We start from the raw sequence: 45,195 nt of genomic DNA on the forward strand, positions 1-45,195 counted from the left end.
CCGTTGGCCTTGAAATCATCGGCGTGCTCCGGGTCGAGTTCGCTGAACGCGTCGACGATGTTGTCCACGTACTTCTGCACGTTCACCGGACTCATCCAGGCGTGCGGGTTGGGCTTGCCGGCGTAGGCGTCCTCGGCGATGTCGATCGGGTCGACACCTTCGCTGACCACGGCGTGGGGCACGTCCAGGTCAGAGACGAACTGTGAGAACCAGTTTTCCAGGTTCATGCCGTTGTCCAGGATCAGGTCGGCGTCGGAGGCGCGCGAGATGTCGCCCGGGGTGGGCTCGTAGCCGTGGATCTCCGCGCCGGGTTTGGTGATGGACTCCACCCGCAGGTGGTCGCCGGCGACGTTCGAAGCGATGTCCTGGATCACCGTGAACGTGGTGAGCACCACGGGGGTGTCTTTGTCACCGGCGGCGTCGGTGCTGTCCTGCGAACAGCCTGCCAGGCCGGCAGCTAGCGCAGCCGTGGCGGCGAGTGCGAGCACCTTGGATTTCAGCATGTTGGTCCTTTTCTTTCTGTGTTTTTCCGTGCGGTTAGAGAAGCGGCGGCGGGCCGACGCGGTGGGACGTGGCAATGAATCGGTCGAGCTTTTGCGGGGATTCGTCGCGCAGGTAGACGGCGAGCAGCCGCATCAGGTTGAGCGTGACGTCTTCCGGATTGGCGCTGGAGCGCACGAGCCGCGCGGACGCGAGGTAGTCGCCTTCGCGTGCGGTCTCGAACAATGCGATGGCTTCGAGCCATGCGCCCATGTTGGAGTCATCAAGTCCCATACCGGCGAATAATAAAGTTCGGTGCTACGAACTTGCAAGTGTTGTGTTGTCGTGCGGCCTCCGTTTGTGGGTGGCAAAGTAGACTTGCGCACCATGGCCAAGGCGGATCTGGACAAAAAGCCCTTCGACGTTGCCGGCATGTTCGACGACGTGGGCAAAAACTACGACAAGACCAACACCGTGCTGTCGTTCGGCCTGGACAAGCACTGGCGCCGCCGCACACGCGAGCGCCTCAACCTGCAGCCCGGCGAGCTCGTGCTGGATCTCGCCGCCGGCACCGCCGTATCCACCGTGGAGCTGGGCAAATCCGGCGCGTGGGTAGTGGCCTGCGACTTCTCCCAGGGCATGCTCGCCGCCGGCAAAGACCGCAACGTGCCCAAGGTCGTCGGTGATGCGATGCACCTGCCGTTCGCCGATGACACCTTCGACGCGGTGACCATCTCCTACGGGCTGCGCAACGTCCACGACTTCGAAGCCGGCCTGCGCGAAATGGCGCGCGTGACCAAGCCGGGCGGGCGTTTGGCCGTCAACGAATTTTCCACCCCCGTCGTGCCGGGTTTCCGCATCCTGTACAAGGAGTACCTGCCGCTGGCGGTGCCGGCGCTGGCGAAGCTGTTTTCCTCCAACGCGGAGGCCTACGAGTACCTCGCCGAGTCCATCCGCGCCTGGCCGGGCCAGGAGGAGCTCGCCGCGGCGATCAACGCCAACGGCTGGTCAGACGCCAGCTGGCAGAACCTCACCGCGGGCATCGTCGCGCTGCATAGTGCGGTCAAGCCTGCCTAGCGCACGTCCCAAAGCGGCTGGCCGCCAGACACCGCCCGCGTGCCCTTGCCAGCTGTACGCCACAGCCTTGCGACGAGATCCCTGTCCCCGTCTGCGACCAAGTTGCCCATCAGCCGCGCCGCCGCCGGCATGAGGTAGCGCCCGCCGAGCCCGCGCAGCGCCACCGGGCCCGCCAGCGGCAAAAACTGCGGGTAGGTGAGCAGGCGCGCCAGGGTGCGGGCCAGCGTGAACGCGTCGCCGTACTGCTCACGCAGAAGCGCTGGCCACGCAAGCGTCAAATCCCCGCCGTCCGCGATCAGGTCGACGGCGAGCACCGCCGTTTCCAGCCCGTAGTCGATGCCCTCGCCGTTGAGCGGGTTCACGCACGCCGCCGCGTCGCCGATCAGCGCCCAGTTCGGCCCCGCCACGTTGGACACCGCCCCGCCCATGGGCAAAAGCGCCGAGGCCACGGCCTTTTCTGGGCCGAGCTGCCACGCCTCGCGCTGCTGCGAGGCGTATAGGGCGAGCAGCTTCTTCGTGTTCACCTTCGCCGGGCGCGCGTCGGTGGACAGCGCGCCGCAGCCCAGGTTCACGGTGCCGTCGCCGAGCGGGAAGATCCAGCCGTAGCCGGGCTGGATTACCCCGTCGGCGTCGCGGAGCTCCACGTGCGAGTGCATCCACGGCTCGTCCGAATACGGCGATTCGCAGTAGGAGCGCGCCGCGATGCCGTAGACCTGCCCGCGGTGCCACGTTCGCCCCAGCAGCTTGCCGAAGGGGGAGCGCACCCCGTCCGCCACAATCACCCAGCGGGCGCGCACCACACCGCCGGAAGTCTCCACCTCGCTGATCGCTCCGCCGCTGAAACACACCCCCGTCGCGGCGCAGTCGTGGCGGACGGTGGCGCCGGCGAGCGAAGCTTCGCGGACGAGCATCGCGTCAAACGTCGCCCGCGGGGACGCCGAGCCCTCGCCGCGCGGCCACGGCGCGACAACATCCCCGCCGAAGCCGTGCAGCTTCAACCCGTTGTTGCGGTACGCGGGCACTTTAAGCCCCAGGCGCACAAGCGTATCGACGGCCCGCGGCGTGAGCCCGTCCCCGCAGGTTTTGTCGCGGCGGGGGCCTTGCGCGTCGAGAAGCAGGGTGCGCAACCCGGCCCGCTGCGCGGCGATCGCGGCGGCGGAACCCGCAGGGCCCGCGCCCACAACAACGAGGTCGAACAACTCACTCACGCGCCACATTCTGCCAGCGCCACCCGCAAGTGCACCCGGCGGGGTAATTGGGCTACGGTTAGTGCGTTACACATGGGCCCATCCAACCTGCAAGGACGTTATCTATGACGTACGGCACCACTCCGTCACCGCGCCACGGATTCAACCTGGACCTGGGCGACGACGCGCTCAACACCCGGCTCAACACCGGGCTCGAAGCGGTGGAGGAGCTGCTGATGACGGAGCTTTCCCGCGGGGCGAGCTTCCTCACCGACAAAGTCACCCACCTGGCCAAAGCCGGCGGCAAACGTTTCCGCCCCATGATGGCGCTGCTGTGCAGCGAATTCGGGCCGAACCCAGGCTCTGAGAACGTCGTCCGCGGGGCAGCGGTGACCGAGATGGTGCACCTGGCCACGCTCTACCACGACGACGTCATGGACGAAGCCGAGCGCCGCCGCGGCGTGGAATCCGCCAACACCCGCTGGACCAACACCGTGGCCATCCTCGCCGGCGACATTCTGTTCGCCCACGCGTCGCGTCAGATGAGCCTGATGGACGTCGACACCGTGGGCCACTTCGCCGACACCTTCTCCGAGCTGGTCACCGGCCAGATGCGCGAGACCGTCGGCGCGGAAGGCGCGGGCGCGAACGACCCGGTGGAGCACTACCTGAAAGTCATCGAGGAAAAGACCGGCGTGCTCATCTCCTCGGCCGCCTACCTGGGCGCGCGCCACGCCGGTGCGTCCGACGAGGTGGTGGCGCGCTGCTCCCGCATCGGCGACGCGGTGGGCATGGTCTTCCAGATCGTCGACGACATCATCGACATCTTCTCCGACCCAGAGCAGTCCGGGAAGACCCCCGGCACCGACCTGCGCGAAGGCGTGTTCACCCTGCCGGTGCTCTACGCGCTGCAAGAGGACTCGCCCGCCGGCGAGGAGCTGCGCGGCCTACTCACCGGCCCGCTCACCGACGATGCCGATGTCGCCCGAGCGCTGGAACTCATCGGCCAGACCCGCGGCCGCGAGCGCGCTCTGGAAACCGTGCGGGGCTACGTCGACGACGTGGAGCGCGAACTCGACGCCCTGCCGGACGTCCCCGCGCGCGAAGCGCTTCGCACCATGACCCGCATGACTGTCGAACGTGTCGGTTAACCTGCCGATTTGCGCCGATTGCGGGGCGGTGTTGTAGAGTAAATCCCGCACTTTGAACGTGCTCGCCAGGTTGCCCGAGCGGCCAAAGGGAGCGGACTGTAAATCCGCCGGCATTAGCCTTCAGAAGTTCGAATCTTCTACCTGGCACACACAAACCCCGTCGGTTTCACCGGCGGGGTTTCGTTGTTAAGCAATTGCTTCACGACGCACTAAAGCACTCACCGTAACCGCTTAAAAAACCCGCATCTGCCAGGCGATTTGTGTTTGAAAACAACATCGGGTTAATCTTTCCAAGGCTTCAACGGAGCGGGTCAGAGCGAAAGCGAAGATCCACAACAAAGAGGCTGTGCCCCCTTAGCTCAGTCGGCAGAGCGTTTCCATGGTAAGGAAAAGGTCGACAGTTCGATTCTGTCAGGGGGCTCTGTTGTTTGCTAGGGTCTTTTGGTCCAGCGAGCACCATGGCGGTGTAGCTCAGTGGTAGAGCAAGCGACTCATAATCGCTGTGTCGAGAGTTCAATTCTCTCCATCGCTACTCACCTCAAACGGGAACCGAAAGGTGACCGTGGTAGGGTTAGGCGCACTTGATCGAGTGCCCTAGGGGCGTGGCGCAATTGGTAGCGCAACGGTCTCCAAAACCGTAGGTTGCAGGTTCGAGTCCTGTCGCCCCTGCCAAAACAACCTGGAGGAGTTTTAGTGACTAACCCCAACGGTCAAAACCCCGCACAGCCGACCGGCAAGCGTCAGCTGCGTGGGGCTTCTCCCGTTTCCTCCGAAGACTACGAAGCGAAGCGCGCCCCCGTGGCCGCCGACGACGCCGAGGCCAAGGACGGCTCCAGCGTCACTGCCTTCCCGGGCGAAGTCGTCTCCGAGATGAGCAAAGTCATCTGGCCGACCGGCAAGCAGATGCTCAACTACACCCTCATCGTGTTCGCGTTCCTGATCGTGCTGACCATCTTCGTGTGGGGCACCGACACGCTGGCATCGTGGGTGATTCGCTGGATCTTCATCCGCTAGGTATAATTCCACGCGTACAACGTTTTCCCGCCGCCTCGGACACCGAGGAGGGCGGGATAATTTTTGCCCCGGTACCCTGGGGCGCACACATTTCGACGGATGAGGAGACAAAGCCATGACTGAGGCAAACAAAGACGTTCAAGGCGCCATCGAGAACAACGAGCAGGAAATGATCGACGAGGGCGCGCCCGTGCAGCCGTCCACCGACCCGGCCCGCGACGGCGGCGACGACGATCCGGCCGGCACCGAGGGCGGTGACTCCTCCGACGAGGAGAGCGACAGTAGCGCCGAGGCTGACGCTGGCGCGGAGCTGAGCGACGCCGAGGTGCAGGACGCAGCGCAGGACGCCGTCGACGCCGAGGCCGATGACGCAGATGCTGCGACCGACGCCGACGGTGCCGTCGAGGAGCCGGTTCAGGAGACCGACCTCAACGCCGTTGAAGGCGAGGTCGACACCGAGGGCGGCACCGAGGCTGAGGCTGACGCAGACACCGACGGCGAGTACCGCCGCCGCCTGCGCGAGTACACCCGCGAGCTGAAGAAGCAGCCGGGCGACTGGTACATCATCCAGTCCTACTCCGGCTACGAAAACAAGGTGAAGACCAACCTGGAGATGCGCTCCCAGACCCTCGAGGTCGAGGACTCCATCTACGAGGTCGTCGTTCCAATCGAGCAGGCCATCGAGAACAAGGACGGCAAGAAGAAGCTGGTCAAGCGCAAGCTTCTGCCGGGCTACGTGCTCGTGCGCATGGACATGAACGACGCGGCCTGGTCCGTGGTCCGCGAGACCCCAGGTGTGACCTCGTTCGTGGGCAATGAGGGCAATGCGACGCCGGTGAAGCACCGTGACGTCGCTAAGTTCTTGCTTCCCAAGTCCGCCGCAACCGGCGCGAAGCCGGAAGTCAACGCCGAGGGCGAGACCGTCGTGGCGATGCCGGAGGAAGAGGCGCCGAAGCAGCTCGCGCACGACTACAAGGTCGGCGAAGCTGTCACGATCCTCTCCGGCGCGCTGGCGTCCGTGTCGGCCACCATCAACGCGATCGACCCGGAGACCGGCAAGATCGAGGCGCTGGTGTCTATCTTCGGCCGCGAGACCCCGGTCGAGCTGACCGCCGACCAGATCGAGCGCATCATGTAGGAGCGTTTTGCTTCTCGACGTCCTCACGGCGTATCCTGACTCGTCGCGCGTGCACGCACGCGCGACGTTTTCGTTTCTTGTAAATCCCCGGTGGCTGGGTCCACCCCCGGCATCCGGAAGCCCCGCAGCAGCTCATCGTGGCTGCGGGTGCTGTAACTAGGAGGTAACGCGATGGCAAAGAAGAAGGTCACTGGCCTGATCAAGCTGCAGATCGAAGCTGGCATGGCCAACCCGGCCCCGCCGGTCGGTCCGGCGCTCGGTGCGCACGGCGTGAACATCGTCGAGTTCACCAAGGCCTACAACGCCGCAACCGAGTCCATGCGCGGCAACATCGTGCCGGTGGAGATCACGGTCTACGAGGACCGCTCCTTCGACTTCATCCTGAAGTCCCCGCCGGCAGCGTCCCTGCTGCTGAAGGCTGCGGGTCTGCAGAAGGGCTCCGGCGTCCCGCACACTGACAAGGTTGGCAAGGTCACCTGGGAGCAGTGCAAGGAGATCGCCGAGACCAAGAAGAACGACCTCAACGCCCGCGACATCGAGGCAGGCGCTGCGATCATCGCGGGTACTGCCCGTTCCATGGGCATTGACGTCGAGAAGTAAAAAGCTTCACGTGGAAGGGCCGTAAGCCAGGCCCGCACAACCACAACTCCGGAAAGGAACCCAACATGGCTAAGAAGTCCAAGCACTACATCGAGCAGCTCGCGAAGGTTGACCGCGAGAACTTCTACCACCCGCTCGACGCCGTCACCCTTGCGAAGGAGACCTCCTCCGACAAGTACGACGCAACCATCGACGTGGCAATGCGCCTGTCCGTCGACCCGCGCAAGGCCGACCAGCTGGTCCGCGGCACCGTCAACCTGCCGCACGGCACCGGCAAGACCGTCCGCGTCGCTGTCTTCGCCGAGGGCGAGAACGCAACCAAGGCGCAGGAGGCTGGCGCGGACATCGTCGGCACCGACGAGCTGATCGAGCAGATCAACGCAGGCCAGATCGACTTCGACGTGGCTATCGCTACGCCGGACCAGATGGCCAAGGTCGGCCGCGTCGCCCGCGTGCTGGGCCCGCGTGGTCTGATGCCGAACCCGAAGACCGGCACCGTCACCCCGGACGTCGCGAAGGCGATCCAGGACTCCAAGGGCGGCAAGATCGCCTTCCGCGTGGACAAGGCGTCCAACCTGCACGCGATCATCGGCAAGGCGTCGTTCACCCCGGAGCAGCTCGCTGAAAACTACGGCGCGCTGCTCGACGAGGTCATCCGTCTCAAGCCGGCGTCCGCCAAGGGCATCTACCTGAAGAAGATCACCGTTTCCGCAACCCAGGGCCCGGGTGTGCCGGTGGACACCTCCGTGGAGAAGAACTACGCCACCAAGTAAGTTCCGCTTTTACGCGCACCACATCGCCGTCGCCCGTTTGGGCGGCGGCGTTTCGCGTTGTTAGGGGTGTGCTCTTCGGGGGCCGAAGAGTTGGTCGAGTGCTCCGCGGTCGGTGTTTCTCAGGTGATACCCCCGCGGTGAGACCCACCAGGGTGCGCCTCTGATCATGGCTATGCGGCCGCGTTTGGTGCGCCAGGGGTCGTCGTCGTTGATCCGGTTGTGGTAGCGGCACAGCGGCACCAGGTTGTTCATGTTGGTGTAGCCGCCGTGTTTCCACGCGTCCACGTGGTGGATCTCGGAGCCCAACGCCCCGTGGCGGCAGCCCGGGAACGCGCACACGGGGGAGACCATGCAGGCCATATCGCGCTGTTTCTGGTTGGCGAATCGTTCGGTGTCGTAGAGGTTGACCGCGCCTTCCTCCGGGTGGAAAGCGGCAACCTCCAAGGCTTCGCCGAACTCTTGCTGGAGGTACTCCGCCCCGGTCATGGTGGTGCCGTCAGTCAGCGTCAGGATGACGTCGTCGCCGTCACCCGCCATGATCCGGGCGTGCTCGTTGATCGGCACCATCACGATCGGGCGTGGTGCCGCGGTGACGACCCCGCCGGTTTCGCCTTCGACGATGCGCCAGAACGCCTCCTCCATCTGGGGCGCCGCGGGCTGTGTGGCGTCGATGCCTTGCCGCAGGCGGTGTTCTAAGTCGGCTGCTTTGCGGTCGGTGGTGTCGATGGTGATGCGCGCCCGCCCGTTCTTCGGCGCGGAGAACGCGACCTGCTTCTTTGTCGGGGCGTTGTCTTCGCGCGGGACGAGCTCGCGGGCGGCGCGTTCGATCGCGCGGTACCCGCCGGTGACGTCTAGCAACTCCAGGCGCAGCCGCCACCGCTCGCTGGTGTCCTTGACACCACCGACGCGGCGTTCAATCAACGCGAGCTCGTCCAGCGAGAACCCGTGGGCCTTCTGTACTGCCAAAGCTTGCTTCCGGGTGAATTTGGTCGGCCCGTAGTACACCTTCTGCATCTGATCCCACGCACGCGCCCGATCCGGCGCCATCCCGGCGCCCAGGGCAACCGGCAGGTCGAAGTGCCGCAGCGTCTCCATGGATGCCGCGGCCATCGCCTCGATAAACGCGTCGAACGGGTTCATGCCACGAACACTAAACCGAACACAACCCCGCACAACCCCCGAACCGAAATCTGTGGACAACTCGCCACAGAAGCCCCAAAGTTGTCCACAGCCGGACAAGACCCTTGCGGTTTCCCCGTGATGGGGGTAGCGTTCCCGCGCCATCCGCTATTGAAACTAATCTTCATTAAGTGTTGAAAAGAGTTTTCATTAGCTTGACGGTGTTTCTGCTCGCGGTGCTGGGCATCACGCCGGCGCACGCGCAGGTGCAGCGCCTAGATCAAGGCCACATCGATGCGTTCAATGTCACGGCGGACGGCGGCGAGCTGACTTTGGATCTGAAGGAAGACACCACCGGCAGCCACGTGCGCCACGCCCCGGAGGACGTGGAGTTGGTCGTCGGCGAGGATGCGTACACGGAGCGCACGGCGGAGATCCCGGAGATCGGCAAGGCCGGCTATATGCTGCCGCAGACGCAGCGCTCGGATCTGATCTGGCCGGGTTGGGACACACAGGGCGCGCGCGATATCGGCGCGATTGATCTGGAGTTCGTCGAGGTCACCGGCCCCGGCGAGGTCTACCTGTTCCAGACGGGCAGCTTCGGCTCCCTGGATCCGGTGCTCGAGGGCGGAGCGACGCGCCTTGAGACGGGTTCCGTGATCGCCCAGGAAGAGCCCGCGCACGTCCACGCGAACTGGCTGTTCACCGAGCCCGGCACCTACCAGATGCGCGTTGTGGCCAGCGGCGGCGGCGCGAGTTCGAACGAGGCCACCTACACCTGGATCGTCGGCGACGGCGAGGCGGCACCGGCGGCACCCGCGGCGAAGACTGAGGCGTCTACGGCGGCGCCCGCCGCGCAGTCCAAGGCGGCGACGGGTGCTGCGCAATCGAGCACCACAACGAAGAAGGCGGCTCAGCAGCAACCCGAGAAGCAGGCCCAGAAACCGGCCCAAAAACCGGCCCAGCAACCGGCCCAGCAGGAGCAGCCCGCCGAAGAGCGCCCGGACACGCTTGCGGAGACCGGGACGACGGTGATGACCGTCCCGTTCGCGGTCCTCGGTCTTGGCGTGGCGGTGTTCGGCGCGGCGATGTGCTGCCTGGATACGGCGCTGCGTCGCAAGCTGTTGGCGCTTGCGGGGGTTGGAAAGTGAGGCGTGCCCGGGCGCTGGCGGCGTGCGCGATCGCCGTTGCTCTTACGGGCTGCTCGCAGGCTCCGGAGGAGGTTGAGGGGGTGAACGTGGTGGCGTCGACAAGCATTCTTGCGGACGTCGTGCGCAACGTCGCCGGCGATAACGCCGAGGTCAAGACGCTGATGCGCCGCGGTGCCGACCCGCACTCGTACGAGCCGACGCTGCACAACACGCGCGATATCGCGTACGCGGACGCGGTGTTTACCAACGGGTTGTTGCTGGAGCCGCAGGCGCTGACCCGCACGATTGATGCGACGGCGCGCCCGCAGGCGCGGGTGGTGGCGCTGGCGGAACAGACGCAGCGCTTCGGCTACGCCCCGATTCCGCTGGTGGAGGACGCGAGTCTGGACACGGTGTGGCTGGGGTTGCGGTTCGCGGCGGATCTGCCGCGCACCGCGGTCGCGGAGCTTGAGCTTGTCGACGCCTCCGGTCCCGGCACCGCCTCCGCCTTCATCCTCGGCACCTTTGGCACCCCGGAGCTGCTGTTCGACTCCACGGGTGGCGCCACCACGCTGCCGGTGGACGCGCACACCCACGTCAGCTGGGCCTTTTCCGCCCCCGGCGTGTACAAGCTGCGGCTTCGCGCCACGGTGCGCGACGCGGTGGACGCGCCGGTGCGCAGCCAGACTGAGCAGACGTTCACCCTCGTGGTGGGCCAGGACCCGGGCCAGGCCGCCCCGGGCAAGCATGCGGTGGAGCGCGGGCATGTGGACATCGCCGCGGTCGCCGGCAACCGCAACACGCAACTGACCCTGCGCACGGACGACGAGGGCGACCTGGACCCCGCGGGCACGGTGGTCGTGGTGCCGTCGAAGACGCTGCAGCCGATCCCGCCGCAGCGCGAGTTCCGCTTCTTGGGCGACCCGGGCGAGGAGACGTACCTGCTGCCGCAGGCGGTGCTGGGCCGCCACGTCCACGGGGAGCTAGATCCGCACATCTGGCACGACCCGGCCGCGATGGATGCGGTGGTGCAGGTGGTGCGCGACGAGCTGTCTGCGGCGGATCCGCGCCACGCCAGCGCGTACGCCGACAACGCCGAGCGCTACCGCGCCCAGCTCAAGCAGGTGGCGCAGGAGGTGCGCGAACAGCTCGAGCAGGTCCCGGAGACAAACCGCAACCTGGTCACCACCCACCACGGCTACGCCTACCTGGCGCGCGCGTACGGGCTGCGCGTGGCCGGGTTTGTCACCCCGAATCCGAGCGTGGAGCCGAGCCCGCGCGATCTGATGGCGTTGTCGCGCACGCTGGACAACTTGGGCGTGCCGGCGGTGTTCGTCGAGCACGGCCAGGAAGACGAAACGCCCGTCTTAAACGAAACCGCTGCCTCGCACGGGGTTGAGGTGTGCCCGATCTGGGGCGACACCTTGGACCCGCCGGGGGAGGGGCCTGCGCAGACGTATGTGGATCTGGTGCGGGCCAATGGGGCGTCGATAAGCAAATGTTTGAAAGGACAACCATGAAAATTCCCGCACTCGTCACCGCCGCAATGATCGCGGCCGCACCCGTCGCTGCCGCCCAGGTGCCGGACAACGACCCGGCGTTGCAGCAGGTCGTCGGCACCGACGAGCAGGTCGCCCCGCTGGGCGAGCGCGCCGTTATCGACGCCGGCCACGCGGATCTGGGCCCCGTCTTCGCCGACGGGAAAATGCAGTTCCTGGTGCGCGACGACACGCAGGACACGCCCGTGTGGCGCCACCTCGAGGACGTGGTCTTCGCCGTCAGCGACGGCGCGAAGCAGACCCTGCCGGAGACCGACCAGTTCGCGTTCACCGGCGCGAAACCGGGGGCCGAGGTGTGGGTGATCCCGCAGACCGAGGCCGCCGGCGTGCCGTGGCTGGGGTGGAACTCGCAGGCGCCGTCGCTTCTGGAACGCTCCGCCAACGGGATGAACCTGGAGTTCGGCGGACACGAAGGCCCGGGCCAGTTCTCGCTGTTTGTCCAGCCCGGCGGGTTCCACGAGCCGCAGCAGCTGTGGAACGAGCAGGAGCCCGGCACGCAGTCGATGTGGGTGGAGCCGAACACGCACACCCACGCCAACTGGGTGTTCACCGAGCCGGGCGCGCACCTGGTGGGTGTGCGCGCGACGGTGGAGGACCAAGACGGCACCGTGCACACCGACGAGCAGGTCGTGCGCATTGCCGTGGGTGTGGACCCGGCGGAGGCGGCGGATGCGACGTTCGGCGAATTCCGGGCTGAGGGGCAGGCCGGCGCGGAGCAGCAGAACAACGGCCTGAAAATCGGACTGCTGGCGGGCGCGGGCGTGCTGCTTCTCGCTTTGATTGCGCTGTTTGTTGTGCGGGGCCGCCGATGAGAAGGATTGAGGTGCGTGACCTGGCGGTGTCGTATCCGGGCCGCGACGTGTTCCGTGGGGTGGATCTCACGCTGCGCGGCGGCGAGTTCGTCGGCCTGCTCGGGCCCAACGGCGCGGGCAAGACCACCCTCATGCGCGCGGTGCTGGGCCTTATCCCTGCGGACGCCGGGACGGTCTCCGCTGGCAGGCGCCCGGTGCGCAAGGTGGTGGGGTACGTGCCGCAGGCGCACAACGTGGCCTGGGATTTCCCCATCGACGTCTATGACGCCACGCTCAACGCCACCCTGGGCCAGCGCCCGTGGTGGCACCGCGCTGGCGAGCGCGAGCACCGCGCCGCCGAGCGAGCTTTGGCGATGGTCAACCTGACCGACCTGGCCGCGCGCCCCATCCACGACCTGTCCGGCGGCCAGCGCCAGCGTGTGCTCATCGCGCGCGCCCTGGTGCGGCGGCCGGGCATGCTGCTTCTCGACGAACCGTTTACCGGCCTGGACGTCCCCACCACCGAGCACCTGCTGCGGCTGTTCCGCCGCCTGGTGGACCGAGGGCTCGGCGTTGTCATGTCCACCCACAACATCGCCGAGGCCATCGATTCCTGCGACCGCTTGGTGCTGTTCAACCGCGGGGTTGTCGCCGATGCCGCGACGCATGAGCTTAACGACGACGCCCCGTGGACCCGCACCTTCTCCGTCGACGAGGATTCGCCGTGGCTGCGCGGCGTGCGAGCGCATTTGGAGGCTGCCCGTGCCTGAGATTTCGTTTGTGCAATTCCTGGCCGACATGGCCAACCCCCAGCTGGCGTTTCTGCCGCGCGCGCTGGCGGCCGCGGTGATCGCGGCAGTGCTGTGCGCGGTGGTGGGCTGTTTCGTGGTGTTGCGGGGCATGGCCTTTATCGGCGACGCGGTGGCGCACGCCGTCTTCCCGGGCATCGCGGTGGCGTTTGCGTGGCAGGTCTCCGTGCTGCTGGGCGGGGCGGTGGCCGGCGCGATCGTCGCGGTGCTGATCGCGGTGATGTCACAGCGGCGCACCATTAAAGAGGACTCGGTGATCGGCATCGTGTTCACCGCCGCGTTCGCCTTCGGCCTGGTGGTGATCTCCCGGGCGGAGGGCTACACCGCCTCTGTCAGCTCGTTTCTGTTCGGCTCGCTGACGGGCGTCAGCTCCACCACGCTGGCCGTCCAGGCCGTCGCCGGCGCGTTGATCGTGGCCGTGGTGGTGGCGCTTCGCCCGTGGCTCACGGCGGTGACACTGGACCGGGAGACCGCCCGGGCGATGAACCTTCCGGTCGCCGCGCTGGATCTGGCGCTATACCTGTGCGTGACCTTCGCGGTGGTGCTGGCGGTGCAGACGGTGGGCAACATCCTGGTGGTGGCGCTGCTGATCACCCCGGCCGCAGCGGCGCGCCTGTTCACGGACAAGCTGGGCGCGATGATGTGTATCGCCGCCGCGTTCGGCGTGGCCGGCAGCGTGGCGGGGGTGTGGCTGGCGTGGTCCTACGACTCGCCCACGGGAGCAACCATCGTTTTGGCCGTGACCGCCATCTTCGCGCTGAGCTGGCTGTTCGCCCCGCGCCGCGGTGCGCTCGCCGGCTGGCTTCAGGGGGTGAAACGATGAAGCGATTCGTTGCAGCAGCAGCCGCAGCGGTGCTCACGCTCGCGGCCGCACCGCTGGCGCAGGCCGCGGAGCACAACCCCGGCGACCCGGGCCACGGCGTGGAACTGGGGAAGATCGATCACCCGTGCGCCGGGCGCAAACTGCTCTACCACTCCCACAACGACGCGCTCTACGGCACCTACAAAAACGACAAGCTCACCGTGATGGCGGTGGACGGCCAGCAGGTCACCGACCAGGAAAAGGTCTGCTTCCGCCTCGCCCCAGACGCCGACGCCGACGGCAACGACGTGTCGACCTTGACCGTGCCTGAGGACGGCTCCCTGGACTTCCTCGGCGAGCCCGGCAGCACCGTGTGGGCCGCGCCGCAATCCGCGGACTGGACCGACAGCTGGCGGCCCATCTGGTCTGGCCTGGGCGCCTTCGACCCCGCGCACGAGGCGGGCGAGATCCCGGATAACTTCGTCGACGACGTCATGCACTTCGACCTGGTGGAGATGGACGGCCCCGGCGACGTCAACGTGTTTTTCTCCTCGCGCGTGGGCGATCCGGAGCGGCTGTTTAGCTCCGCCGACGAGGACATGCGCACCATCACCTACGAGGTCGGCGGCCACGGCCACTTCACTTGGACGTTTTCCGAGCCGGGCATCTACGAAATGACCTGGCAGGGCCGCGCCGAGCTCGACGGCGGCGGCACGGAGCGCTCCGAGCCGGTGACCCAGTACTGGCTCGTCGGCGACGACGCCACCGTCGGCCTGCCCGAGGGCACCACCACTGATTTGCGCACTCCCAACACCACGGAGGAAACCACCGCCGCCAGTCCGACGACGAGCACGAAGTCGTCGCCGAAGCCCACGTCCACGGCCGCGCCAACGCCGACGAGCACTACGCCCGCCGCGCCCGCGGACCGGCGCAAGCTCATCACGTCGGGGCATATGGATATGGCGTTGGTGGCCGAAGGGTCGTCGATAGGCGCAAAGCTAATCGACGACTCCGACCCCCACCACCAGGCCAAACGCGAATCCGGCAGCTTCATTTTCGCCGTGCCCAACGCGGCCCGAAAAACGCTGCCGGAGGGCGCGCGCGAGAGCTTCCCGGACGCGCCCGAGGCGATGTGGATCCTGCCGCAGGCGCAGGAGAAAAACCTTCCCTGGCTGGGATTTTCCACCACCCGGGTGGCCGCCGACGCGCTGGCGCAAGGTTCGAATGTCACAGTGTCCATGCGCGACGTGTCCGGACCCGGGCGCATCTACACCTGGCACGAGGACCTGCGGGGCTTGCGCGTGGAGCTGGACTCCGGCGACGCCTCCAAGCAACTGGAGTACCCGGTCAACGCGCACGACCACCAGGGCTTCGGGTTCACCGAACCGGGCGCGTACACCGCCACGTTCACGTTCTCCGGCACGTCCGTCTCCGGCGAGGACTTCTCCGAGGACCTGGTGGCCACCTTCGCCGTGGGCGACGAGGCCGTCACGGCCGCGCGCGAGGGCCGCCTCGGCGGCGCCGACGCTGCGGCTAGTGCCGGCAAGGGCAAGCTCACGCTGCCGGGCGCGCTGGCCGAGGGCATCCGCTCGCTGGAAAAGGAGCTGAAGAAAGCCGGCGACACGCTCGCGCCGCTTGCGCGCAAGAGGGACACCGGCAGCGGCTCGAAGTCGGGGTCCCCGTCGGGCTCGACCGCGGCGCTGGCAGCACCGCCGAAACAGCCCCAATCGGCCGCCGCGCAACCCGCGCCCGCGCAGCCGCAGCGCGCGTCGAGCAACAACCGCGCCAGCGCCTCCTCCGACAAGCAAAGCACCCGCCGCGCCATCAGGTCGAAGACCAGGGAGGACTCCAAGGCCGCAAAGCCTGCGGTAACGACCAAAGCAAAAGCGCCGTCCGAAGCGTCTTCGGCGACAACCGGTAGCGCAGGCACGTCCGAGACCTACGCCCCGTCGCGCAACCCCGCCGGCGGAAGCGGCACCGGGATCCACTCGTCGCTCGACGCCGCCGGCGCGCAACCGGACGGCCAGGCTGCGGACACGTCGCCGACCGCGGGAGGATTCTGGGCGGGCCTCGCCATCGGCGTGGGCGTCATGGCGCTCATCGGCGGTTGCGTCCTGTTCGTCGCGGCGGCGAGATTGCTGCGGAAGGTGGAGCGGAGCACGTCGTAAAGCAAGGGAACCGGAACTCTCTCCACAACGTCTAACGGGTGGGGAGGGTTTTATGGCGAGCTATATACCTCGGCCGAGGCCGGGATTCTTGGACAAACTGGAGCGGCTGAGTAGAAGCGGTCCGCCCAGGTGGCGTGATCTCAAAGAAAAGCGTCTCTTTGAGTATGACCCTTTACACGGCCACATTGAGGGCTATAACCTGCGGGGGATACATCTCGGCGTATTTGACGCGATCACCGGAGAAAAAATTGGAGAAGCCAAACGAGGGAGGAGGATCGATGTTTAAGACGTTTGTGGAACGCTGCCTGGAAGGCACCGCGCAGCCGGGCGACATCGATGACTGGGTGGATGCCTGGCACGAATCCGCCCCCGGAAGTGAGGATCTCACCCTCGACGAGTACCTCGGTTTCACTCCGGAAGAGGGCGCGATTTGGGCGCGCTACGGCTCTAGGCTCGGCGAGATCCTGGAGAACCGCCGCCAAAACCGCCAGCCCGCGTAACCCGCGATTTGGTCAAACCCGCGTCCACCCGCTAGCATTCCCTACCGAAGTTTGAACGGCCCGCAACGGCCGAGCTCAAGTTTCACCGAAGACCGTCGGTCACTCTCGTGAGGGAGTCGAAGGCGCTCCACTTACGGGGCCGACCCACGCAGGAGAAACGCGGCACACTCCTATGTATGCCTCGTGCTTCTGCACGGGGCATTTTTGCTTCTCGACGTCAGCTTCGCGCGAAGCGAACGTCGATAGGCAAGATGCTCCGGGCGGATTGAACAACATGAAGTTATCGGAAGGAGGCGTGTGTCATGGCAAACCCGAAGAACACTGCGGAACTTGCAGCTCTGAAGGAGAAGTTCGCTGAGGCGGATTCCCTCGTGCTGACTGAGTACCGTGGCCTGACCGTCGGCCAGCTGCAGCAGCTGCGCGGCGATATGGGCTTCGATGTCGAGTACCACGTCGCCAAGAACACCCTCATCAAGATCGCTGCAAACGAGCACGGTATTGAGGGTCTCGATGATCTTCTCACCGGCCCGACCGCCGTCGCGTTCATCAAGGGCGACGCTGCTGTCGACGCTGCGAAGGTGATGAAGAAGTTCAACAAGGACCACGACGCGTTCGTGATCAAGGGCGGCTACATGGACGGCAACGTCCTGGACGCTTCCCAGATCGACGCGCTGGCCGAGATGGACAACCGCGAGACCACCCTGGCCAAGATCGCTGGCGCATTCGAGGGCTCTCTGGCAAAGGCAGCCGGCCTGTTCCAGGCTCCGGCATCCAAGACGGCCCGCCTTGTCGCTGCACTGCAGGACAAGCAGGAAGCCGCATAAACACACTTTTACATCCGGGCTGTAAACGCCCACCAACAGAAAGGAAGCCACAATGGCTAAGCTCACCAAGGACGAGCTCATCGAGCAGTTCAAGGAAATGACCCTCATCGAGCTCTCCGAGTTCCTGAAGGAGTTCGAGGAGGTCTTCGACGTGACCGCAGCCGCTCCGGTTGCTGCTGTCGCTGCAGGCGCTCCGGCCGCTGGCGGCGAGGCTGCCGCTGAGGAGAAAGACGAGTTCGACGTCGTTCTCGAGGACGCTGGCGACAAGAAGATCGGCGTGATCAAGGTTGTCCGCGAGCTGGTTCCGGGCCTGGGCCTGAAGGACGCCAAGGAAATGGTCGAGGGTGCCCCGAAGGCAATCCTCGAGGGCGCCAACAAGGACGACGCCGAGGCTGCCAAGACCAAGCTCGAAGAGGCTGGCGCAAAGGTCACCCTCAAGTAAGAGCTTTTTGCTTGACGACGATCACCCCCTCCGGTTCGCACACGCAACCGGAGGGGGTTTCGCGTGTATGGCTGCGGTAAAGTAGCCCACCATGCTGCCCACTTCCCGCATTCTTTCCGTCTTGCTCGCCGGCGTCGGTGCTGCGCTGGTGGTGGCGGGGCTGTTGGCGCCGAGCGTGCTGCTTTCCGGCAACCGCCTGCCGCTGGCGCTGGGGGAGGCCACGTGGACCATCACGGACCCGGACGGCACCCGCGACGGCGAGGCGGCGCCGGTGACGCGCCAGCTGCACATGGAGATTCAAGAGCCGTCCGACGGTGACACGGCGAGCGTGCGCGTGGGCGACACGCTGCGGGCGGGGGAGTCCGGCTCGGACTTCAACGACCTGCTCACGGCCTCGACGTGGTCCTACGCCGTGGACCGCGTCACGGGTGCCGCGCAAGGCCCGGCGGAGGCGCTTTTGGTCATGGGCATGCCCGCGACACAGGTGCCTATCGACGGGGCGTGGCTGACCTTCCCCGCCCCCGCGCCACAGGACACCGTGGAGGTGTTCGACCCGGTGCTGCGCGGCTCAGCGCCGGCGGAATTCTCTGGCGAAGAGGAGATCGCCGGGCGCACGGTGCACCGCTATACCCAACGCATCGCGCCGACGAACGTGGCCAAGCGCTACGCGGACCCGCGCAACACGCTCACAATCGAGGATGAAAACGGCGAGCCGCAGCGCACCTTCCTGCACCACGCCGCCGAGCGCGAGATCCTGGTGGACCAGGAGACTGGCGTGGTCGTGGGCATCGACGAGAAGGTGGACGACTACTACGCCGACGCAGAAGGCAACGGCGTGAAGAACGTGGTCACCTATGACGGCGTGATGGGCCGGCAGGACGTCGAGAAGCTTGTGCACAAAGTGGATGATGCGCAGACCGTCGCGGCGGACCGTGGGCTGTGGCGCGTGCTGGCCTGGGTTGGCGCGGCGCTGACCCTTGCTGGCCTGGCGGGCGCGCTGCGGCCGGGGCGTGCGGCGCGCCGCGATTGACCGCGCGCGGATGGTGGGTGGTAGGCTTCCGGCAGCAACCGCACGAGTGGCCCAGACGGCATCGGGCAGCCTTTACAAACGGGGGAGATTACTCTATGGTTGTTCTTTGCGCTGGAAGCCGTCTCCAGTACGCATAGAGAGCCTTGTGCAGCGGGATTGGAAAAACCCGATTTGACAAGGTGATTTTGTTGTCTCTGGGGGCGGGTCTTCCGAAGCAGACCGAATGCTAACTTATCCTGCGGAAACGCCACTGGGCCGCGAAGCCAGACGCGGTGCGGTGAGCCTCCGCCAGAGGTGCTGGAAGGACCCAACTTGGCAGTCTCAGACCAGACCATGAACATGGCTGAAACCCCCGGGGCTCCCGAACGTTACTCGTTCGCGAAGATTAATGAGCCGATCACCGTCCCGGGGCTTCTTGATGTGCAGCTCGAATCGTTTGCGTGGCTCGTCGGCACGCAAGAGTGGCGCGAGCGCGAGCAGGCCAACCGCGGCGACGATGCACGCATCACGTCCGGCCTGGAGGACATCCTCGACGAGATCTCCCCGATCGAGGACTACTCCGGCAATATGAGCCTGACGCTGTCCGAGCCGCGCTTCGAAGACGTGAAGTACACGATTGACGAGTGCAAGGACAAGGACATCAACTACTCCGCGCCGTTGTACGTGACCGCGGAGTTCATTAACAACGACACGCAGGAGATCAAGTCCCAGACCGTGTTCATCGGCGACTTCCCGCTGATGACGGACAAGGGCACCTTCATCGTCAACGGCACCGAGCGTGTCGTCGTCTCGCAGCTGGTGCGCTCCCCGGGCGTGTACTTCGACGAGACCATTGACAAGTCCACGGAGCGCCCGCTGCACTCCGTGAAGGTCATCCCGTCGCGCGGCGCGTGGCTGGAGTTCGATGTGGACAAGCGCGACACCGTCGGTGTGCGTATTGACCGTAAGCGTCGCCAGCCGGTCACCGTGCTGCTGAAGGCGCTTGGCTGGACCACCGAGCAGATCACGGAGCGCTTCGGCTTCTCCGAGATCATGATGTCCACCCTGGAAAACGACGGTGTGTCTAACACCGACGAGGCGCTGCTGGAGATCTACCGCAAGCAGCGCCCGGGCGAGCAGCCGACGCGCGACCTTGCGCAGTCCCTGCTGGAGAACTCCTTCTTCAAGGCCAAGCGCTACGACCTCGCCCGCGTGGGCCGCTACAAGGTCAACCGCAAGCTCGGCCTCGGCGGCGACCACGACGGTCTGATGACGCTGACCGAAGAGGACATCGCCACCACGCTCGAGTACCTCGTGCGCCTGCACGCCGGCGAGTCCGAGATGACCTCCCCGGTCGGCGAGATCATCCCGATCAACACCGACGACATCGACCACTTTGGCAACCGCCGCCTGCGCACCGTGGGCGAGCTGATCCAGAATCAGGTCCGCGTCGGCCTGTCCCGCATGGAGCGCGTCGTGCGCGAGCGCATGACCACCCAGGACGCGGAGTCCATCACCCCGACGTCCCTGATCAACGTGCGCCCGGTCTCCGCTGCGATCCGCGAGTTCTTCGGTACCTCGCAGCTGTCGCAGTTCATGGACCAGAACAACTCCCTGTCCGGCCTGACCCACAAGCGCCGCCTGTCCGCGCTTGGCCCGGGTGGTCTGTCCCGTGAGCGCGCCGGCATCGAGGTGCGAGACGTGCACCCGTCGCACTACGGCCGCATGTGCCCGATTGAGACCCCGGAAGGCCCGAACATTGGCCTGATCGGCGCGCTGTCCACCTACGCGCGTGTCAACGCCTTCGGCTTCATTGAGACGCCGTACCAGAAGGTCAACGACGGCAAACTCACGGGCCAGATCGACTACCTCACCGCCGACGAGGAAGACCGCTACGCCATCGCCGAGGCCGCGACCCCGATGGACAAGGACAACAACCTCACCGGCGAGCGCATCGAGGTCCGTCTCAAGGACGGCGACATCGGTGTTGTCGGCCCGCAGGGCGTTGACTACCTGGACATCTCCCCGCGCCAGATGGTTTCCGTCGCTACCGCGATGATTCCGTTCCTGGAGCACGACGACGCGAACCGTGCGCTGATGGGCGCCAACATGCAGAAGCAGGCCGTGCCGCTGCTGCGCGCCGAGTCCGCATACGTTGCCACCGGTATGGAGCAGCGCGCCGCGTACGACGCGGGCGACACCGTCATCTCCAAGAAGGCCGGCGTGATCGAGAACGTCACCGGCGACTTCATCACCGTCATGGACGATGAGGGCGGCCGCGACACCTACATGCTGCGCACCTTCGAGCGCACCAACCAGGGCACCTGCTACAACCAGACCCCGATTGTCTCCGCGGGCGACCGGGTCGAGGCCGGCCAGGTCATCGCTGACGGCCCGGGCACCAAGGACGGCGAGATGGCGCTCGGCCGCAACCTGCTGGTTGCGTTCATGCCGTGGGAAGGCCACAACTACGAGGACGCCATCATCCTCAACCAGCGCGTGGTGGAGGAGGACATCCTCACCTCCGTGCACATTGAGGAGCACGAGATCGACGCCCGCGACACCAAGCTCGGTGCCGAGGAGATCACCCGCGAGATCCCGAACGTCTCCGAAGACGTGCTCAAGGACCTCGACGAGCGCGGCATCATCCGCATCGGCGCGGACGTGCGCGACGGCGACATCCTCGTGGGCAAGGTCACCCCGAAGGGCGAGACCGAGCTGACCCCGGAGGAGCGCCTGCTGCGCGCCATCTTCGGTGAGAAGGCCCGCGAGGTCCGCGACACCTCCCTGAAGGTGCCGCACGGCGAGCAGGGCAAGGTCATTGCTGTGCGCCGCTTCTCCCGCGAGGACGACGACGATCTGTCCCCGGGCGTCAACGAGATGATCCGCGTGTACGTGGCTCAGAAGCGCAAGATCCAGGACGGCGACAAGATGGCCGGCCGCCACGGCAACAAGGGTGTCGTGGGCAAGATCCTGCCGCAGGAGGACATGCCGTTCATGGCTGACGGCACCCCGGTGGACATCATCCTGAACACCCACGGTGTGCCGCGTCGTATGAACATCGGCCAGGTCCTGGAGATTCACCTGGGCTGGCTGGCCAAGGCCGGCTGGACTGTCAACCCGGATGACCCGGCAAACGCCAAGCTGCTCGAGACCTTGCCGGAGCACCTCTACGACGTGCCGGCCGATTCGCTCACCGCAACCCCGGTGTTCGACGGCGCGACCAACGACGAGATCGCTGGTCTGCTCGCAAACTCCAAGCCGAACCGCGACGGCGACGTCATGGTCGACGGCGAGGGCAAGACCACCCTGTTCGACGGCCGTTCCGGCGAGCCGTACAAGTACCCGATTTCGGTCGGCTACATGTACATGCTCAAGCTGCACCACCTGGTGGACGAGAAGATTCACGCCCGTTCCACCGGCCCGTACTCCATGATTACGCAGCAGCCGCTGGGCGGTAAGGCCCAGTTCGGCGGCCAGCGCTTCGGCGAGATGGAGGTGTGGGCGATGCAGGCGTACGGCGCCGCCTACACCCTGCAGGAGCTTTTGACCATCAAGTCCGATGACGTGGTGGGTCGCGTGAAGGTCTACGAGGCCATTGTGAAGGGCGACAACATCCCGGATCCGGGCATTCCGGAGTCCTTCAAGGTGCTGCTCAAGGAGCTGCAGTCCCTGTGCCTGAACGTGGAGGTTCTTTCCACCGACGGCACCCCGATGGAGCTCGACGGCGACGACGACGAGTTCGATCAGGCCGGCTCCTCGCTTGGCATCAACCTTTCCCGTGACGAGGGTGCAGCGGCGGATACCGCCTAAGCGCCAGGTAGCCGTCGTAAAGCAATTGCTTTTCGACGGCACGACGAACGAACAGCACACATCTAGAAGAAAAGGAACTTTTACGTGTTTGACGTAAACCTCTTCGACGAGCTTCGCATCGGCCTGGCCACCGCCGACGACATCCGCCGTTGGTCCCACGGCGAGGTGAAGAAGCCCGAAACCATTAACTACCGCACGCTCAAGCCAGAGAAGGACGGCCTGTTCTGCGAGCGCATCTTCGGCCCGACCCGCGACTGGGAGTGCGCCTGCGGCAAGTACAAGCGCGTCCGCTACAAGGGCATCATCTGTGAGCGCTGCGGCGTTGAGGTGACCAAGTCCAAGGTGCGCCGCGAGCGCATGGGCCACATCGAGCTCGCTGCTCCGGTGACCCACATCTGGTACTTCAAGGGCGTTCCGTCCCGCCTGGGCTACCTGCTGGACCTGGCGCCGAAGGACCTCGAGCGCATCATCTACTTCGCGGCGAACATCGTCACCTCCGTTGACGAGGAGGCGCGCCACAACGACATGTCCACCCTCGAGGCGGAGATGTTGATGGAGAAGAAGGATGTCGAGGACGACACCAACTCCGAGATCGCGGACCGCGCGCAGAAGCTGGAGGAGGACCTCGCTGAGCTCGAGGCTTCCGGCGCAACCGCGGCTGCTCGCAAGAAGGTGCAGAACGCTGCGGACAAGGAAATGCAGCACATGCGCGAGGCCGGCGAGCGCGAGGTCGAGCGCCTGGACGAGATCTGGACCACCTTCCAGAAGCTCGCGCCGAAGCAGATGATCATCGACGAAAACCTCTACGAGGAGCTCGTGGACCGCTACGAGGACTACTTCACCGGCGGCATGGGCGCGGAGGCGATCCAGACCCTGATCCGCAACTTCGACCTCGAGGCTGAGGCCGAGGAGCTGCGCGGCATCATCGCCGAGGGCAAGGGCCAGAAGAAGGTCCGCGCGCTGAAGCGCCTGCGCGTCGTCGCTGCGTTCCAGCGCTCCGGCAACGACCCGGCCGGCATGATCCTGGACGCGATCCCGGTGATCCCGCCGGAGCTGCGCCCGATGGTCCAGCTCGACGGTGGCCGCTTCGCCACCTCCGACCTGAACGACCTGTACCGTCGCGTGATCAACCGGAACAACCGTTTGAAGCGCATGATCGACCTGGGTGCGCCCGAGATCATCGTGAACAACGAGAAGCGCATGCTGCAGGAGTCCGTTGACGCCCTGTTCGACAACGGCCGCCGCGGCCGTCCGGTCACCGGCCCGGGCACCCGCCCGCTGAAGTCCCTGTCCGACCTGCTCAAGGGCAAGCAGGGCCGCTTCCGCCAGAACCTGCTGGGTAAGCGTGTGGACTACTCCGGCCGTTCCGTGATTATTGTCGGCCCGCAGCTGAAGCTGCACGAGTGCGGTCTGCCGAAGCGTATGGCGCTCGAGCTGTTCAAGCCGTTCGTGATGAAGCGCCTGGTGGACAACGACTACGCGCAGAACATCAAGTCCGCCAAGCGCATGGTGGAGCGCCAGCGCCCCGAGGTGTGGGACGTCCTCGAAGAGGCGATTTCGGAGCACCCGGTGCTGCTCAACCGCGCACCGACGCTGCACCGCCTGGGTATCCAGGCGTTCGAGCCGAAGCTGGTCGAGGGTAAGGCCATCCAGCTGCACCCGCTGGCCTGTGAGGCGTTCAACGCCGACTTCGACGGCGACCAGATGGCAGTCCACCTGCCGCTGTCCGCCGAGGCGCAGGCCGAGGCCCGCGTGCTCATGCTGTCGTCCAACAACATCCTGTCCCCGGCGTCCGGCAAGCCGCTGGCGATGCCGCGCCTGGACATGGTCACCGGCCTGTACTTCCTGACCATGGAGAAGGGCCCGCAGGAGATCGGCGGCGAGGGCGCGTACGCGCCTGCCGACGACAACGGCCCGGCCCGCGGCGTCTACTCGTCCTACCGCGAGGCCATCATGGCCTACGACCTGGGCGTGCTGGGCCTGCAGGCTCCGATCAAGGTGCGTATCGACCACCTGCGTCCGACCCCGGAGATCGAGGCCGAGCAGTTCCCGGACGGCTGGGATAAGGGCCAGGCCTGGATGACGGACACCACGCTCGGCCGCATCCTTTTCAACGAGCTGCTGCCGTTCAACTTCCCGTACCAGGAAGGCGCCATGGTCCGTAAGGGCGGTGGCGGCGGCAAGCTGCTGCTGGGCGACATCATCCAGTCCATGGTTGAGAAGTACCCGATGATCACCGTCGCGCAGGTGCTGGACAAGATGAAGGACGCCGGCTTCTACTGGGCCACGCGTTCCGGCATCACCATCTCCATGGCCGACGTGCTCATCCTCCCGAACAAGACCGAGGTCCTCGAGCAGTACGAGAAGGAAGCCGAGGCCATCGAGCGCAAGTTCTGGGAGAAGGGTGCGCTGACCGAGGAGAACCGCTACGACCGCCTGGTCGAGCTGTGGCAGGACGCCACCAACAAGGTGGGTCAGGCCGTGGAGGACCTGTACCCGGACCACAACCCGATTCCGATGATCGTGAAGTCCGGTGCTGCCGGTAACATGCGCCAGATCTGGACCCTGGCCGGCATGAAGGGCATGGTCGTGAACTCGCGCGGCGAGTACATCACCCGCCCGATCAAGACCTCCTTCCGCGAGGGCCTGTCCGTGATGGAGTACTTCAACAACTCCCACGGTTCCCGTAAGGGCCTGGCCGATACCGCGCTTCGTACCGCGGACTCCGGCTACCTCACCCGTCGTCTGGTGGACGTGGCGCAGGACGTCATCGTCCGCGAAGAGGACTGCGGCACCCGCCAGGGCGTCAAGGTGCCGGTCGCGGTTGAGTCCGGCGACTCCTTCGTGCGCCACGACCTGGTCGAGACCTCCGTGTCCGGCCGTGTCCTGTCGGCCGATGTCAAGGACTCCGACGACAAGGTCATCGCCGAGGCAGGCACCGAGCTGACCGAGGAGCGTATCGACGAGCTCGTGGCAGCCGGTGTCACCGAAGTCAAGGTCCGCTCCGTGCTGACCTGCCAGACCCCGACCGGTGTCTGCGCCAAGTGCTACGGCAAGTCCATGGCGTCCGGCCAGCTCGTCGACATCGGCGAGGCAGTCGGCATCGTGGCCGCGCAGTCCATTGGTGAGCCGGGTACGCAGCTGACCATGCGTACCTTCCACCAGGGCGGCGTCGGCGGCGATATTACGGGCGGTCTGCCGCGTGTGCAGGAGCTGTTCGAGGCCCGCGTGCCGAAGAACCGCGCCCCGATCGCGTCCGTTGCCGGCACCATCTCGCTCGAGGACGAGGGCAACTTCTGGACCCTGACCATCCACCCGGACGACGGCTCCGACGTGGTGGTCTACGAGAAGCTGTCCAAGCGCCAGGGTCTGGCCCAGGTGCGCCGCCCGATGGAGTCCAACCCGGACGCCATGATCGAGCGCGGCCTGCGCGAGGGCGATCACGTCGAGGTGGGCGAGCGTCTGCTCCGCGGCGCTGCCGACCCGCACGACGTGCTCGAGGTCCTCGGCCGCCGTGGCGTGGAGAAGCACTTGATCGACGAGGTCCAGGCTGTGTACCGCACCCAGGGTGTGTCCATCCACGACAAGCACATCGAGATCATCATCCGCCAGATGCTGCGTCGCGGCACCGTCATCGACTCGGGTTCCACCGAGTTCCTGCCGGGTACTCTGGTGGATCTGTCCGAGGCACGCCAGGTCAACGCCGCAGCTGTGGCGGACGGCGGCGAGCCGGCGGAGATGCGCTCCGAGATCATGGGCATCACCAAGGCCTCGCTGGCCACGGAGTCCTGGCTGTCGGCGGCCTCCTTCCAGGAGACCACCCGCGTGCTCACGGACGCCGCGATCAACAAGCGCTCCGACAAGCTGATCGGCCTGAAGGAGAACGTGATCATCGGCAAGCTGATCCCGGCCGGTACGGGTATTTCCCGCTACCGCAACATCCAGGTCAAGCCGACCGAGGCGGCACGCTCCGCGGCGTACTCGATCCCGACGTTCGGAGACTCCATCTACGGCGACGAGGGCTACGGCGAGTTCACCGGCGCCTCCGTCCCGATGGACGAGTTCGGCTTCGAGGAGCTGTAAACGCAAGGCCCAGCACTCTGGCTTTTAGCTAGGTCTGCGTACAAAACGCCCGGCTTCCCCGCAAAAAGGGGAGCCGGGCGTTTTGCTTTTCAACGCCCCGCTCTACCGCACCCGGGCCCCGCGGGCCGCCCGGGTGATCCCTACGCCACCCATGAGGGCGAGGCCGCGGACGCGGATCACGGGTGCGTCGGCAGGCAGCTGCGCGACGGAGACGGTGCACGACGGGTGGTCCTCCATCCCGAAGCCGCCCATGATGCCCACGCCGTCATCGATGACGCGGACGTCCTCGGGTACGACGATGTCGATGCCGCCCATGATCGAAATCGCGTAGATCGTGGTTTCGCGCGACGCGAGCCGGGCCTCGCGCAGATCGAGTGCGTTGCCGCCCATCAGGGTGATGGAGGTGTGCGTGGGCGCCACGAGCCACTGGCCGGTGCGTTCGGTGCCGCCCATGATGCACAGCGAGAATGCGGAACCGCCGCTTTCGCCTGTCACCAACGCGTGGGGTGGGGGATCCTTCCGGTCCGGGCGCTTTACGGGGGAGAGGTCCGCCACTAAGGCGGGCAGCTCGTCGGCGTAGGTTGCTGCGTAGAGCGCTCGGGAGCGGTCGTCGAACTCAGACATGGAGAGCTGTCCGTCGGCGAAGGCTTCTTGGAGGTGTTTGGCGGCAGTGTCGCGCTCTGCGTCGGAGGCGCGTTTGCGGGGCGGGGTAGAGCTGTTCATGACTTGGACAGTAGTGGAAAACGGGCGGCGCCGGAGGTTCGTCGGCACGCAGTTTGCTTTGCGACGCTCCTTCGGTGTACCTTTAGCGAGGTTTCGCCCGTATCATGCGGCGCGAAGTACTCGAACTCCATGCGACTCGTTCACACGGTAGTTCATGCAATCGGCAGGGCCCCGAAGAAGAGCCCCTATTTTTGCATGTATGGCCGGGTGTGGGCGGGAAGCGCTAACAGAAAGAGCGTGAATGCCTACTATTCAGCAGCTGGTCCGCAAGGGCCGCCACGATAAGTCCACCAAGGTGGCTACCGCTGCGCTGAAGGGTTCCCCGCAGCGCCGCGGCGTGTGCACCCGCGTGTACACCACCACTCCGAAGAAGCCGAACTCTGCCCTGCGTAAGGTCGCCCGTGTGCGCCTGACCTCCGGCATCGAGGTTTCCGCATACATCCCGGGTGAGGGCCACAACCTGCAGGAGCACTCCATGGTGCTCGTGCGCGGCGGTCGTGTGAAGGACCTGCCGGGTGTGCGCTACAAGATCGTCCGCGGCGCTCTGGATACCCAGGGTGTGAAGGACCGCAAGCAGGCTCGCTCCCGTTACGGCGCGAAGAAGGGACAGTAAACAATGCGTAAGCAGCAAGCACCGAAGCGTCCCGTAGTCAAGGATCCGGTTTACAACTCCGAGCTGGTCACCATGCTCGTGAACAAGATCCTGCGGGACGGCAAGAAGTCCACCGCAGAGCGCATCGTCTACGGCGCTCTCGAGCAGTGCCGTGAGAAGACCGGCACCGACCCGGTTGGCACCCTGGAGAAGGCAATCGGCAACATCCGTCCGGACCTCGAGGTTCGCTCCCGCCGTGTCGGTGGCGCGACCTACCAGGTGCCGGTGGACGTCAAGCCGGCCCGTTCCACCACCCTCGCCCTGCGTTGGCTGGTCACCTTCACCCGCCAGCGTCGCGAGAACTCCATGATGGAGCGCCTCGCCAACGAGATCCTGGATGCTTCCAACGGTCTTGGCGCCTCCGTGAAGCGCCGCGAGGACACCCACAAGATGGCCGAGGCCAACCGCGCCTTCGCCCACTACCGCTGGTAATCGCTGGAGCAAGGCGAAGTATGGACACCCGGAAACTGCATACCCGCTTCACAGGGAAGCGAGCTGGTGCGTTTCCGGGTTTTTCCAGCTGAGTCGAACCTCACGCTGCCGCTTCAGTGAATAAGTGGCAGAATTGACAAAGGACAACTGACCGACAACGGCGCCACAAGGCGTCGACGACTTCAAAGTTGGGGTAACAACGTGGCACAAGAAGTGCTTAAGGATCTGAACAAGGTCCGCAACATCGGCATCATGGCCCACATCGATGCTGGTAAGACCACTACCACCGAGCGCATCCTCTTCTACACCGGCCTGAACCGCAAGGTCGGCGAGACCCACGATGGTGGCGCTACCACTGACTGGATGGAGCAGGAGAAGGAGCGCGGCATCACCATTACGTCCGCTGCCGTGACCTGCTTCTGGAACAACAACCAGATCAACATCATCGACACCCCGGGTCACGTGGACTTCACCGTTGAGGTGGAGCGTTCCCTGCGCGTGCTCGACGGCGCTGTTGCCGTGTTCGACGGCAAGGAGGGCGTGGAGCCGCAGTCCGAGCAGGTGTGGCGTCAGGCGGCCAAGTACGACGTTCCGCGTATCTGCTTCGTCAACAAGATGGACAAGCTGGGCGCTGACTTCTTCTACACCGTCGGCACCATCGTCGACCGCCTCGGTGCGAAGCCGTTGGTTATGCAGATCCCGATCGGCGCCGAGGACAACTTCGACGGCGTTGTCGACCTGCTTCAGATGAAGGCTCTGCTGTGGCCGGGCAAGGTCGAGACCGGCACCCCGCCGCAGATCGAGGAAATCCCGGAGGACCTCAAGGAGCTCGCTGAGGAGTACCGCGAGAAGCTGCTCGAGACCGTCGCTGAGTCCGACGAGGAACTCATGGAGAAGTACTTCGGCGGCGAGGAGCTCACGCTCGAGGAGATCAAGGGCGCTATCCGTAAGCTGACCGTCAACTCCGAGGTCTACCCGGTGTACTGCGGTACCGCATACCGCAACAAGGGTGTTGAGCCGATCCTGGACGCTGTTGTTGACTTCCTGCCGAGCCCGCTGGACATCGGCGAGGTCCACGGCACCTCCGTCGACGGTGAAGAGGACCTGACCCGTAAGCCGTCCGTCGAGGAGCCGTTCTCCGCTCTGGCGTTCAAGATTGCCGTGCACCCGTTCTTCGGCAAGCTCACCTACGTGCGCGTCTACTCCGGCCAGGCCATCCCGGGCGAGCAGATGCTCAACTCCACGAAGTCCAAGAAGGAACGCGTGGGCAAGCTCTTCCAGATGCACGCGAACAAGGAGAACCCGGTCGATCACGCTGACGCCGGCAACATCTACGCGTTCATCGGTCTGAAGGAGACCACCACGGGCGACACCCTGTGCAACCCGGACCACCCGATCATCCTGGAGTCCATGGACTTCCCGGATCCGGTGATTCAGGTGGCTATCGAGCCGAAGACCAAGGCTGACCAGGAGAAGCTGGGCACCGCTATTCAGAAGCTCGCCGAGGAGGACCCGACCTTCACCGTCCAGCTGGACGAGGAGACCGGCCAGACCGTCATCGGCGGCATGGGCGAGCTGCACCTCGACGTGCTGGTGGACCGCATGAAGCGCGAGTTTAAGGTCGAGGCAAACATCGGCTCCCCGCAGGTTGCATACCGCGAGACCATCCGCAAGAAGGTCGAGTCCCTGGACTACACCCACAAGAAGCAGACCGGTGGTTCCGGCCAGTTTGCGAAGGTCATCGTCACCATCGAGCCGTACTCCCCGGACCCGGAGGAGCTGGAAGAGGGCGAGTCCGCTTCCTACAAGTTCGAAAACGCCGTCACCGGTGGCCGCGTGCCGAAGGAGTACATCCCGTCTGTAGACGCCGGTATCCAGGACGCTATGCAGTACGGCTACCTCGCCGGCTACCCGCTGGTGAACATCAAGGCCACCCTCGAGGACGGCGCGTACCACGACGTCGACTCCTCTGAGATGGCGTTCAAGCTCGCTGGTTCCCAGGTGCTGAAGGAAGCTGTCGCCAAGGCGAAGCCGGTTCTGCTCGAGCCGGTCATGGCCGTCGAGGTTGTGACCCCGGAGGAGTACATGGGCACCGTCAACGGTGACATCAGCTCTCGCCGTGGCCAGGTCTACGCAATGGAGGACCGCTCCGGCGCGAAGGTTGTGCGTGCGAAGGTACCGCTGTCCGAGATGTTCGGCTACATCGGCGACCTGCGTTCCTCCACCGCCGGCCGCGCGAACTTCACCATGGTGTTCGACTCCTACGCTGAGGTTCCGCAGTCCGTGGCGCAGGAGATCATCGACGAGCGCAACGGCAACTAATTAGTCGCCGCCCTCCCTTCTCCAAGGGGCCGCACCACGTGCCAGCGGTGCGGGCCAACCCCGCGGAGGTGGGAGACCGGAGGGCAGCGGCCGCGCTGAGGTATCGCCCAAGAACAGGGCGGTGTCTGAGCCGTCCGTTACCCTCTAGGTCGATCCGGGGGAAACGGCAAGGCCGGTTTGAAAAACGGTCGCTGAATACCTAGGATCTTGTAACTGGCACATTGTGAAATGGCTCCCGTATCCGTGCCCTGCGCTGGGCGCGGGCCGGGGCGTATGTAAATCGACGTGGTTGCGAAGACCGTAGCCACCTGAAGTCCAGGAGGACACACCTTGTCTAAGGAAAAGTTCGAGCGCTCTAAGCCGCACGTGAACATCGGTACCATCGGTCACGTCGACCACGGCAAGACCACCACTACCGCCGCTATCACCAAGGTGCTGGCTGACCAGTACCCGGAGGAGAACAAGGCCTTCGACTACGCGATGATCGATAAGGCTCCGGAGGAGCGCGAGCGCGGCATCACCATCAACATCTCCCACGTGGAGTACAACACCCCGAAGCGCCACTACGCTCACGTGGACGCCCCGGGCCACGCCGACTACATCAAGAACATGATTACCGGCGCTGCTCAGATGGACGGCGCAATCCTCGTGGTTGCTGCTACCGACGGCCCGATGCCGCAGACCCGCGAGCACGTGCTGCTGGCTCGCCAGGTTGGCGTTCCGTACATCCTCGTTGCGCTGAACAAGTGCGACATGGTTGACGACGAGGAGATCATCGAGCTCGTCGAGATGGAGGTCCGCGAGCTTCTGGCTGAGCAGGAGTACGACGAGGAAGCTCCGATCGTTCACATCTCCGCTCTGAAGGCTCTTGAGGGCGACGAGAAGTGGGTTCAGTCCGTCGTTGACCTCATGCAGGCCTGCGACGACTCCATCCCGGATCCGGAGCGCGAGACCGACAAGCCGTTCCTGATGCCGGTCGAGGACATCTTCACCATTTCCGGCCGCGGCACCGTGGTTACCGGTCGTGTGGAGCGTGGCGTGCTCAACCTCAACGACGAGGTCGAGATCATCGGTATCCGCGACAAGGCCACCAAGACCACCGTCACCTCCATCGAGATGTTCAACAAGCTTCTCGACACCGCTGAGGCTGGCGACAACGCAGCTCTGCTGCTCCGCGGTCTGAAGCGCGAGGATGTCGAGCGTGGCCAGGTCGTCATCGCTCCGGGCGCTTACACCCCGCACACCAAGTTCGAGGGTTCCGTCTACGTCCTGTCCAAGGACGAGGGCGGCCGCCACACCCCGTTCTTCGACAACTACCGTCCGCAGTTCTACTTCCGCACCACCGACGTGACCGGTGTTGTGAAGCTGCCGGAGGGCACCGAGATGGTCATGCCGGGCGACAACGTTGACATGTCCGTCGAGCTGATCCAGCCGGTCGCCATGGACGAGGGCCTGCGCTTCGCTATCCGCGAGGGCTCCCGCACCGTCGGCGCTGGCCGCGTCACCAAGATCCTGGACTAATTCCAGTCCTGGTGTAACCAGCTGACGTAAAAGCCGCCTTCCCCGCTGGGGAGGGCGGCTTTTCGCATGCGTTAGGCTCATCGTTGTGTACGACCCCACCCGAATTCCACGACTGACCGAAGCGCTGCAGCGCGCCTGGGAGGGCCAGCCGGACCTCACGCTCGCTCAACTTGTCGGAATCCTGCAGAACAACGGTTTAGACTGGGGCACCACCGACGACGAAGCGGTCGAGCTGCTCGGGGCGATTGAGCGCGAGCATCCCTCGCTTATCGACGCCACCTCCGGCCCCCACACCATCACCACCATCAACCCACCCCACCATGTCACGATCACGGATGGGTACGTGGTGGTGCGCAGCGGCGCGGATCCGGAGCGCATGCCGGCCGTGTGGCGGATGGCCGGGATGCGCAAGGCGGGGCCCGGACTGCCTTTGGTGATCCGGGACGGCGAAGGTGCGGAGCACCGCCTGGGGGTCGTGTCGTTGGTGACGCGGATGGAGGGGGCACCGGAGGCGTCGATACGCATGGCGCGCAGCGACGTGGGGAACAGGCGTTGGCTGGTGCAGTTCGACGACAACGCGCGTGCCGTGGTGGGGCAGCGCATCCGGATTTGGCGTGTGGAGCGGCGCGCTGTGGTCAGCGAACGTGTCGCGTGGAGCGAGATTCTGCGCTGCGAGCCGGGGGCAGAGATGGAAATAGCCCCGGCGGGCGGCGGGAAGCCGCTCACGCTGGGGCTGGTGAAGCTCGTGCTGGAGCTGGAACGCTAGGCGGTAATCCGGTCCAGATGGAGCTTCCACACCGTGTCAATCTCCATGGTGTGGTTGGCCATGCGGAAGTCCTGGTCCGCGGCCTCAATGACACGGATGGCGTCTTCGAGCGGGTATTCCGGGTTGGCGAACACGGTGAACGTCGCGGTCGGGCGCTGTCCTACCATCGCTACCTTGGACGAGGCGCGGCGGATCTCGTTGGCGTGCTCCAACGAGGAGCAGGCCGCCTCAGAGACGCGCTGGACGTTGATGACGGTCTCACCGTGCTCTGGGTCGGCTGGCAGAATGCCGCGGTTAGAGAACGCGCGGGAGCGGATGTTCGCCAGCAGGATCCACAGGCCCAGGATCGCCGCGACGATAGCGCCGATGATCAGAGCGGTGATGTAGTAATCCTGGTAGGCCAGATCGATCAGTCGGGTGCGGTCGAGAAAGTCGGCCGCGTCGACGAGATAGGGAATCTGCCAGTATTCGGCGATGGGGAAGAGGCCCGCGAGAATCAGCAGCAGGCCGAGCAGGAAGACTGCCAGGCGGTTGAAGAAGCTGAGTGTCTTAGTCATCGCGTCACCTCCGGGGTCGTCGAGACGGGGGCGGATTCGGGTTGCTGCGGCACGTTCGCACGCTGTGCGGCCACTTGCTGCGTCGCTGGGCTGGGGAGCAGTTTCACAGACACTGCCGGCGGTGCCTTCAGCACCCGGAATTCGTCATTCAGCGCACGCGTGATGCGTTCCTGTGCTGCCGGGTCCGAGCCGTCGTCGACCACCTGCACCTTCACGGATTTGCGGTTCGCCTTCGTGCTCACCTGCTCGCCGCCGAGGTCGCCGCGGACGGTGAAAGTTGTCTTGCGGGCGATGTCCACGGGGCGGGTCCAGATGGACGCCGGCGAGTTCACACGTACGTGCCCGTGCGGGCGCGGCTTGAACGTGAAGAACAGCAGGATCAGCCCCAGCAGCACGAGGAGGATGCCCACGACAACCGCGGTGACATCCGCTTCGAATGAGCCAAGGAAGTCCCAGGTGCGGCCGAGCCAGGATTCCGACGGTGCTTCATCGCCGTAGAAGTGGTACCACAGGTCGCGCGCCGCCACGCCAGCCAGCGTGAGCAGCAGCAGGCTGATTAGCACAGCGAGCCAACGCGAGGCCGGGTTGCCCAGCGGCTCGTCACCCGGGTGTGGGCCGACGGCTGAGTTCGTGGACCCTTCGTTCGCGGGGGCAGTGTTAGCGGGAGCGGTCATAGTACTTCACCACCGGTTCAATCGTGATCTGCTTAAGCGGCTTCGGCGCTGGCGCCGTGGGCACTATCACCGGCTGCGGCGCAGGCGCGGAAGCGATTGGCGTCCGTGCCACCCGCTCCACCACGATCGGCTTGAGCGGCGGACGGTTCACCGTGATCTGCTTCAACGGTGCGCGGCTCGGCATATGCACGTCGCGGGGTTGCGCGAAGCGCTTGACGTCCACAGGCTTGAGCGGCTGCAGCGGGGGCAGCTGCGGGTGGCGGGGGATAACCCCGTTCACCCGCGGCGCCCACGGGCGCACCGGCTCCGGCGGGAACGGCACACGCGCCTCGGTCGGAGAGGTGTGGATGGCAGCGAGGCGCTGCGGCTCCGGCACTTGCGGGGAGAACGTGCGTACCGGCTCCGGGGTCTCGACGCTTGCTGCGCGCACGGGTGCCGGCTGTTCGGGGTGTTCCACCTCGATGGGGGCGGGGACAACCACGTCCCGCATGTCCTCGACGAGCGAATGCGCCTTGATCGGTGCGAGTTGCTCGAGCGGTTTGGTCACGGGGTGTTCCACGTGGGTTGGGGAGACCTCGATGGGGGTCGGGATCACGAAGGCTTCGTGCTCCGCCACCTGGTCCCAGGTCACGCGGCCGGTGTCGGGGAGAGTTTCCACATTGGCCACGGTGACTTTCACGCGGGAGACATCCAGGCCCACCAGCGTGCGAATGTGCGCGATGATCGTCGCGCGCACAGCGTCGGTGATGGCAGCGACCGGCGCGGGGTAGGAGGTGGCGATTTCGGTGTCTACCGCCACTGTGCCCGTCGCCTGGTCCAGCCGGGCGTTGATTCGCGGGAAGCTTCGTCCCGCCAGGCCGGCCAGCTTTGCGTCGATAGTCCGGCAACCCGGAACCGCCGCGGCTGCCACTTCAGCGACGCGCTCGATGGTGCGCTCACTGACGTGGTAGAAGGAGTTGTCCATTAGCTTCGGCCTCTGCCGGTGCCGTTACTCAGGGCCGCGGACAGGTCCAGACGGCCGTCGAGCTGGGCCCCGACAACCCCGCCGATGATGGTGAACAGCAGCAGCCAGAGCAGGCCCGGCCAACCGCCGAAGGTGACAAAGAAGGCGATCACGACACCGATGAGGATGCCGGTCAGCGCCTTGTTAGCAAAAAGATTCATAATAAAACCACGTTTCGGGTTATGAGGTTGGGGCGGGCAGCGCTACCGTGCGTCGCCTGCGACAACGTCCACGAACTCCGCATCGGATGCGCCGAGCACAGCCGCGCGGACATCCTCGGCCACGTCCTGCACCTTGCGGCCGGACGCGACGTCGAAGACGAAGTGGACTTCAAATCCAGTTCGACCGTCGCGCGAAGCAGCCTTCAGGCCTTCGATGCGGGTGTTGGGCAGGTAGGTCGCAATCTCGCCGACGCGGCCGCCGTGCAAAGCGGCGACCCCGTCGACGGCGATGGCGGCATCGCGGACGCCCTCCGCAACCTCGCGGCTAACGGGGGTGTACGCCATGGCTTACTGGTTGATCGGCTGGTTGACGGCCTGGTAGTTCGCGTTGGAGTTGGTCTCCTCGTACTGCTCGGCGCCCTCCTGCTCCGGCAGGTGCACGTCGTGCACGGTGACGTCCACGCGGTCCACGATCAGGCCGGTCATGCGGGTGATTGCGACGGTGACGTTCTCGCGGATCGCGTTGGCCAGCTCGTGGATGGCAACGCCGTACTCGGCGATGATGGCGACTGCGACGGAAGCGTGGCCGTCCTCGACCGCTACGTTGACGCCCTGCTGGACGTTGGTGGAGGAGGTCAGGGACTCGCGCACAGCGCCCCACATGCGGGCAGCGCCGCCGCCGAGGTTGTTCACGCCGGAGACCTCACGGGCAGCGATGCCTGCGATTTTGCCCACAACGTTGTCGTCGATGACGGTGGAGCCGTGCTCGGTCTCCAGGTTTTCGTTGCGCGGGCGAACCTGCTCCGGCTCCACGGCGGTGGAGGAGGAGGCTGGGGTGTTCGCGCCGGTCTTTGCTGCGGCGGTGTTCGGGGTGTTTGCAGAGGTCTCGTTGACGTTCTTGTCGGCCATGACGGTCCTTTCAATCTGTAAATACTGTGAATCCGTGTGCCTCGAAACAAGGCGTACGGTCTGCGAATAAAGGGTACACACATATTTCTGCCGGAGCTGGGCTGCCGGGAAGGTGATACCAAGTTGAAATATTCCGGGAGTGGCCGAAGGTTCGTCCATAAGCGGGCTTGTGCTTCCTGCAAGCTTGTGTTTTAATACCCGGGTTGCCTTGACATGGGCCGGGTTGCACCGACCGATGGCCAGGCAAACATGACACCTTCCAACCGGAAGAACCGGAGAAGGGCCATGGCAAATTCACAGCGGCAGTACGCAAGGGTCACGCGCCCTTCCGAGTCTGACACCCAGGCATGTGCTTATAGACGGGCACGCCTCGGCGGAAGCACTGAAACAGCATGAATTTGCTCGGTCACCTTCCGGACGTGTCATGGCAGTCAGAAACGACACTGGCGTTGAGCCAAGGGCCCAGCCCGGACAACGTTATAGAGAAACTAGAAGCTACAAACCCCACCGCTTCGCCCGTTTCTCACTCCGTTCGAAACGAGCGGGAGAGAGAAGGGTGAACGTGGGGATGCGAGGAAGAGGTAAGCGTGGCGGGACAGAAGATCCGCATCAGGCTCAAGGCTTACGACCACGAGGCGATCGATGCATCCGCGAAGAAGATCGTTGAGACGGTCACCCGCACGGGTGCCCGCGTCGTTGGCCCGGTGCCGTTGCCCACCCAGAAGAACGTGTACGCCGTTATTCGTTCTCCCCACAAGTACAAGGATTCTCGCGAGCACTTTGAGATGCGCACTCACAAGCGCCTCATCGACATTCTCGACCCGACGCCCAAGACGGTGGACGCGCTCATGCGCATCGACCTGCCGGCAAGCGTCGACGTGAACATCCAGTAGAGCAATCCCCAACGTAAGTAGTGGAGAACTAACAACATGTCTGAGAACCAGATCAAGGGCATTCTGGGCAAGAAGCTCGGCATGACCCAGATCTTCGACGAAGACAACCGTGTTATCCCGGTTACCGTCGTCGAAGCTGGGCCGTGCGTTGTCACCCAGATCCGTACCCCTGAGACCGATGGCTACTCCGCCATCCAGATCGCCTACGGTGACATCGATCCCCGTAAGGCAAAGAAGCCGCAGGCCGGCCACTTCAAGAAGGCCGGCGTGAACCCGCGCCGTTTCGTCACCGAGATCCGCATGGATGACACCTCGGGCTACGAACTCGGCCAGGAATTCAACGCAACCATCTTCGAGGGCGACACCTACGTGGACGTCGCCGGCACCACCAAGGGCCACGGCTACGCCGGCGCAATGAAGCGCCACGGCTTCGCCGGCCAGGGTGCCGCACACGGTAACCAGGCTGCGCACCGCCGCGTGGGCTCCATCGGCGCCTGCGCAACCCCGGGCCGCGTGTTCAAGGGCACCCGCATGGCAGGCCGCATGGGCGGTAACCGCGTTACCACCCAGAACCTGAAGATCCAACGCATCGACGGCGACAACAACCTCATCCTGATCAAGGGCGCCATCCCGGGCGCAAAGGGTTCCGTTGTTACCGTCAAGACCGCAGTGAAGGGCGGTGCTCACGCATGACGAACCTGACGCTTGACGTCCACACCGCTGACGGAGCCACCAAGGGCTCTGTCGATCTCCCGGCCGAGTTCTTCGACCGCGAGGCATCCGTGGCGCTGATGCACCAGGTTGTGAACGCACAGCTTGCTGCCGCACGCCAGGGCACCCACGCGACGAAGACTCGCGGCATGGTCTCCGGCGGCGGCAAGAAGCCGTTCCGCCAGAAGGGCACCGGCCGCGCTCGCCAGGGCTCCATCCGTGCTCCGCACTACACCGGCGGCGGCACCGTTCACGGCCCGCAGCCGCGTTCCTACGCGCAGCGCACCCCCAAGAAGATGATCAAGGCTGCCCTCGCCGGCGCTTTGACCAACCGCGCACAGAACGAGCGCATCCACATCGTGGAGGACCTGGTTCCGGGCCAGACCCCGTCGACCAAGTCCGCCCGCGCTTTCATCGAGCGCCTCACGGACCGCAAGTCGGTTCTGCTGGTGATCGGCCGTGATGACCAGAACTCCCGTCTTTCCGCAAGGAACCTGCCGGGCGTCCACGTCATTGAGCCGACCCAGCTGAACGCATACGACGTGCTCAACGCTGACGACGTTGTGTTCTCGGTCGAGGCGCTGCACACCTTCGTCAACCGCGGCAAGGAGCTCGCTACCGCCGCTGCGGAGGAGGAGAAGTAAATGGCTAAGATCGCGAACCCGCGCGACATCATCATCGCGCCCGTGCTCTCTGAGAAGAGCTACGGCCTGATGGAGCAGAACACCTACACGTTCTTCGTCGCTCCGTCGGCCAACAAGACCCAGATCAAGATTGCCGTGGAGCAGATCTTCGGCGTCGACGTCGCTTCGGTGAACACCGCTAACCGCGAGGGCAAGCGCAAGCGCTCCCGCACCGGCTACGGCCAGCGCAAGGACACCAAGCGCGCCTACGTCACGCTCCGCGAGGGCAGCGACTCCATCGACATCTTCGGAGGTGCGACGGCCTAACGGCTATCGCACAGCGAAGAGGACGATAGAAAAGGAACCATTATGGCTATTCGTAAGTACAAGCCGACAACTCCGGGTCGCCGTGCCAGCTCCGTTTCCGCGTTCGACGAGATCACTCGCTCGACCCCGGAAAAGTCGCTGCTGCGCCCGCTCCCGAAGAAGGGCGGCCGTAACACCCACGGCCACATCACCACCCGTCACCGCGGCGGCGGCCACAAGCGTCGCTACCGCGTGATCGACTTCCGCCGCTCCGACAAGGACGGCGTGCTGGCCAAGGTCGCTCACATCGAGTACGACCCGAACCGCACCGCAAACATTGCGCTGCTGCACTACTTCGACGGCGAGAAGCGCTACATCATCGCGCCGAAGGGCCTGACCCAGGGCACGGTCGTCGAGGCTGGTCCGAACGCCGACATCAAGGTCGGCAACAACCTGCCGCTGCGCAACATCCCGACCGGTACGACCATCCACGCTGTGGAGCTCAAGCCGGGCGCTGGCGCGAAGCTCGCCCGCTCTGCAGGCGCTTCCATCCAGCTGCTGGGTAAGGAAGGCAACTACGCAGTCCTGCGTATGCCGTCTTCCGAGATCCGCCGCGTGGACATCCGCTGCCGCGCCACCATCGGTGAGGTCGGCAACGCCGACCAGATCAACATCCGCTGGGGCAAGGCCGGCCGTATGCGCTGGAAGGGCTGGCGCCCGACCGTGCGTGGTGTGGTCATGAACCCGGTCGACCACCCGCACGGTGGTGGCGAGGGCAAGACCTCGGGTGGCCGTCACCCGGTGTCTCCGTGGGGCCAGAAGGAAGGCCGCACCCGCAACCCGAACCGTTATTCCAACAACATGATCGTGCGGCGCCGCCGCTCGAAGAAGCGCTAAGAGGAGGTAAACAGACATGCCACGTAGCCTGAAGAAAGGCCCGTTCGTCGATGAGCACCTCCTCAACAAGGTGGACGCTCAGAACGAGGCTGGCACCAAGCAGGTCATCAAGACCTGGTCGCGCCGTTCGACCATTCTCCCCGATTTCATCGGTCACACCTTCGCCGTCCACGACGGCCGCAAGCACGTGCCGGTGTTCGTCGACGAGTCCATGGTCGGCCACAAGCTCGGCGAGTTTGCACCGACCAAGACCTTCAAGGGTCACGTCAAGGAACAGAAGGGACGTCGATAAGCAATGGCTGACACCATCACCACTGCATCCGCGACGGCCAAGTTTGTCCGCGTCTCGCCGATGAAGGCCCGCCGCGTGCTGGCACTCGTCCGCGGTAAGGACGTTGCCGAGGCCCTCGCGATCCTGAAGTACGCACCGCAGGGTGCTGCCAAGGACGTTGCGAAGGTTGTCGCCTCCGCAGCTGCCAACGCTGAGAACAACTTCGGCCTGGACCCGCGCACGCTCGTCATCTCCGAGTGCTACGCAAACGAGGGTCCGACCATGCGCCGCTACCAGCCGCGCGCTCAGGGCCGCGCCTTCCAGATCCGGAAGCGCACCTCCCACATCACCGTTGTTGTCGAGTCCAAGGAAGGGGCCAAGTAATGGGCCAGAAGATTCACCCGCACGGCCTGCGCCTGGGTATCACTTCCGACTGGAAGTCCCACTGGTACGCCGACAAGAACTACGCCGACTACGTTGCGGAGGACATCAAGGTCCGCGAGTGGCTTGAGAAGAACCTCGAGCGCGCCGGCATCTCCGACATCGTCATCGAGCGCACCCGCGATCGCGTGCGTGTGGACATCCACACCGCTCGTCCGGGCATCGTCATCGGCCGCCGCGGCGCCGAGGCCGACCGCATCCGCCGCGAGCTGGAGAAGCTCACCGGCAAGATGGTCGCGCTGAACATCATCGAGGTCAAGAACATCGATGCCGACGCAACCCTGGTTGCACAGTCCATCGCTGAGCAGCTGGTCAACCGTGTCGCGTTCCGTCGCGCCATGCGTAAGGCCATCCAGTCCGCGATGCGCAACCCGCAGGTCAAGGGCATCAAGGTTATGACGTCCGGCCGTCTCGGCGGCGCGGAAATGTCCCGTGTCGAGCGTTACCACGAGGGTCGCGTTCCGCTGCACACCCTGCGTGCGGAGATCGACTACGGCACGGCAGAAGCACACACCACCTTCGGCGTCATCGGCGTCAAGGTGTGGATCTACAAGGGCGACGTCGTGGGCGGTGTCCGCGAGTCCGAGCTCAACGCTCCGAAGAACGAGCGCGGTGGCCGTGGCGACCGTCGCCCGCGCCGCGGCGGCCAGCGTCGCCAGCGTGCAGAGCAGAAGAAGGAGGGCTAATTCATGCTCATCCCTAAGCGCGTGAAGTACCGCCGTCAGCACCGCCCGAACCGTTCGGGTGTGTCCAAGGGCGGCAACACCATCACCTTCGGCGACTACGGCCTGCAGGCACTCGAGCCGGCGTACATCACCAACCGCCAGATCGAGTCCGCACGTATCGCCATCAACCGCCACGTCAAGCGTGGTGGCAAGGTGTGGATCAACATCTTCCCGGACCGTCCGCTGACCCAGAAGCCGCTCGGCGTGCGTATGGGTTCCGGTAAGGGCCCGGTGGAGAAGTGGGTGGCCAACGTCAAGCCTGGCCGCATCCTTTTCGAAATGTCCTACCCGAACGAGGAAACTGCAATTGAGGCTCTGCGCCGCGCTGGCGCGAAGCTTCCTTGCAAGGTCCGCGTGATCAAGAAGGAGGACCAGTTCTAATGGCAACCGGTACCCCCGCATCTGAGTTCCGTGAGCTGAGCGACGACGAGCTGCGCACCCGCCTGACCGAGGCGAAGGAAGAGCTGTTCAACCTGCGCTTCCAGCTCGCTACCGGCCAGCTCACCAACAACCGCCGCATCTCCACCGTGAAGCGCGACATTGCTCGCATCTACACGGTGCTGCGCGAGCGCGAGCTTGGCCTGTCCGTCGTCCCCGAGTCCACGGGAGCTGAGGCATAACCATGAGTGAGGCAAACGTGACTGAGAACACCCAGGTCAAGGCAGTGCAGAAGCGTCGTCGTGGCTACGTCGTGTCCGACAAGATGGACAAGACGATCGTCGTCGAGGTTGAGGACCGCAAGTCCCACGCCCTGTACGGCAAGATCGTGCGTACCACCAAGCGTGTGAAGGCACACGACGAGGAGAACACCGCTGGTGTCGGTGACCTCGTTGTCATCGAGGAGACGCGTCCGCTGTCCAAGGACAAGCACTTCCGTCTCGTCGACATCATCGAGAAGGCTCGCTAAGAGCATCTAGCTTCTCGACGGCACGTACCCGCCCAACCCCCGTGTTGGGCGGGTATTTTCGTGTGTTGATCCCCTGAGGGCGGGGTTTTCCACTTTTTACAGCCCCCTAAACAGGAGTACGATTTTTTCCCATGTGTGGAATCGTTGGATACGTAGGCGCCGGCACCGCCGAGCGCGACGCGAAAAATGTCATTGTCGAGGGACTTCGCCGCCTCGAATACCGCGGATACGATTCCGCAGGTGTTGCTGTGGCCAACAACGGCGTCATCGAGTGCCGTAAGAAAGCCGGCAAGGTCGCTGACCTCGAAGCCGAAATTGCCGATAACCCCATTGCGTCTTCGAAGCTTGGTATCGGGCACACCCGCTGGGCAACCCACGGCGGCCCGACCGACGCCAACGCCCACCCGCACGTGGTCGGCGACGGCCGTATGGCTGTGGTCCACAACGGCATTATCGAGAACTTTTCGGGGTTGAAGGCGGAGCTCGTCGATAAGGGCTACCGCTTCATCTCCGAAACCGACACTGAGGTTGCGGGCACCCTGCTGCTGGACATCTACGACAAGGAAGCAGGTGGCGACCTCACCCGCGCAATGCAGCTGACCGCGCAGCGCCTTGAAGGTGCGTTCACCCTGCTGGCGATCCACGCGGACCACCCGGACCGCATCGTCGCCGCACGCTGGAACTCCCCGCTGGTCATCGGCGTGGGTGAGGGTGAGAACTTCCTCAGCTCCGACGTCGCCGGCTTCATCGAATTCACCCGCGACGCCGTGGAGATGGATAACGGCCAGATTGTCACCCTCACCGCCGACGGCTACGAGGTCTGCGACTTCGACGGCAACCCCGCCGAAGCCAAGCCGTTCACCGTGGAATGGGACGTCACCGCCGCGGAGAAGGGCGGCTTCAACTCCTTCATGGAGAAGGAGATCCACGACCAGCCCTCCGCAGTCCGCGACACCCTCTACGGGCGTTTCGACGAACACGGCAAGCTCATCTTGGACGAGCTGCGTATCGACGAATCCGTGCTGCGCTCCATCAACAAAATCATCATCGTCGCCTGCGGCACCGCCTCCTACGCAGGCCAGGTGGCGCGATACGCCATCGAGCACTGGTGCCGCATTCCGACGGAGGTGGAGCTCGCCCACGAGTTCCGCTACCGCGACCCGATTGTCAACGAACGCACCCTCGTCGTCGCGGTCTCCCAGTCCGGCGAAACCATGGACACCCTCATGGCCGTACGCCACGCCCGCGAGCAGGGCGCGAAGGTGATCGCCATCTGCAACACCGTCGGTTCCTCCATCCCGCGCGAGGCCGACGCGTCGCTGTACACCTACGCCGGCCCCGAGATCGCCGTGGCGTCGACGAAGGCGTTCATCTCCCAGATCGTCGCCGCCTACCTGCTCGCCCTGTACCTGGCACAGGTGCGCGGCAACAAGTACGCCGACGAAATCCGCCAGATCGTGGACGAGCTGCAGGAGATGCCGGACAAGATCCAGAAGGTGCTTGACAACGAAGGGCAGGTCAAGCAGCTGGGCCAGGACATGTCGGACGCGAAGTCCGTGCTGTTCTTGGGCCGCCACGTCGGCTTCCCGGTCGCCCTCGAAGGCGCGCTGAAGCTCAAGGAGGTGGCGTACCTGCACTCCGAGGGCTTCGCCGCCGGCGAGCTCAAGCACGGCCCGATCGCGCTGGTGGAGGAAGGCCAGCCGGTGTTCATCATCGTGCCGTCCAAGCGCTCCCGCAATAACCTGCACGCCAAGGTCGTCTCCAACATCCAGGAGGTCCGCGCCCGCGGTGCGGTGACCATCGTGATCGCGGAAGACGGCGACACGGACGTGGAGGCCTACGCCGACCACATCATCCGCATCCCGCAGTCCGCCGGCCTGATGCAGCCGCTGCTGTCCACCATTCCGCTGCAGATCTTCGCCTGCTCCGTGGCGGAGGCCCGCGGCCTGAACGTGGACCAGCCGCGCAACCTGGCCAAGTCGGTCACGGTGGAGTAGGGGGCCGCGTGATCGTCTAGCAACGCGTTGGGGAACGCTAGACGATAACGCACCCGGTGCGGCGTTTGCCCAGGTGGTGTTGGAAATAGTTGTCGTTAATAGTGTGATCGTCTAGCAGCGGCGGCGACCTGCTAGACGATCCGCCGATCGGGCCCGAGTTAGCGGGAACCGGGAGACCACGTCGCCCCGGGATTTGCGCGGCGGAACTCCATCATCCGGTGGAAGACCTCAGCTGCGCCAGCTGTTTGGCCTTGCGTCTGGTAGAGCGAGCCGTTGCCGTCGGGAAGATCTGTCGGGGCGAACACGCCGGGACGCAGGACCTGCGTGAGAAACGAGGGGTCAGCAGTTGCGGCGCCGACGTATCGGGCAGCGTGCGCCTCGGCGGCGTCGATACGCGTCCAGTCCACCGCCCACCCTGCGTCGCGCAGCATCTGATCGAAGAAGTATCGCTGAGTGCGGGAGTTGCCGTCGCGGAACGGATGCACGATGGTCAGCTCGCTCCAGTGATCTGCGACGGTCCGGACCGCAGACTCAATGTCCGAAGACGAAGGCGACATCTTCGCGATGCGCCCCATCACCCGGTCAAGCTCGGCGTCGACGTACTGCGCACGGCACATCGCAATCCCCATTGCGCCGACCTCCTCGGTGCGGATCTCGCCCGCCCACGGGTAGATGTCCTGCATCAGGTAGCGGTGGGTACGCAGGAGTGATTCGCGGGTGAACTCGGTTAGGGGTTCGCTGCTTTCAAGCTTGAATAGGCGACGAGCAGCCAACTCACCTGCAACGACTTCTAATTTGGCGGCATCGTCAATGCCGAAATAGTTGTCCGGTGCAGCGCCGGACTTCTCAGCCATTTACGCCGCGCCCGCGATTCGTCGGCGAAGCTCTGTGGCGCGGGATGAATTTCCGAGGCCATTCTTTTCGAGGTACTCCAGCACCGCCTCGTCGTCGGAAATCTCACCGCGGATGATTTTGCGGCCGGCGGCTTCTGCTTCGGCTGATAAGGGTTGCCCCGCCATGACCATGGATGCGTTCACGGCGGCAACCTTTTGGTCTTCACTGCGCGGGTCAGTCATGGTGCAGAATTTTACCCGCTCAGGAGTGGAAGAGGAACCCTGCGGATCTGCTAGTTCCGCTTTGGACAGCACTAGCAGATCAATGTTATGTCTATGGACATTTTGGACGCGGAGTCTGGTCACTTATTGGACATGGAGTCTGGTGACTTATTGGACACG

The 45,195-nt window shown here is 65.0% G+C and carries 49 protein-coding genes and 4 tRNA genes (1 of these 53 only partly in view); 40 read left to right on the forward strand and 13 right to left on the reverse strand.

The window, feature by feature from the left end:
• Positions 1-503 carry the 5' portion of a metal ABC transporter substrate-binding protein gene (locus tag QP996_RS05855; RefSeq protein WP_284871687.1) on the reverse strand. It extends 421 nt beyond the left edge of the window, so only the first 503 of its 924 coding nucleotides appear in the window; its start codon is at positions 501-503; its stop codon lies off the left edge, out of view.
• Between the two features lie 34 nt (positions 504-537).
• Positions 538-774 (reverse strand): tudor domain-containing protein, encoded by a 237-nt coding sequence (locus tag QP996_RS05860; RefSeq protein ID WP_075466476.1) that lies wholly within the window; start codon positions 772-774, stop codon positions 538-540.
• 93 nt (positions 775-867) lie between these two features.
• On the opposite strand from QP996_RS05860, the gene QP996_RS05865 reads away from it, so the two are divergent.
• On the forward strand, positions 868-1,557 hold the full coding sequence (locus QP996_RS05865; RefSeq protein ID WP_284871688.1) for a demethylmenaquinone methyltransferase: 690 nt from the start codon (positions 868-870) through the stop codon (positions 1,555-1,557).
• Here QP996_RS05865 and QP996_RS05870 read toward each other — a convergent pair.
• Positions 1,554-2,774 carry a geranylgeranyl reductase family protein gene (locus tag QP996_RS05870; protein ID WP_284871689.1) on the reverse strand — a complete coding sequence of 407 codons (1,221 nt, stop codon included), beginning with the start codon at positions 2,772-2,774 and terminating at the stop codon, positions 1,554-1,556. The two genes, QP996_RS05865 and QP996_RS05870, sit on opposite strands and share 4 nt — an antisense overlap.
• Before the next feature lie 95 nt (positions 2,775-2,869).
• Between QP996_RS05870 and QP996_RS05875 the strand changes: the two genes are divergently transcribed.
• The 9 genes from QP996_RS05875 to rplA all read left to right on the forward strand — a co-directional run bounded on the left by QP996_RS05875 (position 2,870) and on the right by rplA (position 7,420).
• Positions 2,870-3,895 (forward strand): polyprenyl synthetase family protein, encoded by a 1,026-nt coding sequence (locus QP996_RS05875; protein ID WP_284871690.1) that lies wholly within the window; start codon positions 2,870-2,872, stop codon positions 3,893-3,895.
• Positions 3,896-3,959: 64 nt separating this feature from the next.
• A tRNA-Tyr gene (locus tag QP996_RS05880) sits at positions 3,960-4,042 on the forward strand.
• Between the two features lie 201 nt (positions 4,043-4,243).
• Positions 4,244-4,316: transfer RNA gene (locus tag QP996_RS05885), tRNA-Thr, on the forward strand.
• Positions 4,317-4,355: 39 nt separating this feature from the next.
• Positions 4,356-4,427: transfer RNA gene (locus QP996_RS05890), tRNA-Met, on the forward strand.
• A gap of 64 nt (positions 4,428-4,491) precedes the next feature.
• Positions 4,492-4,567: transfer RNA gene (locus QP996_RS05895), tRNA-Trp, on the forward strand.
• Positions 4,568-4,588: 21 nt separating this feature from the next.
• A complete protein-coding gene (gene secE / locus QP996_RS05900; RefSeq protein WP_284871691.1) occupies positions 4,589-4,909 on the forward strand; it encodes a preprotein translocase subunit SecE in 321 nt (106 codons plus the stop codon).
• A 115-nt stretch (positions 4,910-5,024) separates the two neighbouring features.
• Entirely contained in the window at positions 5,025-6,047 is a 1,023-nt protein-coding gene (gene nusG, locus QP996_RS05905; RefSeq protein ID WP_284871692.1) for a transcription termination/antitermination protein NusG, read from the forward strand.
• Positions 6,048-6,218: 171 nt separating this feature from the next.
• Entirely contained in the window at positions 6,219-6,647 is a 429-nt protein-coding gene (gene rplK / locus QP996_RS05910; protein ID WP_070421765.1) for a 50S ribosomal protein L11, read from the forward strand.
• Between the two features lie 65 nt (positions 6,648-6,712).
• Positions 6,713-7,420 carry a 50S ribosomal protein L1 gene (gene rplA / locus QP996_RS05915; protein ID WP_284871693.1) on the forward strand — a complete coding sequence of 236 codons (708 nt, stop codon included), beginning with the start codon at positions 6,713-6,715 and terminating at the stop codon, positions 7,418-7,420.
• Between the two features lie 60 nt (positions 7,421-7,480).
• Here the strand turns inward: rplA and QP996_RS05920 are convergent, their stop codons facing one another.
• Positions 7,481-8,560 (reverse strand): HNH endonuclease signature motif containing protein, encoded by a 1,080-nt coding sequence (locus QP996_RS05920; protein WP_284871694.1) that lies wholly within the window; start codon positions 8,558-8,560, stop codon positions 7,481-7,483.
• Positions 8,561-8,730: 170 nt separating this feature from the next.
• Here QP996_RS05920 and QP996_RS05925 point away from each other — a divergent pair, with 170 nt between their 5' ends.
• From QP996_RS05925 to QP996_RS05980, 13 genes are all read left to right on the forward strand, one after another.
• A complete protein-coding gene (locus tag QP996_RS05925; protein WP_284871695.1) occupies positions 8,731-9,690 on the forward strand; it encodes a choice-of-anchor M domain-containing protein in 960 nt (319 codons plus the stop codon).
• Positions 9,687-11,189, forward strand: a complete 1,503-nt coding sequence (locus tag QP996_RS05930) for an anchored repeat ABC transporter, substrate-binding protein (RefSeq protein WP_284871696.1) — start codon at positions 9,687-9,689, stop codon at positions 11,187-11,189. The genes QP996_RS05925 and QP996_RS05930 overlap by 4 nt, the downstream gene beginning before the upstream one ends.
• A complete protein-coding gene (locus QP996_RS05935; protein ID WP_284871697.1) occupies positions 11,186-12,040 on the forward strand; it encodes a choice-of-anchor M domain-containing protein in 855 nt (284 codons plus the stop codon). The genes QP996_RS05930 and QP996_RS05935 overlap by 4 nt, the downstream gene beginning before the upstream one ends.
• Positions 12,037-12,789 carry an anchored repeat-type ABC transporter ATP-binding subunit gene (locus tag QP996_RS05940; protein ID WP_284871698.1) on the forward strand — a complete coding sequence of 251 codons (753 nt, stop codon included), beginning with the start codon at positions 12,037-12,039 and terminating at the stop codon, positions 12,787-12,789. Before QP996_RS05935 ends, QP996_RS05940 begins: the two co-directional genes overlap by 4 nt.
• Positions 12,782-13,651: an anchored repeat-type ABC transporter permease subunit gene (locus tag QP996_RS05945; RefSeq protein WP_284871699.1), complete on the forward strand. Its 870-nt coding sequence runs from the start codon at positions 12,782-12,784 to the stop codon at positions 13,649-13,651. The genes QP996_RS05940 and QP996_RS05945 overlap by 8 nt, the downstream gene beginning before the upstream one ends.
• Positions 13,648-15,798, forward strand: a complete 2,151-nt coding sequence (locus tag QP996_RS05950; RefSeq protein ID WP_284871700.1) for a choice-of-anchor M domain-containing protein — start codon at positions 13,648-13,650, stop codon at positions 15,796-15,798. The genes QP996_RS05945 and QP996_RS05950 overlap by 4 nt, the downstream gene beginning before the upstream one ends.
• Before the next feature lie 52 nt (positions 15,799-15,850).
• Positions 15,851-16,084, forward strand: a complete 234-nt coding sequence (locus QP996_RS11860; RefSeq protein ID WP_181889771.1) for a colicin E3/pyocin S6 family cytotoxin — start codon at positions 15,851-15,853, stop codon at positions 16,082-16,084.
• Positions 16,077-16,298 (forward strand): hypothetical protein, encoded by a 222-nt coding sequence (locus QP996_RS05955; protein ID WP_284871701.1) that lies wholly within the window; start codon positions 16,077-16,079, stop codon positions 16,296-16,298. Before QP996_RS11860 ends, QP996_RS05955 begins: the two co-directional genes overlap by 8 nt.
• Before the next feature lie 302 nt (positions 16,299-16,600).
• Positions 16,601-17,122 carry a 50S ribosomal protein L10 gene (gene rplJ / locus QP996_RS05960; RefSeq protein WP_284871702.1) on the forward strand — a complete coding sequence of 174 codons (522 nt, stop codon included), beginning with the start codon at positions 16,601-16,603 and terminating at the stop codon, positions 17,120-17,122.
• Between the two features lie 52 nt (positions 17,123-17,174).
• Positions 17,175-17,564, forward strand: a complete 390-nt coding sequence (gene rplL / locus QP996_RS05965) for a 50S ribosomal protein L7/L12 (RefSeq protein WP_034997198.1) — start codon at positions 17,175-17,177, stop codon at positions 17,562-17,564.
• Between the two features lie 91 nt (positions 17,565-17,655).
• Positions 17,656-18,594, forward strand: a complete 939-nt coding sequence (pgfA, locus tag QP996_RS05970) for a cell envelope lipid trafficking protein PgfA (protein ID WP_284871703.1) — start codon at positions 17,656-17,658, stop codon at positions 18,592-18,594.
• A 294-nt stretch (positions 18,595-18,888) separates the two neighbouring features.
• Positions 18,889-22,386, forward strand: a complete 3,498-nt coding sequence (rpoB, locus tag QP996_RS05975; RefSeq protein WP_284871704.1) for a DNA-directed RNA polymerase subunit beta — start codon at positions 18,889-18,891, stop codon at positions 22,384-22,386.
• Positions 22,387-22,470: 84 nt separating this feature from the next.
• Positions 22,471-26,469 carry a DNA-directed RNA polymerase subunit beta' gene (locus tag QP996_RS05980; protein ID WP_284871705.1) on the forward strand — a complete coding sequence of 1,333 codons (3,999 nt, stop codon included), beginning with the start codon at positions 22,471-22,473 and terminating at the stop codon, positions 26,467-26,469.
• A gap of 102 nt (positions 26,470-26,571) precedes the next feature.
• On the opposite strand, the gene QP996_RS05985 is transcribed toward QP996_RS05980, so the two are convergent.
• Complete coding sequence (locus QP996_RS05985; RefSeq protein WP_284871706.1) at positions 26,572-27,192, reverse strand: DUF1707 SHOCT-like domain-containing protein; 621 nt, start codon at positions 27,190-27,192, stop codon at positions 26,572-26,574.
• Between the two features lie 241 nt (positions 27,193-27,433).
• On the opposite strand from QP996_RS05985, the gene rpsL reads away from it, so the two are divergent.
• The 5 genes from rpsL (at position 27,434) to QP996_RS06010 (ending at position 32,885) form a co-directional block, all read left to right on the forward strand.
• The gene (gene rpsL, locus QP996_RS05990) at positions 27,434-27,805 is read left to right on the forward strand and encodes a 30S ribosomal protein S12 (protein WP_034997208.1); all 372 of its coding nucleotides are present in this window, start codon (positions 27,434-27,436) and stop codon (positions 27,803-27,805) included.
• Positions 27,806-27,808: 3 nt separating this feature from the next.
• The gene (gene rpsG / locus QP996_RS05995) at positions 27,809-28,276 is read left to right on the forward strand and encodes a 30S ribosomal protein S7 (RefSeq protein WP_070475014.1); all 468 of its coding nucleotides are present in this window, start codon (positions 27,809-27,811) and stop codon (positions 28,274-28,276) included.
• Between the two features lie 201 nt (positions 28,277-28,477).
• Entirely contained in the window at positions 28,478-30,598 is a 2,121-nt protein-coding gene (gene fusA, locus QP996_RS06000) for an elongation factor G (RefSeq protein WP_284871707.1), read from the forward strand.
• A 330-nt stretch (positions 30,599-30,928) separates the two neighbouring features.
• Positions 30,929-32,119 carry an elongation factor Tu gene (gene tuf / locus QP996_RS06005; RefSeq protein WP_284871708.1) on the forward strand — a complete coding sequence of 397 codons (1,191 nt, stop codon included), beginning with the start codon at positions 30,929-30,931 and terminating at the stop codon, positions 32,117-32,119.
• 85 nt (positions 32,120-32,204) lie between these two features.
• Positions 32,205-32,885: a hypothetical protein gene (locus tag QP996_RS06010; RefSeq protein ID WP_284871709.1), complete on the forward strand. Its 681-nt coding sequence runs from the start codon at positions 32,205-32,207 to the stop codon at positions 32,883-32,885.
• On the opposite strand, the gene QP996_RS06015 is transcribed toward QP996_RS06010, so the two are convergent.
• From QP996_RS06015 to QP996_RS06040, 6 genes are read right to left on the reverse strand one after another with little or no spacing between them, the layout of a single operon-like run.
• Positions 32,882-33,442, reverse strand: a complete 561-nt coding sequence (locus tag QP996_RS06015) for a hypothetical protein (protein ID WP_284871710.1) — start codon at positions 33,440-33,442, stop codon at positions 32,882-32,884. The genes QP996_RS06010 and QP996_RS06015 overlap by 4 nt on opposite strands.
• A complete protein-coding gene (locus QP996_RS06020; protein ID WP_284871711.1) occupies positions 33,439-34,116 on the reverse strand; it encodes a type 1 periplasmic-binding domain-containing protein in 678 nt (225 codons plus the stop codon). The genes QP996_RS06015 and QP996_RS06020 overlap by 4 nt, the downstream gene beginning before the upstream one ends.
• Positions 34,100-35,080 carry an Asp23/Gls24 family envelope stress response protein gene (locus tag QP996_RS06025; protein ID WP_284871712.1) on the reverse strand — a complete coding sequence of 327 codons (981 nt, stop codon included), beginning with the start codon at positions 35,078-35,080 and terminating at the stop codon, positions 34,100-34,102. Before QP996_RS06025 ends, QP996_RS06020 begins: the two co-directional genes overlap by 17 nt.
• The gene (locus tag QP996_RS06030) at positions 35,080-35,280 is read right to left on the reverse strand and encodes a hypothetical protein (protein WP_181889789.1); all 201 of its coding nucleotides are present in this window, start codon (positions 35,278-35,280) and stop codon (positions 35,080-35,082) included. Before QP996_RS06030 ends, QP996_RS06025 begins: the two co-directional genes overlap by 1 nt.
• Positions 35,281-35,322: 42 nt before the next feature.
• Positions 35,323-35,625, reverse strand: coding sequence for a hypothetical protein (locus QP996_RS06035; RefSeq protein WP_284871713.1), 303 nt, complete (start codon positions 35,623-35,625; stop codon positions 35,323-35,325).
• A 3-nt stretch (positions 35,626-35,628) separates the two neighbouring features.
• Positions 35,629-36,189 carry an Asp23/Gls24 family envelope stress response protein gene (locus QP996_RS06040; protein ID WP_284871714.1) on the reverse strand — a complete coding sequence of 187 codons (561 nt, stop codon included), beginning with the start codon at positions 36,187-36,189 and terminating at the stop codon, positions 35,629-35,631.
• Positions 36,190-36,776: 587 nt separating this feature from the next.
• Here QP996_RS06040 and rpsJ point away from each other — a divergent pair.
• From rpsJ to glmS, 12 genes are all read left to right on the forward strand, one after another.
• Complete coding sequence (gene rpsJ / locus QP996_RS06045) at positions 36,777-37,082, forward strand: 30S ribosomal protein S10 (RefSeq protein ID WP_034997227.1); 306 nt, start codon at positions 36,777-36,779, stop codon at positions 37,080-37,082.
• A gap of 36 nt (positions 37,083-37,118) precedes the next feature.
• Positions 37,119-37,775, forward strand: coding sequence for a 50S ribosomal protein L3 (gene rplC / locus QP996_RS06050; protein WP_070475005.1), 657 nt, complete (start codon positions 37,119-37,121; stop codon positions 37,773-37,775).
• Positions 37,772-38,437 carry a 50S ribosomal protein L4 gene (gene rplD, locus QP996_RS06055; RefSeq protein WP_070475004.1) on the forward strand — a complete coding sequence of 222 codons (666 nt, stop codon included), beginning with the start codon at positions 37,772-37,774 and terminating at the stop codon, positions 38,435-38,437. The genes rplC and rplD overlap by 4 nt, the downstream gene beginning before the upstream one ends.
• Entirely contained in the window at positions 38,438-38,743 is a 306-nt protein-coding gene (gene rplW / locus QP996_RS06060) for a 50S ribosomal protein L23 (protein ID WP_070475003.1), read from the forward strand. It begins immediately after the preceding gene.
• 42 nt (positions 38,744-38,785) lie between these two features.
• Positions 38,786-39,619, forward strand: coding sequence for a 50S ribosomal protein L2 (gene rplB / locus QP996_RS06065; protein WP_070475002.1), 834 nt, complete (start codon positions 38,786-38,788; stop codon positions 39,617-39,619).
• Between the two features lie 16 nt (positions 39,620-39,635).
• Positions 39,636-39,911, forward strand: a complete 276-nt coding sequence (rpsS, locus tag QP996_RS06070; RefSeq protein ID WP_018017481.1) for a 30S ribosomal protein S19 — start codon at positions 39,636-39,638, stop codon at positions 39,909-39,911.
• Positions 39,912-39,914: 3 nt separating this feature from the next.
• A complete protein-coding gene (gene rplV / locus QP996_RS06075; protein ID WP_070475001.1) occupies positions 39,915-40,274 on the forward strand; it encodes a 50S ribosomal protein L22 in 360 nt (119 codons plus the stop codon).
• Complete coding sequence (gene rpsC, locus QP996_RS06080; RefSeq protein ID WP_034997239.1) at positions 40,274-41,017, forward strand: 30S ribosomal protein S3; 744 nt, start codon at positions 40,274-40,276, stop codon at positions 41,015-41,017. The genes rplV and rpsC overlap by 1 nt, the downstream gene beginning before the upstream one ends.
• 3 nt (positions 41,018-41,020) lie before the next feature.
• Positions 41,021-41,437: a 50S ribosomal protein L16 gene (rplP, locus tag QP996_RS06085; protein ID WP_034997241.1), complete on the forward strand. Its 417-nt coding sequence runs from the start codon at positions 41,021-41,023 to the stop codon at positions 41,435-41,437.
• A complete protein-coding gene (gene rpmC / locus QP996_RS06090; protein ID WP_070474999.1) occupies positions 41,437-41,676 on the forward strand; it encodes a 50S ribosomal protein L29 in 240 nt (79 codons plus the stop codon). The genes rplP and rpmC overlap by 1 nt, the downstream gene beginning before the upstream one ends.
• Before the next feature lie 2 nt (positions 41,677-41,678).
• Entirely contained in the window at positions 41,679-41,963 is a 285-nt protein-coding gene (rpsQ, locus tag QP996_RS06095) for a 30S ribosomal protein S17 (RefSeq protein ID WP_284871715.1), read from the forward strand.
• Between the two features lie 131 nt (positions 41,964-42,094).
• Positions 42,095-43,960 carry a glutamine--fructose-6-phosphate transaminase (isomerizing) gene (gene glmS, locus QP996_RS06100; protein WP_284871716.1) on the forward strand — a complete coding sequence of 622 codons (1,866 nt, stop codon included), beginning with the start codon at positions 42,095-42,097 and terminating at the stop codon, positions 43,958-43,960.
• 158 nt (positions 43,961-44,118) lie between these two features.
• Here the strand turns inward: glmS and QP996_RS06105 are convergent, their stop codons facing one another.
• Both QP996_RS06105 and QP996_RS06110 read right to left on the reverse strand, forming a co-directional pair.
• Entirely contained in the window at positions 44,119-44,814 is a 696-nt protein-coding gene (locus QP996_RS06105; RefSeq protein ID WP_284871717.1) for a Fic/DOC family protein, read from the reverse strand.
• Complete coding sequence (locus QP996_RS06110; RefSeq protein ID WP_284871718.1) at positions 44,815-45,036, reverse strand: antitoxin VbhA family protein; 222 nt, start codon at positions 45,034-45,036, stop codon at positions 44,815-44,817. It lies immediately after the preceding gene.
• Between the last annotated feature and the right edge of the window lie 159 nt (positions 45,037-45,195).

The organism is Corynebacterium sp. MSK008 (genome assembly GCF_030232585.1).
Classification (GTDB): Bacteria; Actinomycetota; Actinomycetes; order Mycobacteriales; family Mycobacteriaceae; genus Corynebacterium.

Bases quoted from the DNA above. Each gene is read 5' to 3' on its own strand.
- QP996_RS05935 (WP_284871697.1), top strand. From the start codon at position 11,186: ATGAAAATTCCCGCACTCGTCACCGCCGCAATGATCGCGGCCGCACCC.
- QP996_RS05950 (WP_284871700.1), top strand. From the start codon at position 13,648: ATGAAGCGATTCGTTGCAGCAGCAGCCGCAGCGGTGCTCACGCTCGCG.
- QP996_RS06030 (WP_181889789.1), bottom strand. From the start codon at position 35,280: ATGAATCTTTTTGCTAACAAGGCGCTGACCGGCATCCTCATCGGTGTC.
- rpsG (WP_070475014.1), top strand. From the start codon at position 27,809: ATGCGTAAGCAGCAAGCACCGAAGCGTCCCGTAGTCAAGGATCCGGTT.
- QP996_RS05985 (WP_284871706.1), bottom strand. From the start codon at position 27,192: ATGAACAGCTCTACCCCGCCCCGCAAACGCGCCTCCGACGCAGAGCGC.
- QP996_RS05955 (WP_284871701.1), top strand. From the start codon at position 16,077: ATGTTTAAGACGTTTGTGGAACGCTGCCTGGAAGGCACCGCGCAGCCG.
- QP996_RS06020 (WP_284871711.1), bottom strand. From the start codon at position 34,116: ATGACCGCTCCCGCTAACACTGCCCCCGCGAACGAAGGGTCCACGAAC.
- QP996_RS05875 (WP_284871690.1), top strand. From the start codon at position 2,870: ATGACGTACGGCACCACTCCGTCACCGCGCCACGGATTCAACCTGGAC.
- QP996_RS05940 (WP_284871698.1), top strand. From the start codon at position 12,037: ATGAGAAGGATTGAGGTGCGTGACCTGGCGGTGTCGTATCCGGGCCGC.
- rplA (WP_284871693.1), top strand. From the start codon at position 6,713: ATGGCTAAGAAGTCCAAGCACTACATCGAGCAGCTCGCGAAGGTTGAC.
- rpsC (WP_034997239.1), top strand. From the start codon at position 40,274: ATGGGCCAGAAGATTCACCCGCACGGCCTGCGCCTGGGTATCACTTCC.
- nusG (WP_284871692.1), top strand. From the start codon at position 5,025: ATGACTGAGGCAAACAAAGACGTTCAAGGCGCCATCGAGAACAACGAG.
- rpsQ (WP_284871715.1), top strand. From the start codon at position 41,679: ATGAGTGAGGCAAACGTGACTGAGAACACCCAGGTCAAGGCAGTGCAG.
- QP996_RS11860 (WP_181889771.1), top strand. From the start codon at position 15,851: ATGGCGAGCTATATACCTCGGCCGAGGCCGGGATTCTTGGACAAACTG.
- QP996_RS05860 (WP_075466476.1), bottom strand. From the start codon at position 774: ATGGGACTTGATGACTCCAACATGGGCGCATGGCTCGAAGCCATCGCA.
- rplB (WP_070475002.1), top strand. From the start codon at position 38,786: ATGGCTATTCGTAAGTACAAGCCGACAACTCCGGGTCGCCGTGCCAGC.
- QP996_RS06015 (WP_284871710.1), bottom strand. From the start codon at position 33,442: ATGACTAAGACACTCAGCTTCTTCAACCGCCTGGCAGTCTTCCTGCTC.
- rplL (WP_034997198.1), top strand. From the start codon at position 17,175: ATGGCTAAGCTCACCAAGGACGAGCTCATCGAGCAGTTCAAGGAAATG.
- rplJ (WP_284871702.1), top strand. From the start codon at position 16,601: ATGGCAAACCCGAAGAACACTGCGGAACTTGCAGCTCTGAAGGAGAAG.
- QP996_RS06040 (WP_284871714.1), bottom strand. From the start codon at position 36,189: ATGGCCGACAAGAACGTCAACGAGACCTCTGCAAACACCCCGAACACC.
- rpmC (WP_070474999.1), top strand. From the start codon at position 41,437: ATGGCAACCGGTACCCCCGCATCTGAGTTCCGTGAGCTGAGCGACGAC.
- rplV (WP_070475001.1), top strand. From the start codon at position 39,915: ATGGCTGACACCATCACCACTGCATCCGCGACGGCCAAGTTTGTCCGC.
- rplW (WP_070475003.1), top strand. From the start codon at position 38,438: ATGGCTAAGATCGCGAACCCGCGCGACATCATCATCGCGCCCGTGCTC.
- QP996_RS06110 (WP_284871718.1), bottom strand. From the start codon at position 45,036: ATGACTGACCCGCGCAGTGAAGACCAAAAGGTTGCCGCCGTGAACGCA.
- rplC (WP_070475005.1), top strand. From the start codon at position 37,119: ATGTCTGAGAACCAGATCAAGGGCATTCTGGGCAAGAAGCTCGGCATG.
- rplD (WP_070475004.1), top strand. From the start codon at position 37,772: ATGACGAACCTGACGCTTGACGTCCACACCGCTGACGGAGCCACCAAG.
- glmS (WP_284871716.1), top strand. From the start codon at position 42,095: ATGTGTGGAATCGTTGGATACGTAGGCGCCGGCACCGCCGAGCGCGAC.
- QP996_RS06105 (WP_284871717.1), bottom strand. From the start codon at position 44,814: ATGGCTGAGAAGTCCGGCGCTGCACCGGACAACTATTTCGGCATTGAC.
- pgfA (WP_284871703.1), top strand. From the start codon at position 17,656: ATGCTGCCCACTTCCCGCATTCTTTCCGTCTTGCTCGCCGGCGTCGGT.
- QP996_RS06035 (WP_284871713.1), bottom strand. From the start codon at position 35,625: ATGGCGTACACCCCCGTTAGCCGCGAGGTTGCGGAGGGCGTCCGCGAT.
- QP996_RS05920 (WP_284871694.1), bottom strand. From the start codon at position 8,560: ATGAACCCGTTCGACGCGTTTATCGAGGCGATGGCCGCGGCATCCATG.
- rplK (WP_070421765.1), top strand. From the start codon at position 6,219: ATGGCAAAGAAGAAGGTCACTGGCCTGATCAAGCTGCAGATCGAAGCT.
- QP996_RS06025 (WP_284871712.1), bottom strand. From the start codon at position 35,080: ATGGACAACTCCTTCTACCACGTCAGTGAGCGCACCATCGAGCGCGTC.
- rplP (WP_034997241.1), top strand. From the start codon at position 41,021: ATGCTCATCCCTAAGCGCGTGAAGTACCGCCGTCAGCACCGCCCGAAC.
- rpsL (WP_034997208.1), top strand. From the start codon at position 27,434: ATGCCTACTATTCAGCAGCTGGTCCGCAAGGGCCGCCACGATAAGTCC.
- QP996_RS05865 (WP_284871688.1), top strand. From the start codon at position 868: ATGGCCAAGGCGGATCTGGACAAAAAGCCCTTCGACGTTGCCGGCATG.
- rpsS (WP_018017481.1), top strand. From the start codon at position 39,636: ATGCCACGTAGCCTGAAGAAAGGCCCGTTCGTCGATGAGCACCTCCTC.
- QP996_RS05870 (WP_284871689.1), bottom strand. From the start codon at position 2,774: ATGTGGCGCGTGAGTGAGTTGTTCGACCTCGTTGTTGTGGGCGCGGGC.